Annotated in this window: 49 protein-coding genes and 1 pseudogene (2 of these 50 cut by a window edge); 21 read left to right on the top strand and 29 right to left on the bottom strand. The window is 64.1% G+C overall.

Features of this window, described 5'->3' with window-relative positions; genetic code table 11:
- On the top strand, positions 1-575 hold the 3' portion of the coding sequence (locus FFS45_RS21620) for a DMT family transporter (RefSeq protein ID WP_137956667.1). The gene continues 361 nt to the left of window position 1, outside the view; only the last 575 of its 936 coding nucleotides appear in the window; its start codon lies off the left edge, out of view; its stop codon occupies positions 573-575.
- A 499-nt stretch (positions 576-1,074) separates the two neighbouring features.
- On the opposite strand, the gene FFS45_RS41795 is transcribed toward FFS45_RS21620, so the two are convergent.
- Entirely contained in the window at positions 1,075-1,233 is a 159-nt protein-coding gene (locus FFS45_RS41795; RefSeq protein WP_171029708.1) for a hypothetical protein, read from the bottom strand.
- A 180-nt stretch (positions 1,234-1,413) separates the two neighbouring features.
- Positions 1,414-2,652: an outer membrane protein assembly factor BamC gene (gene bamC / locus FFS45_RS21615; RefSeq protein ID WP_137956666.1), complete on the bottom strand. Its 1,239-nt coding sequence runs from the start codon at positions 2,650-2,652 to the stop codon at positions 1,414-1,416.
- A gap of 444 nt (positions 2,653-3,096) precedes the next feature.
- Between bamC and FFS45_RS21610 the strand changes: the two genes are divergently transcribed.
- From FFS45_RS21610 to FFS45_RS21600, 3 genes are all read left to right on the top strand, one after another.
- On the top strand, positions 3,097-3,591 hold the full coding sequence (locus FFS45_RS21610) for a DUF2844 domain-containing protein (RefSeq protein WP_137956665.1): 495 nt from the start codon (positions 3,097-3,099) through the stop codon (positions 3,589-3,591).
- Positions 3,592-3,603: 12 nt separating this feature from the next.
- Positions 3,604-4,890, top strand: coding sequence for a DUF3443 domain-containing protein (locus FFS45_RS21605; protein WP_137956664.1), 1,287 nt, complete (start codon positions 3,604-3,606; stop codon positions 4,888-4,890).
- Positions 4,891-5,124: 234 nt separating this feature from the next.
- Positions 5,125-7,005 (top strand): glycosyl transferase family 1, encoded by a 1,881-nt coding sequence (locus FFS45_RS21600; RefSeq protein WP_137956663.1) that lies wholly within the window; start codon positions 5,125-5,127, stop codon positions 7,003-7,005.
- A gap of 122 nt (positions 7,006-7,127) precedes the next feature.
- Here the strand turns inward: FFS45_RS21600 and FFS45_RS21595 are convergent, their stop codons facing one another.
- The 3 genes from FFS45_RS21595 to FFS45_RS21585 all read right to left on the bottom strand — a co-directional run bounded on the left by FFS45_RS21595 (position 7,128) and on the right by FFS45_RS21585 (position 9,735).
- Entirely contained in the window at positions 7,128-7,718 is a 591-nt protein-coding gene (locus tag FFS45_RS21595; RefSeq protein WP_137956662.1) for a hypothetical protein, read from the bottom strand.
- A 156-nt stretch (positions 7,719-7,874) separates the two neighbouring features.
- Positions 7,875-8,192: a hypothetical protein gene (locus FFS45_RS21590; protein ID WP_137956661.1), complete on the bottom strand. Its 318-nt coding sequence runs from the start codon at positions 8,190-8,192 to the stop codon at positions 7,875-7,877.
- A gap of 196 nt (positions 8,193-8,388) precedes the next feature.
- Positions 8,389-9,735, bottom strand: coding sequence for an LLM class flavin-dependent oxidoreductase (locus tag FFS45_RS21585; RefSeq protein ID WP_137956660.1), 1,347 nt, complete (start codon positions 9,733-9,735; stop codon positions 8,389-8,391).
- Between the two features lie 262 nt (positions 9,736-9,997).
- On the opposite strand from FFS45_RS21585, the gene FFS45_RS21580 reads away from it, so the two are divergent.
- From FFS45_RS21580 to FFS45_RS21545, 8 genes are all read left to right on the top strand, one after another.
- Entirely contained in the window at positions 9,998-10,846 is an 849-nt protein-coding gene (locus FFS45_RS21580) for a class I SAM-dependent methyltransferase (RefSeq protein ID WP_137956659.1), read from the top strand.
- Positions 10,847-11,110: 264 nt separating this feature from the next.
- Positions 11,111-12,103 carry an aliphatic sulfonate ABC transporter substrate-binding protein gene (locus FFS45_RS21575; protein WP_171029707.1) on the top strand — a complete coding sequence of 331 codons (993 nt, stop codon included), beginning with the start codon at positions 11,111-11,113 and terminating at the stop codon, positions 12,101-12,103.
- 8 nt (positions 12,104-12,111) lie between these two features.
- Positions 12,112-13,035 carry an ABC transporter permease gene (locus FFS45_RS21570; RefSeq protein ID WP_137956657.1) on the top strand — a complete coding sequence of 308 codons (924 nt, stop codon included), beginning with the start codon at positions 12,112-12,114 and terminating at the stop codon, positions 13,033-13,035.
- On the top strand, positions 13,032-13,781 hold the full coding sequence (locus FFS45_RS21565) for an ABC transporter ATP-binding protein (protein ID WP_137956656.1): 750 nt from the start codon (positions 13,032-13,034) through the stop codon (positions 13,779-13,781). Before FFS45_RS21570 ends, FFS45_RS21565 begins: the two co-directional genes overlap by 4 nt.
- Positions 13,782-14,031: 250 nt before the next feature.
- The gene (locus FFS45_RS21560; protein ID WP_137956655.1) at positions 14,032-14,922 is read left to right on the top strand and encodes a transporter substrate-binding domain-containing protein; all 891 of its coding nucleotides are present in this window, start codon (positions 14,032-14,034) and stop codon (positions 14,920-14,922) included.
- Complete coding sequence (locus FFS45_RS21555) at positions 14,919-15,662, top strand: amino acid ABC transporter permease (RefSeq protein ID WP_137956654.1); 744 nt, start codon at positions 14,919-14,921, stop codon at positions 15,660-15,662. The genes FFS45_RS21560 and FFS45_RS21555 overlap by 4 nt, the downstream gene beginning before the upstream one ends.
- Entirely contained in the window at positions 15,652-16,461 is an 810-nt protein-coding gene (locus FFS45_RS21550; protein ID WP_137956653.1) for an amino acid ABC transporter permease, read from the top strand. The genes FFS45_RS21555 and FFS45_RS21550 overlap by 11 nt, the downstream gene beginning before the upstream one ends.
- Entirely contained in the window at positions 16,448-17,332 is an 885-nt protein-coding gene (locus FFS45_RS21545) for an amino acid ABC transporter ATP-binding protein (RefSeq protein ID WP_137956652.1), read from the top strand. Before FFS45_RS21550 ends, FFS45_RS21545 begins: the two co-directional genes overlap by 14 nt.
- Positions 17,333-17,337: 5 nt before the next feature.
- Here the strand turns inward: FFS45_RS21545 and FFS45_RS21540 are convergent, their stop codons facing one another.
- The 8 genes from FFS45_RS21540 to FFS45_RS21505 form a co-directional block, all read right to left on the bottom strand.
- The gene (locus FFS45_RS21540; protein ID WP_137956651.1) at positions 17,338-18,672 is read right to left on the bottom strand and encodes an LLM class flavin-dependent oxidoreductase; all 1,335 of its coding nucleotides are present in this window, start codon (positions 18,670-18,672) and stop codon (positions 17,338-17,340) included.
- Positions 18,669-20,042, bottom strand: coding sequence for an MmgE/PrpD family protein (locus tag FFS45_RS21535; protein WP_137956650.1), 1,374 nt, complete (start codon positions 20,040-20,042; stop codon positions 18,669-18,671). The genes FFS45_RS21540 and FFS45_RS21535 overlap by 4 nt, the downstream gene beginning before the upstream one ends.
- A gap of 290 nt (positions 20,043-20,332) precedes the next feature.
- Complete coding sequence (locus FFS45_RS21530) at positions 20,333-21,100, bottom strand: amino acid ABC transporter ATP-binding protein (protein ID WP_137956649.1); 768 nt, start codon at positions 21,098-21,100, stop codon at positions 20,333-20,335.
- Positions 21,097-21,777: an ABC transporter permease subunit gene (locus tag FFS45_RS21525; RefSeq protein WP_137956648.1), complete on the bottom strand. Its 681-nt coding sequence runs from the start codon at positions 21,775-21,777 to the stop codon at positions 21,097-21,099. Before FFS45_RS21525 ends, FFS45_RS21530 begins: the two co-directional genes overlap by 4 nt.
- Positions 21,778-21,797: 20 nt before the next feature.
- Complete coding sequence (locus FFS45_RS21520) at positions 21,798-22,577, bottom strand: amino acid ABC transporter substrate-binding protein (protein WP_137956647.1); 780 nt, start codon at positions 22,575-22,577, stop codon at positions 21,798-21,800.
- 292 nt (positions 22,578-22,869) lie between these two features.
- The gene (locus tag FFS45_RS21515) at positions 22,870-23,262 is read right to left on the bottom strand and encodes a 2-oxoglutarate dehydrogenase (protein WP_249362875.1); all 393 of its coding nucleotides are present in this window, start codon (positions 23,260-23,262) and stop codon (positions 22,870-22,872) included.
- Positions 23,263-23,318: 56 nt separating this feature from the next.
- Complete coding sequence (locus FFS45_RS21510) at positions 23,319-25,175, bottom strand: peptidase S10 (protein WP_137956646.1); 1,857 nt, start codon at positions 25,173-25,175, stop codon at positions 23,319-23,321.
- 501 nt (positions 25,176-25,676) lie between these two features.
- The gene (locus FFS45_RS21505) at positions 25,677-27,089 is read right to left on the bottom strand and encodes a CocE/NonD family hydrolase (protein WP_137956645.1); all 1,413 of its coding nucleotides are present in this window, start codon (positions 27,087-27,089) and stop codon (positions 25,677-25,679) included.
- A 231-nt stretch (positions 27,090-27,320) separates the two neighbouring features.
- Between FFS45_RS21505 and FFS45_RS21500 the strand changes: the two genes are divergently transcribed.
- Positions 27,321-27,947: a hypothetical protein gene (locus FFS45_RS21500; protein ID WP_137956644.1), complete on the top strand. Its 627-nt coding sequence runs from the start codon at positions 27,321-27,323 to the stop codon at positions 27,945-27,947.
- A 60-nt stretch (positions 27,948-28,007) separates the two neighbouring features.
- On the opposite strand, the gene hydA is transcribed toward FFS45_RS21500, so the two are convergent.
- From hydA to FFS45_RS21475, 5 genes are all read right to left on the bottom strand, one after another.
- Positions 28,008-29,459 carry a dihydropyrimidinase gene (gene hydA, locus FFS45_RS21495; RefSeq protein ID WP_137956643.1) on the bottom strand — a complete coding sequence of 484 codons (1,452 nt, stop codon included), beginning with the start codon at positions 29,457-29,459 and terminating at the stop codon, positions 28,008-28,010.
- Positions 29,460-29,595: 136 nt separating this feature from the next.
- The gene (locus FFS45_RS21490) at positions 29,596-31,107 is read right to left on the bottom strand and encodes an NCS1 family nucleobase:cation symporter-1 (protein WP_137956642.1); all 1,512 of its coding nucleotides are present in this window, start codon (positions 31,105-31,107) and stop codon (positions 29,596-29,598) included.
- A gap of 177 nt (positions 31,108-31,284) precedes the next feature.
- Positions 31,285-32,616, bottom strand: a complete 1,332-nt coding sequence (gene preA / locus FFS45_RS21485) for an NAD-dependent dihydropyrimidine dehydrogenase subunit PreA (protein WP_137956641.1) — start codon at positions 32,614-32,616, stop codon at positions 31,285-31,287.
- A gap of 86 nt (positions 32,617-32,702) precedes the next feature.
- Positions 32,703-34,049 (bottom strand): NAD(P)-dependent oxidoreductase, encoded by a 1,347-nt coding sequence (locus tag FFS45_RS21480; RefSeq protein WP_137956640.1) that lies wholly within the window; start codon positions 34,047-34,049, stop codon positions 32,703-32,705.
- 177 nt (positions 34,050-34,226) lie between these two features.
- Entirely contained in the window at positions 34,227-35,507 is a 1,281-nt protein-coding gene (locus tag FFS45_RS21475; RefSeq protein WP_137956639.1) for a Zn-dependent hydrolase, read from the bottom strand.
- A 325-nt stretch (positions 35,508-35,832) separates the two neighbouring features.
- Here FFS45_RS21475 and FFS45_RS21470 point away from each other — a divergent pair.
- Positions 35,833-36,574: pseudogene (locus FFS45_RS21470) on the top strand (TetR/AcrR family transcriptional regulator).
- A gap of 45 nt (positions 36,575-36,619) precedes the next feature.
- On the opposite strand, the gene boxA reads toward FFS45_RS21470, so the two are convergent.
- The 4 genes from boxA to FFS45_RS21450 form a co-directional block, all read right to left on the bottom strand.
- On the bottom strand, positions 36,620-37,861 hold the full coding sequence (boxA, locus tag FFS45_RS21465; protein WP_137956637.1) for a benzoyl-CoA 2,3-epoxidase subunit BoxA: 1,242 nt from the start codon (positions 37,859-37,861) through the stop codon (positions 36,620-36,622).
- 37 nt (positions 37,862-37,898) lie between these two features.
- On the bottom strand, positions 37,899-39,326 hold the full coding sequence (gene boxB / locus FFS45_RS21460) for a benzoyl-CoA 2,3-epoxidase subunit BoxB (protein WP_137956636.1): 1,428 nt from the start codon (positions 39,324-39,326) through the stop codon (positions 37,899-37,901).
- Between the two features lie 133 nt (positions 39,327-39,459).
- The gene (gene boxC / locus FFS45_RS21455; protein WP_137956635.1) at positions 39,460-41,130 is read right to left on the bottom strand and encodes a 2,3-epoxybenzoyl-CoA dihydrolase; all 1,671 of its coding nucleotides are present in this window, start codon (positions 41,128-41,130) and stop codon (positions 39,460-39,462) included.
- 145 nt (positions 41,131-41,275) lie between these two features.
- A complete protein-coding gene (locus FFS45_RS21450) occupies positions 41,276-42,250 on the bottom strand; it encodes a helix-turn-helix transcriptional regulator (RefSeq protein WP_137956634.1) in 975 nt (324 codons plus the stop codon).
- Positions 42,251-42,445: 195 nt separating this feature from the next.
- On the opposite strand from FFS45_RS21450, the gene FFS45_RS21445 reads away from it, so the two are divergent.
- The 4 genes from FFS45_RS21445 to FFS45_RS21430 all read left to right on the top strand — a co-directional run bounded on the left by FFS45_RS21445 (position 42,446) and on the right by FFS45_RS21430 (position 47,167).
- Positions 42,446-42,964, top strand: a complete 519-nt coding sequence (locus tag FFS45_RS21445) for a DUF4863 family protein (protein WP_137956673.1) — start codon at positions 42,446-42,448, stop codon at positions 42,962-42,964.
- A complete protein-coding gene (locus tag FFS45_RS21440) occupies positions 42,957-44,552 on the top strand; it encodes a 3,4-dehydroadipyl-CoA semialdehyde dehydrogenase (RefSeq protein ID WP_137956633.1) in 1,596 nt (531 codons plus the stop codon). The genes FFS45_RS21445 and FFS45_RS21440 overlap by 8 nt, the downstream gene beginning before the upstream one ends.
- 138 nt (positions 44,553-44,690) lie before the next feature.
- Entirely contained in the window at positions 44,691-46,295 is a 1,605-nt protein-coding gene (locus FFS45_RS21435) for a benzoate-CoA ligase family protein (protein WP_137956632.1), read from the top strand.
- Positions 46,296-46,303: 8 nt separating this feature from the next.
- Positions 46,304-47,167, top strand: coding sequence for an alpha/beta fold hydrolase (locus FFS45_RS21430; protein ID WP_137956631.1), 864 nt, complete (start codon positions 46,304-46,306; stop codon positions 47,165-47,167).
- 39 nt (positions 47,168-47,206) lie between these two features.
- On the opposite strand, the gene FFS45_RS21425 is transcribed toward FFS45_RS21430, so the two are convergent.
- From FFS45_RS21425 to FFS45_RS21415, 3 genes are all read right to left on the bottom strand, one after another.
- Positions 47,207-48,574 (bottom strand): gluconate:H+ symporter, encoded by a 1,368-nt coding sequence (locus FFS45_RS21425; RefSeq protein ID WP_137956630.1) that lies wholly within the window; start codon positions 48,572-48,574, stop codon positions 47,207-47,209.
- A 97-nt stretch (positions 48,575-48,671) separates the two neighbouring features.
- On the bottom strand, positions 48,672-49,796 hold the full coding sequence (locus FFS45_RS21420; protein ID WP_137956629.1) for a porin: 1,125 nt from the start codon (positions 49,794-49,796) through the stop codon (positions 48,672-48,674).
- A gap of 190 nt (positions 49,797-49,986) precedes the next feature.
- Positions 49,987-51,186: an aminotransferase class V-fold PLP-dependent enzyme gene (locus tag FFS45_RS21415; RefSeq protein WP_137956628.1), complete on the bottom strand. Its 1,200-nt coding sequence runs from the start codon at positions 51,184-51,186 to the stop codon at positions 49,987-49,989.
- Between the two features lie 148 nt (positions 51,187-51,334).
- Here FFS45_RS21415 and FFS45_RS21410 point away from each other — a divergent pair, with 148 nt between their 5' ends.
- Positions 51,335-52,207 carry an IclR family transcriptional regulator gene (locus FFS45_RS21410; protein ID WP_137956627.1) on the top strand — a complete coding sequence of 291 codons (873 nt, stop codon included), beginning with the start codon at positions 51,335-51,337 and terminating at the stop codon, positions 52,205-52,207.
- Positions 52,208-52,367: 160 nt separating this feature from the next.
- A complete protein-coding gene (locus FFS45_RS21405) occupies positions 52,368-52,829 on the top strand; it encodes a RidA family protein (protein ID WP_137956626.1) in 462 nt (153 codons plus the stop codon).
- Between the two features lie 178 nt (positions 52,830-53,007).
- Here FFS45_RS21405 and FFS45_RS41790 read toward each other — a convergent pair whose 3' ends face one another.
- Positions 53,008-53,253, bottom strand: coding sequence for a hypothetical protein (locus FFS45_RS41790; protein WP_171029705.1), 246 nt, complete (start codon positions 53,251-53,253; stop codon positions 53,008-53,010).
- Positions 53,254-53,542: 289 nt separating this feature from the next.
- On the opposite strand from FFS45_RS41790, the gene FFS45_RS21395 reads away from it, so the two are divergent.
- The gene (locus FFS45_RS21395) at positions 53,543-55,684 is read left to right on the top strand and encodes a phosphocholine-specific phospholipase C (RefSeq protein WP_137956625.1); all 2,142 of its coding nucleotides are present in this window, start codon (positions 53,543-53,545) and stop codon (positions 55,682-55,684) included.
- A 145-nt stretch (positions 55,685-55,829) separates the two neighbouring features.
- Here the strand turns inward: FFS45_RS21395 and FFS45_RS21390 are convergent, their stop codons facing one another.
- The 3 genes in view from FFS45_RS21390 to FFS45_RS21380 are tightly spaced (at most 28 nt apart) and all read right to left on the bottom strand, a layout consistent with a single transcriptional unit that may run on beyond the window.
- The gene (locus tag FFS45_RS21390) at positions 55,830-57,131 is read right to left on the bottom strand and encodes an MSMEG_0569 family flavin-dependent oxidoreductase (RefSeq protein ID WP_137956624.1); all 1,302 of its coding nucleotides are present in this window, start codon (positions 57,129-57,131) and stop codon (positions 55,830-55,832) included.
- 28 nt (positions 57,132-57,159) lie between these two features.
- Positions 57,160-57,444, bottom strand: coding sequence for an MSMEG_0570 family nitrogen starvation response protein (locus tag FFS45_RS21385; protein ID WP_137956623.1), 285 nt, complete (start codon positions 57,442-57,444; stop codon positions 57,160-57,162).
- Positions 57,445-57,467: 23 nt separating this feature from the next.
- Positions 57,468-57,671 carry the end of a sll0787 family AIR synthase-like protein gene (locus FFS45_RS21380; RefSeq protein WP_137956622.1) on the bottom strand. Its footprint extends 774 nt past the window's final position, so 204 of the gene's 978 nt are visible here — the last part of the coding sequence; its start codon lies beyond the right edge, outside the window; the stop codon is at positions 57,468-57,470.

The raw sequence follows: 57,671 nt of genomic DNA, 5'->3' as shown, positions 1-57,671 counted from the left end.
TGAGCGCGCTGCGCAGTCTCGGCCTTGCGGTCGGCTTCCTCGGCGTGCTGATGCTGGTGTGGGATCAGATCGCCACGCCCCACGGCAGCAACGCCACGCCGCTGACCGCCGCACTGGCGGCTGCGGCTGCGCTCGGCGCGACGCTGCTGTACGGCATCGCCGCCAACTACGCGAAGCGCCATCTGAGCGGAGTCGAACCGCTTACCGTCGCCACCGGCACCATGAGCGCCGCCACCGTCGTGCTGCTGCCGCTCGCCGTGGTCTACTGGCCGGCCACACCGGTCTCGCTGCACGCGTGGGGCTCGGTGATTGCACTCGGCGTCGCCTGCACCGGCATCGCCTACATGCTGTACTTCAATCTGCTCTCGGTGGTCGGTCCTGCCCGGGCGATGACCGTGACCTTCGTGATTCCGGTCTTCGGCATCCTGTGGGGCGCGCTGTTTCTCGACGAAAGCGTTTCGCCGGGGATGCTCGTGGGCTGCGGCGTGATCCTGATCGGCACGGCCCTCGCGACCGGCATGATCAAACGCATTCCGTGGTTCGGATCGCACCGCCCGAGCGGTGCGGATACCTGAGCAGGCCGGCAAACACTGCCGCTGCTGTCGTCGGCCCTGGGCCGTCCGCCGTCCGCCGCTCCTGCGCATTCTCTCGCCGCACCCAAACCGCCGCCTAAAACCCCGCGCGCAAAAAAATAGCCCGCGCTCCAGTGGGGCGCGGGCGAAACCGTCGCCCTACGAGGATAGGCGACGGGGCCAACGGGGCCGCGCGCTACGCGCGCAAGCCATCATTCGGCAACACGCCGGTTCGTCATCCGGCGCGCAAACAACGTGTTTCGAGGTAGGCCGGCACCGCGCGCAGCTATCACAAGTGAGCTTGCCGCCGCGGCCATCCGGCCCCATGAGGTACATAAAAGCAGCTTGTGTGCCAAGCTAAAACATCGTTGACGCACGACCGCAAGCTTTTGATTTTTATGTCTATTTTTTTAGCGAGCGGATAAGGGAGGGGGTTTTTGCGGCGCGTTACGCCGTAACGTCACGTTACGCGCAGGCCGCACACAGGGTAGTAAGACGGCGCCTAGCGCAGCCGCCATTTGCCGCGCTGGCCACGCGGCTGCGGCTGGCGCGCACGCAAGACGCTGTGCTGCGGCTCATGCGCCGAGAGGGCCGCGCCGCATACGAGCGCGAGGACGAGCAGGCTGACTGCCCACATCCAGTAGGGAATGACATCGAACATGGCCGGTCTCCTTGGTGTTGGTCCGGCCTGAGAAGCAAGCTCCATGCGCAGCGGGTCGATCCGCCCAAAGGGCGCCCCGGCCACCGCGCCGCCAGGACGATGGCCATAAAAAAACCCGCCTGGAAACCACCCAGGCGGGTTTTGCAGCAAAGCGATTCGCGCGGCGAGCCGCGCGGTGGATCAGCGCAACTGATCGACCACAAGGCTCATGATCTGCTTGGCCGGCGCCGACGAATCGATATTGCCCTTGTCGTCGACCACCGCCACGCGGGTCTGGTCAGGGGTGACCGCGCGCACGTTGACGAGGTACTGCTTGGCGACCTTTTCAGTCTTGCCGTGGAACACCTGACTCCAGAAGCCCTGCTCGGCCGACGTCATATCCTTCGGATCCACGTAGCGCACCGAATACAGGCCGCGGGTACGGTCGCGGTTGTCGACCGTGAAGTTGCTGCGGTCGAGCGCGATGCCCACGCGCACCCAGGCGCGGTCATACGGCTCGCCGAGCGTGAGCTCGGTGGACGTGTATTGCCCCGACGTATTCGCCGCGTCCAGATCCGGCGTAGGCTGCTGCGCCGCCAGCGCGACGTTCTGGGCCGCCGTTTTGGCCGCAGCCGAGTTCGCGCCTGCCGCCGCTGCACCTGCCGCTGCCGGAGCCGTTTGCGCGCCGGCCGGCGACAAGGCCGCGCCCTGCGTGTCGCCAGCGCCGGCACGCGAATCGGCCAGCGCGAGCGACGCCATCAGGCGCTTCAGGTACTCGGTTTCGAGGCCCGGATCGTTCGGCTTGGGCTGCCACGTGGTCGATTCGTTGTTGGCGCCGCTCAGGGCTTCCTGCATGCCCTTCTGGCTGACGAACACGTAGGTGCCGCCGTTCGGGGCGATTTCGAGACGGGTGCGGTACTTGTTGCGCTCGGAGGCGACATACGAGTTGCCCATGGCTTTCGAGAGCGTGTTGCGGATCAGGCCGTCGTTGATCTGCGCGTGGGTTTCGTTCCAGTCGGTCTCCATCACGCCCTTGTCGCGCTGGTCGACCACCAGCAGGAAGCCCTGTTCCTGCCAGAAACGGCGGATTTGCGGCCAGACCTGATCCGGCGTCTTGCCGTCGATCACCAGCCAGCTTTCCGTACCGTCACGCTGGATATGCATGCCCTTGACCTGCGGCACCACGGTCAGGTCCGAAACCGGCGCCTGGGCCTGCACCTGGTTGAGCGTGGACAACGAGGTCTCGCCGCCCTGTGGCGGAAGCGAGCGCTGATCGGACGTCTCATCGATCAGGTTCGGCGGCACGGCCAGCGACACCTGTTTCGATTTGGAGTCGCTTCTGTAGTCAATCTTGGTCGGCGACGAGGTACCGCAACCGGCGACCAGGCCGCCTGCCATCAGCAATGCTGCAAACCGCTTGGTAAGACGAAGATCAGTCATGTTCAGGGAATCCTTCCGCTACGCCACGGCAAGTTTCCGTGGATCAACCCGTGATTTTACCGGTCCCGGGCGAACCTGTGCAAAAAGCCGGTATGGCCCCCGCCGGAGACGGTCGCAAAGGCGGCTTTCTGGGGGTGATTCCGGCGTCCGGCGAGTCCGCGGCCGACGCATCGAAACGGGTCATTTGACACATGCCAATACCCGCTGGACGGCGCACCTTGACGGCCCTCTGGCGCGCCCGATTTAACACTTCGCAACGTTCCCCACACCAACATCAGACAACCCTGTCAGATGCACTATCCCCTTGTTTTTCCGGGCGATTCCAGAATTGCACGGCGGACTTTTTTGATATTTCAAATTACCGCTCTTAGCCTTGCCAGCATTGCTCAGGAAACCTCAGTGATATCTTAAATTCACTGTCTTAAAAAAATGACGAGGCCAGCCATGCGGGTATCGAGGAGCGCCCTCCAATCGTTCAGCCGCGGCGCCGCACGAGCGGCGGCGCTTGCCGCCTTACTTTCCATGACATGCGCCCACGCCGAGCTCGGCGGGGCTATCGCCGCCCCCGGGGCCGGGACCGCAGCCACCTCGGCGGGGGCCGCAGCGGCGCCGCTGCTGAACGGCGCCGTGCTGAGGCGCACGAACGTCGACGCGGGCGGCACGACGATCAACGAGTACGCGTCGAACACCGGCGAGATCTTCGCCTACACCTGGCAGGGCCCGACCATGCCTGATCTGCCGGCGCTGCTGGGCGCCTATGACGCCTCCTACCGGAGCGGCGCCACCGCGGGTTTCCCGGCAGCGCACGACCTGCACGCCTCGCGCGTGGTTCAGCCCGATGTGGTGGTGGAGTCGGGCGGCCAGATGCGCAGCTACGTGGGCCGCGCCTGGCTGCCGGGTGCGCTGCCCGCCGGCGTGACCCCTGACGACCTGCCCTGAAGGAGCGCGCTCATGTCGACCCGCTCCCTATTCCTGCCATTCCTGTTCCTGATCGCCGGCGCACTCTGCGGCACCCTCGCCGCCTGCGGTGGCGGAGGTAGCGGCGGCGCCAGCAGCGCCGCGACCGGCGCCGCCGCCTCCCCGGCCACAGCCTCCGGCGCCCCGAGCACACCCGGCACGCCGGGCAGCGCGGCCAGCAGCCCGGCGGCAATTCCCCAGTCCAGCACGCCGAACGTCCAGCCGATCGCCGTCACCACTGCGCCGGGTTTGACCCGGAATATGCTGACAACCAGCGTCACGGTCTGCGTGCCCGGCACCAGCAACTGCGCGACCATCGACAACGTGCAGGTCGACACCGGCTCGCAGGGTCTGCGGCTGCTCGCCTCGGCGCTGCCGTCCACGCTGCAGTTGCCGGCGCTGCAGGCGGGCGGCGGCAACGCCGGCGAGTGCGCGGTATTCGGCGGCGGTTACACCTGGGGGGCGGTACGCAGCGCGGACGTGCGCATGGCCGGCCAACTGGCCGCCGCACTGCCGGTCCAGGTGATCGCCGACCCCACGGTGCCCACCGTGCCCTCCGACTGCAGCGGCGCCGGCGTCGCCATGCAGAGCACCGCCAGTTTGCGCAGCAACGGCATTCTCGGTGTCGGACTGTTTGCCGCGGATTGCGGCAGCACCTGCGCAGATAACGCCACGCCGCGCTGGTACTACAGTTGCGACACGAGCGGCGCCTGTCAGGCAAGCGTCCAGGCGGTCGCCCAGCAGGTCACGAACCCGGTGAGCGCCTTTGCGCTCGACAACAACGGCGTCGTGATCGATCTGCCGGCCATCGGCGCCGGCGGCGCGCCGAGCGTGAGCGGCTCGCTGATCTTCGGCATCGGCACCCAGGCGAACAACGTGCTGGGCGAGGCGACCGTACTGCGGGCGAATACGCAAAACGGCTATGTCACGACGGTCAGCAACAGCCAGACCTATTCCCTCAGTTATCTGGATAGCGGCTCGAACGCGTTGTTCATTGCCGACGCCGGAATGCCGGAATGCGGACTCTGGTACTGCCCCGCCACGCAACAGACCGAAAGCGCGACCATCAGCGGCAGCGACGGCGCCACGGCAACGGTGTCCTATTCGGTGGACAATGCGACGGCGCTCTTCAATTCGTCCGATAACGCGTTCAACGATCTCGCGGGCATCTCGAGCAACAGCTTCGGCTGGGGGCTGCCGTTCTTCTATGGGCGGCGCATCTACACCGCCATTGAAGCCCGCCTCACTTCAGCCGGCGCCGGGCCGTACTACGCGTTCTGATTAAATGCCGCGCGCTGACACGGAAAATTCCCAAAATATCCGGCCAGGCATATTTGATATGGGCCAACGGCGATAATTCGATCCTGGATCGACATCGGCCCATAGTCGTTAGCCATGCTTATCTTTTGAGCGTCCAGCCAGCGCGACCAACCCGAGGCCTTGCGTCGCCGGCTCAGTGAGCCACACCTTTAGCCACACCTTTAGCCGTACCAGTTTCCACAGAAGATTGAACCGATGGAAGAAACTTTCTCGCTCGACGATTTCGAGCAACTCGTCTACTCCCACGCGTACGATCAAGCCGCGCTCAAGTTCATCTCGGCGCTCGCGCTCATCCACAAGAAGCGTGGCGCGCTCGACGAAGATTTTTCTGCATCGGGCATGACCGGCCTGCCCCCGGACGAACAGCGCGAGCGTTTCTGTACCCGTCTGACCAGCGCGGCTCTGACGCTGTTCGCCAACCCGCAGTTTCGGCCCGCCAACGAATTCTTCAGGCTCATGCTGACGCTGCACGAGTGGATTGGCATGCTGTTTTCCGCCACCGCTTTCGGCAATGCAGATCACGTCACCCGCCACCTCAATCCGCGCGGCCCCACGAACCGGCAGTTTCTGCCGGGCGATCAGTTTATCGAGAAGCTGTGCGTGCTCTATTCGAGCGAATCGGAACTGGAAGTCGATTTCGCCGCGCTGTGGGCGCACGATAAAACCGTCGCGGCCTGTCTCGCGCTGGTGCTGATGGCGCCGCAATTCCATGGCTCGGCGCCCGCGCACGGCAAACGCGAAGCGCTGCTGGAATGGCTGCCCGGAAAACTGCAGCAGATCGGCGACCTGGACGACCTGCCCACCGCCGTGCTGCACAACACCTATATGTTCTGCAGCTACGCCGACACGCCGCGGCGTCATGCAATCAAGCGCGACATCAACGTGCTGGTGCGCCGCAAGCTCGAGCGGCTGGGGCTGACCGATCTGCCCGCGCCGGCCCCTGTTGCAAAGGGCCCGCGGCATGGCAAGAAGCCGTTGATGGTCGTGGTGACGGAATGGTTCGGCGGCGCTCATTCAATCTACCGCACGCATTCGCGAACCATCGAAGCGGCGCGCAAGCACTTCGAAGTGGTCGGCTTCGGTTTCGGCTACGCGATCGACGACGCGGGCCGCGCGATCTTCGACCGCTTTATCGAGCTCGAGAAGCCCGATTACCTCGGCGATTGCCTGAGGACAATCCGCGCTTTCGCCGAGGCCGAGCAGCCCGAGGTGCTGTATATGCCGAGCGTCGGCATGTTCGTGCTGACCGTGTTCATGTCGAACCTGCGCATCGCGCCGCTGCAGATCGCAGCCCTCGGACATCCGGCCACCACCCATTCGGACAAGATCGACTACATCAGCGTCGAGGAAAACTACGTCGGCGACCCCGCCTGTTTCAGCGAACGCCTGCTCGAACTACCCAGGGACGGCCAGCCCTACCGGCCGTCGCAGGCACTGCCGGAAATCGCCCCGCGCGTGCCGGAGCGGCGCGAGACGATCCGGATCATCGTCACGGCAAGCACCATGAAGCTCAATCCGGCGTTCCTCGATGCCTGCAGGCAGATTCAGGAACGCGCGAGCATGCCCGTGCAGTTCCACTTCATGACCGGCGCGCGCCAGGGCTTGCCGCTGCTGCACATGCGCCGCGTGATCGGCAAGGCCGTGCCGGGCGCCGTGACGCATGGCTTTCACGATTACGCCTCGTACCTGGCGCGGGTCGACGACTCGGACCTGTTCCTGAGCCCGTTCCCGTTCGGCAACACCAACGGGATTGTCGACGCCTTCACGATCGGCCTGCCAGGCGTGTGCAAGACCGGTCCCGAGGTGTTCGAGCATATCGACGGTGCATTGTTCGAACGCGCCGGCATGCCTGGGTGGACCACGGCCGGCACTGTGGAAGCCTATATCGAGGCCGCCGTGCGCATGATCGGCCAGCACGACGAACGCGAAGCGTTGCGCCGACAGCTGATCGAAACCAGCGCGGTCGAGCGGTTCTTTGAAGGATGCCCGGAAGCTTTCGGCGAGCGCGTCTTGAGACTGGTGCGCGAGGCCCGCAAGCGCAGGGCTAAACCGGCGCAGGCCGTGAGCGTAGTCTGAGGATAAGGGGCGAGCACGCCCCTGCTACTGATGGTGAACGGCCGGGCGCCTGAGCATCGCGGCGCTGAAGTCCGGCGCTGCGAAATCCATGCCGCGAAACGCAACGCCGAGGGCGGCAGCGCTTACTCCGTGCTGTCGTTTGCGGCGTCCTCGTTGGTCTTGACGAGCTCTGCCGGCGCCAGCCAGCGGAACGACGCCAGATTCAACCCCGTGAAGGTGCATTCGACAGCCGCGGCCTTCACCACTTTCTTGGGTTTGACCGGTTTTGCAGTTGCCGCGGTAGCGGAAGCGCCCGAGGCGGCCGCGAGCGCCGTGGCCGGCACGGCCGCGGAAGCGGCCGAGGGGGCCACGGCCGCGCCGGCCGCAACGCCCGAAGCGGCGCTCGCCGTAGCGGCTGAGTCAGCCGTAGCATCCGATGCGGCCGCTACCCCCGAAGCGCCCTTCGGCGCGGACGCCGCCGCCACTTCCGAGGCGGTCTGCATATGCGAAAGCGAGGCCTCCACGACAACCCGCGTGCCGTGGATACCGGTACCTGTATGGTCGACGGAGAGCTTGTCGATCGACGCCTCGGGGAACTGTTCGGGCGACACGTCAGCCAGCTTGCTGCGCATCATCTGTTCACACGCGCTGGTGTTCTTGTAGAAGGCCGTACACCCCGCGAGCAGCACGGCGGCGGTCGTTACGCATGCGAGAGATAAAGTGCGGATCTTCATTGATATTCCGGTTTTCAGGCTGACGGCATTGTAGCGTATGGGCCACGCCACGCGCACCGCGGCGGCCCGCGCGCCGCGCCCGCGCGAAACCGCCGCGCCCGCGAATGCGCAGGCTGCCGTCGAGCCTTACCGGATTGTTCGCCGTCGCGCCGTCAATCAGTTCGCCGGCGGCGGTTGCACATAAGTGCGCACGCCCGCCAGCGGTGAACCGTAACCGCCCGCCTCGGCATTGTTCGGCAGCCCGTTCACCAGTTGCGCGCGCGGGTCGACCGGGTTCAGGTTCATTTCACCCGCCTGCTGGTTGCCGTGCGACGGGTATTCGCTGCCGAGCGGCGCGTTCGGCATCAACTGTTTGCCGTTTTGCGGCGCATTCACATCGTCCTGCGGGGTGAGGCCCTGGGCGCCCGCCTGAGCGGCGGCGCCCAGCGCTGCTGCACACAATACGGCCTGCAATAGCTTCGATGTCAGCTTCATGTTGCCTCCAGCACAAAGAAGTGGGTCGGGTACGGCCAGCGTGCGCGGCCGCCGGAAATACACGGGACATTGCTTACCTGCATGAACGAGCGACGGCGGTCTTGCCGAGCCCGGCCGCCAGGCGCTCGTCACTTATACGCATGAACGACGCGACTGGTTTCAATTGTCGTGCGCCCACCCGGCACAACGCCCGCACTCAAGCGCGGAAAAAGCGGTTTTCCGGCCGCGGCAAGCCGAGATTTTCGCGCAGCGTCGCCCCTTCGTATTCACGCCGGAAAATACCGCGCCGCTGCAGCTCCGGAATCACCTTGTCGACGAAATCGTCGAGGCCGCCCGGCAGATAGGGGAACATCACGTTAAAGCCGTCCGAGCCCTCGCCGACGAGCCACGCTTCCATCTGATCGGCGATCATCGCCGGCGTGCCGACCATTTCGAGCCCCGAGTAACCGCCAATACGCTGCGCCAGTTGCCGGATCGTCAGATTGTCCCGCTGGGCCCATTCCACCACACGCTGCCGGCTGGTACGGCTCGCATTGCTCTCCGGAATCTCCGGCAGCGGGCCATCCGGGTCCAGGCCCGACACATCGTGTCCGAGCGCAATCGAAAGCGAGGCGATGCCGCTGTCGTAATGCACGAACGTGTCCAGGCGGGCACGCTTTTCCAGCGCTTCATCGAGCGTGTCGCCCACCACCACGAACGCGGCGGGCAAGATCTTCATATGATCGCGCGAACGCCCGAGTTTCTCCATGCGGCCTTTGACATCCGCGTAAAAGCGCTGGCCGTCGGCGAGCGTCGTCTGCGCCGTGAAAACCGCTTCGGCGGTTTCGGCGGCAATCTGCCGGCCCGCTTCGGATGAGCCGGCCTGCACGATCACCGGCCAGCCTTGCACCGGGCGTGCAATATTGAGCGGCCCGCGCACCGAATAGTATTCGCCCTTGTGATCGAGCACATGCAGCTTGTCAGGATCGAAGAAGATGCCGGACTCGACGTCGCGAAGCAGCGCGTCGTCAGCCCAGCTATCCCATAGTCCGGTGACGACATCGAAGAATTCGCGTGCCCGCCGATATCGTTCGTCGTGCTCGACATGCTCTTCGAGGCCGAAGTTAAGCGCGGCGTCGGGGTTCGAGGTGGTGACGAGATTCCAGCCGGCCCGGCCGCCGCTGATGTGATCGAGCGAGGCGAAGCGGCGCGCGACGTGATACGGCGCGTCGAACGTGGTGGACGCCGTGGCGACCAAACCAAGGCGTTCGGTCACGGCAGCAAGCGCCGGCAGCAAGGTCATCGGTTCGAACGAAGTAACCGTGTGACTGCGCTTTAACGACTCCACCGGCATGTTGAGCACGGCGAGATGATCGGCCATGAAGAAGGCGTCGAAGCGTCCGCGCTCGAGTGTCTGTGCAAAGCGCTTCATGTGCGCGAAATTGAAGTTGGCATCGGGGTAGGCACCCGGATAACGCCAGGCGCCGGTGTGTATCGTCACGGGGCGCATGAAGGCGCCAAGGCGCAACTGGCGCGGCGGGCGTGACTGGGCAGACGTAGACATGCAGGACTCTCCGCTTGAATCGACGATCCCCGCTCACCCTGCTGGCGACGCGGGATTGAGATGTGCACTGTGATCCCGGCTGTACCATCAGCCGCACACAGCTGGCTCGCGAACTACCATACGCTGAAACCGCGCCACGTGCAGAACGCGCGCCGTGCAAAACGCGCTGCAAACGCTTATCGTTAGGCCTGTTTTCGCTCTTGCTGCCCTTGCCGCTCTTGCCAGGGTTCACCGCGGCTCACCCGAACTCACCCCGGACACCATGACTCACTACTCCACTTCGCTGCTCCGCACGCTGCGCTACACACTCGCCGGGCTATCGGCTGCACTCCTGCTGGCGGGCTGCGCGTCGGCTCCATCCAGCCAGGACTCGCTCGCCTCGGCCGTCGCCGGCCCGCAACGCAGCGACGCCGCGAAGGCACGCGACATCTACCGTCATCCACAAGGCACGCTGCAATTCTTCGAGATCTCGCCGACGCAAACGGTGCTCGAAATCGCACCCGGCGGCGGCTGGTACACGGACATTCTCGCGCCCTATCTGCATGATCGCGGCACGCTCTATGAAGCCGAGTACGTGAGCCCATCTCCCTCCGCTGCGGCGGAGGAACAGGCCGGCCATGCCGCGCTCGCGCGCAAGCTCGCGGCGACACCGGCCATCTACGGCAACGTGGTGGTCGGCACGCTGCAAGCGGGCCAGTTCAACGGCTTCGAGGCGAACGGCAACATCGACCGCGTATTCACGTTCCGCAATATCCACAACTGGATCAAGGACGGCCAGCTCGACGCGAACCTGCGCGCCTTCTACCAGGCGCTCAAACCGGGCGGCATACTGGGTGTCGAAGAGCATCGGGCGGCGCCGGGCACCTCGCTGCAGCAGATGATCGACAGCGGCTACGTGACCGAGGCCTACGTGATCGAGCACGCGCGCGCCGCGGGCTTCGAGCTTGCCGGCGAGAGCGAGATCAACAGCAACCCGCGCGACACCAAGGACTATCCGCACGGGGTGTGGTCGCTGCCGCCCACCTACGAAGGCGGCAGCGTCGACCACGCACGCTTTGCCGCGATCGGCGAGTCGGACCGCATGACGTTGAGATTTGTGAAGCCAAACTAAAGACAGCTGTGAGCGGAACCGTGACCGGGACCGCGCAGCGCCTGCCGGCACTGACGCGTGCGCACCCGGAACAAGGGACGAGCAGCGCCGGTCAAGCGTCATTTCCAGCGTTGCAACGCCGATAAACGCCGCCGCCACTCCGGCATGCCTGCAATATCGCTGCCGCGGGTTTCCATGTGATTTTTCATTGGTTACTGAACGCCGCGTCTTTCATTACATTGATCGGTTCACACAACTCGATCTATGGATACTGGGAGACCACCCATGAAGCGGCTCTTCAATCATGCGCTAGGCCTGCTGGCAGTACTGGCGTCGTGCCTCGCGGCAATGGCGGCGGCGCATGCCGCCACGCCGCCGGAGATCCGCGTCGACTACGCGTACTACTCGCCTGAAAGTCTCGTGATCAAGCGCTATGGCTGGCTCGAAGACGAATTCAAACCCGATCACGCGCAGATCACATGGGTCTTGAGTCTCGGCAGCAATCGCGCGCTCGAATATCTGAACAGCGGCGCAATCGATATCGGTTCGACCGCGGGTCTCGCCGCCGTGCTCGGCAAGGCAAACGGCAATCCGATCAGGACCGTGTATATCTTCTCGCGTCCCGAGTGGACCGCGCTGGTGGTCCGCAAAGATTCGCCCATCAAGACGCTCGCGGACCTGAAGGGCAAGAAGATCGCCGCCACCAAGGGCACCGATCCGTTCCTGTTCACCTTGCGCGCATTGCATACGGTCGGACTGACGCGCGACGACGTCGAACTCGTCAACCTGCAGCATCCGGACGGCCGCACGGCGCTCGCGAATGGTCAGGTGGATGCATGGGCAGGGCTCGATCCACACATGGCGGCAGCGCAGATCGACGACGGCGACCGCCTGCTCTACCGCAACGTCGATTTCAATACCTACGGCTTTCTGAACGCGCGCGAAGCGTTTCTGCAGCAGTATCCCGAGACCGTCGCACGCGTGCTGAAGGTCTACGAAAAGGCCCGCCTGTGGATCATCGCGCATCCCGACGACGCCGCAAAGATCGTCGCCGAGGAATCGAAAGTCTCGCTACCGGTCGCAAAGCTGCAGTTGCAGCGTAACGACTTTAGCCAGCCGGTGCCGGGCGCGCAGCAGATTGCCGCGCTCAAGGCCGCGGCGCCGATCCTCGTGCAGGAGCAACTGGTGAAACCTGGCACCGACCTGTCGCAGGTGATCGATGCGCTGGTCGACTCGCAGGTCGCGCAACCGGTGGTGACGGCGGCAAGGGCCCAGTGAGTGCGGAGATGGCAGCGAGTTCCGATGAGACTTTGCCGTTCGATGCTGACAAGGTGCGCAGACCGGGAAGCCATGCGCCGTTAGCAGATCGTGCCGGCCGTGCAACGCCGCCCTCACGCCAGCAGCGGCAGCAGCAGCGCGGCCTGCGCCGCTGGCGGATCGCCGGACTGCTCCTGCCGCTTGGCCTGCTCGCGCTCATCGAAGTGCTGGTACGCACACACGTCGTGCCGGATCATCTGCTGCCGGCCCCCACCACGATCGCCGAAACGCTCTGGCAAATGGGCGCAGCCCGGCTCGGACGCCATATCGCGGCCAGCACGCTGCGGGTGCTGGCGGGCTTCGCTATCGGCGCGGCGCTCGCGCTCGTGCTGGGCGCCGCGATGGGTCTGAGCCGCCGGCTCGATGCGCTGCTGGAACCGTGCTTCCAGGCGCTGCGCTCGATTCCGTCGCTGGCGTGGGTGCCGGTGCTGCTGCTGTGGATGGGTATCGACGAAGCCCCCAAGATCACGCTGATCGCGATCGGGGCATTCTTCCCCGTGCATCTGAGCGTGGTGGCCGGAATCCGCGGCGTCGACCGCAAGCTGGTCGAGCTTGGCGCGATCTACCGGCTGACCCCTGCTGCGCTATTCCGGCGCATCCTTCTGCCGGCGGCGTTGCCGCAGATTTTCACAGGCCTGCGCACGGGCCTGAGCCTCGCGTGGATGTTCATGGTCGCCGCCGAACTGATTGCGGCGACTCGCGGCCTCGGCTACATGCTGAGCGACGGCCGCGAAACGGGCCGCCCCGACCTGGTATTCGGCGCGATCCTGCTGCTCGCCGTGCTCGGCAAGCTGAGCGACGGCGCGATGCGCTGGCTCGAAAACCGCGTGCTCGGCTGGCGCGACGCCTTTGACGCGTTCCATGATTCGTCACGTGCGGGAGAGCAACGATGAGCGCATCCCCTCAAGCGGCGCTGCTGGACGTGCGCATCGAAGCCAAACACTATGCGGCCCGGACCGTGCTCGAGCATTTCTCGTTGCGCATTGGGCACGGCGAAATTGTGAGCCTGGTTGGCCCGAGCGGCTGCGGCAAGAGCACGCTGCTGCGGATCGTCGCCGGACTCGACCGGCAGTACCAGGGCGAAGTGCGTATCAACGGTGCGCCCCAACACGGGCCTTCCCCGCAGATCGGCGTGATCTTCCAGGAACCGCGTCTGCTGCCGTGGCTCACAGTGGCGGACAACATCGGCTTCGAGGCGGGCCGCGATGGCGGACGCGATCCGCGGGTGGCGCGCCTGCTCGGCGAAGTCGGCCTCGACGGCCAGCAGCATGCGTTGCCCAAGGCGCTCTCCGGTGGCATGGCGCAGCGCGTCGCGATTGCGCGAGGACTGTTCTCGCAACCCGAGCTGCTATTGCTCGACGAACCGTTCAGCGCCGTCGATGCGATGACGCGCATGCGCCTGCAGGCCCTGCTGCTCGCGGTGACGCAAACGCACGGCACGGCCGCCCTGCTCGTCACTCACGATCTGGACGAGGCGCTCTATCTAAGCGACCGTGTGCTGTTGATGGCGGCGGCGCCTGGACGGATCGACCGCGAATACCGCGTGGCACGGCCACGACCGCGCGAGCGGCGCGACCCGGTGCTTGCCGATCTGCGTGCGCAACTGCTCGAACGGCTCGATTCCTTCGAAGCCGTGTGAAGCGAGACTTTTCCGTCACAACACCTCTATCGACGTCACAACGCCGGTTCTGTCTGCGCAAATGCGCGAATCAGATAACGGTATGAAAAAAGCTTGGTTCTGGATTGAGCCTCGCTTGTCGAGAATAGCCCCGTACGCTGCGTGAGGCGCGCGCCTCGCATGACGTTGCACCGCGAACGGGCGCAGCGCCGAACACGCGCGCCGCCGAAGGGGCACACCAGCCATTCCCATAATCGACCCAGCATCTGTCATGTCCAACCGTCCGACCCGCTCCGCCCCGCCGCCATCGACTCACCGCCCATGGTTCTCCGCCCTGACACGGCGCGCCCTTGGCCGTACCGCCCTCGTGCTCGCCGCCGCCCTAGGTGCGAACGCCGCCCATGCCGACAGCACGCTCGATCGCATCCACGAGCGCCACAAGCTCGTAGTCGGCGTGATCCTCTCGGGGCCGCCGTTCGGCTCGCTCGACCCGGCCACGCAAAAGCCGGTCGGCTTCAACGTGGACCTCGCCGAGAACCTCGCCAAGCAGCTCGGCGTGGACATCGAAATGATTCCGGTGCAACCGTCCAATCGCGTGCAGTTCCTCCAGCAGGGCAAGGTCGACGCGCTGATCGCCAACATGGAAGTAACCCAGGAACGCGCGCAGATTCTCTCCTATCCGCCCACGCCGTTCGAGGAAATCGGCGGCGCGCTGATCACGCGCAAGGACAGCGGCATCAAGAGCTGGAGCGACCTGCGCGGCAAGGCCGTGTGCGTCTCGCAAGGCAGCAACTACGCCAAGCCGCTCGCCGAGCAATACGGCGCACAGGTCAAGGCCTTCCGCGGCCAGCCCGAATCGCTGCTCGCCCTGCGCGGCAACAACTGCGTGGCCGCCGTACACGTCGCGCCGACGCTGCGCCTGCTGGTCGCGCGCAACCCGGACTGGAAGGACTACACGATTCCCGTCTCGAACGATCTGATTCCGTCGCCGTCCGTCATCTGGGTCCGCAAGGGAGAAACCGATACGCAGAACGCGTTCGAAAAGGTTGTCGAGGACTGGCACCGTTCCGGCTGGCTGATCGACACCGAGCACAGGAACGGCATGCAGCCGTCGCAGGCGGTGCTCGACCTGCACGCAAAATTCAAGGCGCAACCGGCATGAGCGTGGCGCTGGCCGAACAGGCGGTGGCCGCGCTCAACAGGCTCGGTCTCGACTACAGCTTCGTGCTCGCCGCCGACGAACGCGCCTCGTTCCTGCACGGCATGCTGGTGACGATCGAACTGTCGGTGGTGACTGCATTCTTCAGCCTCGTTGCCGGCGTGCTGCTGGCTGCCATGCTGAGCTCGCCGCGTGCGGCGCTGGCACGGCCGGCGCGCGTGTTCGTCGAGATCACCCGCAATACGCCGACGCTGGTGCAACTGTTTTGCGCGTTTCTCGTGCTCAACATGTTGCTAAGCCAGGCACTGCGCGAGCTGGGCGGCAACCCGTTGACGCCGTTCATCTGGAGTGTGATCGTGATCGCGCTGCATAAGGGCGCGTTTCACGCGGAGGCGCTGCGCGCCGGCATCGAAGCGGTGCCGCGTGCGACGCTCGAAGCCGCGCAGTCGCTCGGCTACAGCCGCAGGCAGCGGCTCTGGAATGTGCAGTTGCCGCTCGCGCTGCGCTTCGCCTTGCCGGCGCTCGTCAACAACATGGTCGATCTGGTGAAGATGACCACCATCGCCTCGGCCATCGCGGTCGGCGACGTCACCTACGCGTCGATCATGATCTGGACCCAGCGCGACAACGTGCTCGAACTGATGATCCTGATCCTGCTGTTCTTCGGTGCGCTGACCTTCCTCGTTAACCGCGCGGGCCGCTGGCTCGAAACCCGTTTGAGGATGCCCGGCTATGGCCACTGAGCCGTTCGCTTTTAGCGCCGCCGGCGCGCCCGTGCGCCGTCAGTGGGTCAAGGTAATCGGCGTCGTCGCAGTGGGCGCGCTGCTGGCACTGCTCGAACGCGAACTGGCGAGCCACGCGCACAACGTCATGCTGGCCGCGCTCGTCACCTGGGCTCCGGCGCTCATCAAGGCGCTCTGGGTCAACATCGAAATCAGCCTGCTGGCGATTGCGATCGGCACCGTGGCGGGACTGGCGCTCGGGCCGCTGTTGCTGTCGCCGCTCAAGGTGGTGCGCGTCGTCACACGTGCCTACGTGCAGGTGTTTCGCAACGCACCCTTGCTGGTGCTGATCTACTTCTCGACCTACGTGTTTCCGTTCGAGATCGCGCTCGGCCATCACACGCTGCCCTTTCCCGACTGGTTCAAGGTGACGCTCGGCCTCGCCTTGCCGGCGAGCGCCAATGTGGCGGAGATTTTCCGCGGCGCGATCCAGTCGATCCCGCACGCCCAGTGGGACGCGGCCCGCTCGCTCGCCTTCAGCCGCGCCCAGGTGCTCCGCTGGATCATCCTGCCGCAGTGCGTAAAGCGTATGCTGCCGCCGTGGATGAACCTGTACTCGAGCATCACCATGGGCACCGCCCTCGCCTCGCTGGTCGGCGTGCACGATCTGCTCGATACCGCCCAGGTGGCAAGCAACACCGTGGCGCGCGCCGACTTCACGGTGCTGGTCTACTTCACCGTGCTGGGCCTCTTTTTTGTCTACTGCTACCCGATTGCGCGCTTCACACGGCGCCTCGAAAAACGCTATGCCTTCAGTTGAACCCTCAGTTGAACCTTCAGTTGAACCGCTCCCCGCCGCCCGCAACGCTGTGCGCCCGCTCGTCAGCCTGCGCGACGTGCATCTGTCGTTCGGCGCCAACCCGGTGCTCAACGGTATCGACCTCGACGTGTTCCGCGGCCAGGCCGTCTCGATCATCGGCCCGTCGGGCTCGGGCAAGTCGACCATCCTGCGCTGCATCACCGGCTTGCTCAAGCCGCAGAACGGCACGATCGAAGTGGACGGGACACGGGTGGACCAACTCAGCTCGGAGCGCGACGAGATCGAACTGCGCAAGCGCGTGGGTTTCGTGTTCCAGCAGTACAACCTGTTTCCGCATCTCAGTGTGCTGGACAACCTGGTGGTGGCGCCTGTGCGCATCCTGCGCCGCGACAAGGCCGAGGCCACCCGCACCGCTTACGATCTGCTCAAGAAAGTGCGGCTCGCCGACAAGGCCCACGCCTATCCCGGCGAACTATCGGGCGGCCAGCAACAACGGGTGGCGATTGCACGGGCGCTGGCCATGCAGCCGGATCTGATCCTGTTCGACGAAGTGACTTCGGCGCTCGACCCGGAGACGGTAGGCGAAGTGCTGACGGTGATCCGCGATCTGGTCAAGGACGGCATGACCTGCGTGCTGGTCACGCATGAAATGCGCTTTGCGGAAGAAGTCAGCGATGCGGTGTATTTCACCGAGGCCGGCGTAATCGTCGAGCACGGCCCCGCGCAGCGCCTGTTCCGCGAACCGGCAAGCCCGCGCACGCGGGCATTCCTGACGCGTTCGCTCGCCGCCGCCAATGACGAACGCGAGGCCGCGCGCAGTGAAGCCGCGCGCGTGTCGATTCCGCTCGATCTGCGGAAATTCGCTATTTGATCCGGCTACTCTGCCGCCGCGTAGCGGCTTGCCGGCCGCGGCAAACCCAGATGGTCGCGCAAGGTCGTGCCGCTGTACTCGGTGCGAAACAGGCCGCGCCGCTGCAACTCCGGCACCACCAGTTCGACAAAGTCGTCGAGGCCGCCGGGGAAATACGGCGGCATGATGTTAAAGCCATCCGCACCTTCGCCGACGAACCATTCTTCCAGCGCATCCGCGACCTGGACCGGCGTACCCCACACGATCCGATGCCCGCGTGCGCCCGCCACCAGGTGATACAGCTCGCGCAGGGTGAGATTTTCGCGCCGTGCCAGATCGGTCAGCAGCTTCGCACGGCTTTTCAGTTGCTCCGATTCCGGCAGCTCCGGCAGCGGGCCATCGAGCGGATATCCGGAGACATCGTGACCGAGGCGATCGGACAGTAACGTCAGTGCCCCCGACGTATCGGTCCATTGCTGCAACTGCGCGTACTTGTCCTTGGCTTCCTGCTCGGTCCTGCCGATCACCGGGAACACGCCCGGCATCACATGCAGTTGCTCGCCGTCACGGCCGAACTTCGCCAGCCGCCCTTTGAGATCGCGATAGAAGATGCGTGCTTCGTCGAGCGTCTGCTGCGCGGTGAACACCACTTCCGCGGTGCGCGCCGCCAGGTCCTGTCCCGGGCCCGACGAACCTGCCTGAATCACAACCGGGTGCCCTTGCGGCGGGCGCGACGCATTCAACGGCCCTTTCACCGAAAAGAAGCGGCCCTGGTGAGCCAGCGTATGCACCTTGGCAGGATCGAAGTAGACGCCGCTTGCCTTGTCGCGCACGAGCGCATCGTCGTCCCAGCTATCCCACAGGCCCTTGACGACATCGACGAACTCGCCCGCCATCTCGTAGCGCAACGCATGATCCGGGTGATTGCCGCGAGTGAAATTCGCCGCGGTGCGATCGTACGAGGTCGTCACGACATTCCATGCGGCGCGGCCCTGGCTCAGATGATCGAGCGAGGCAAAGGCGCGCGCCACGTGATACGGCTCGCTATAGGTCGTCGATGCCGTGGCGGCAAGGCCGATATGGCGCGTGCCCATGGCGAGCGCCGACAGCAGGCACAGCGGCTCGATGCGCATCGCCATCGACGGATGCGCGTCCGGGCCGCTCGTCAGGCCGTCGGCGAGAAACACCATGTCGAACCTGGCGCGTTCGGCGGTCTGGGTGATCCGCTGCATCAGGGCGAGATTCTCGCTGCCGGCCTGGGCATCCGGGTGACGCCAGCCGGCCACGTGGTGGCCTGCCCCCTGGATAAACAGCCCGAGGCGCATTTGCCGCTTCGCGGCGGAAGTTTGAAAGGTACTCATGCTTTGATCTTGGCGAAGGACTGAAAAATGATGGCGAGATCGTCCGCGCTCTGCATCGTCTCGACGAGCGCGGGCAGCGTGGCGAAGCCGGCGTGCTGATCGACCGCATCCGCGAATTTGGCCTGCAGGTCTTCAGCACTGTAGAGACGGTCGGTCTTGTGGCTTAGCACCGTGCCGTTTTTCAACGTGATCGTCACGGCGGAGAAGCGCGTCGACGGATCGGTCGAGGCACGCGGCGCGCTCTCGTCGTGCGTGCGCGAGACGCGTGCGGCGAGCGTCGCCAGTTCCGCGCGCACCGGCACGTCGGCGAAGGTGGCGACGCCGGCCGCGCCGTCGGTCAAGGCGGCGGCCAACGCGTACTCCACGCTAAAGCGAGCTTCGAGGCCGGTGGCGGGCGCATGGCTCAATAGCGGGGTATCGCCGCCGGGCGGAAAGGTCACGAGCACGTGCTCGATCTCGTGCGGTGTCAGGTCATGTGCACGGCGCAATGTCAGCGCCGCATGCAAGGCGTAGTGCGTGGCCGTGCAGCAAGGCCACGGCTTGAAGTACAAACCGGGTGTGACGATCTGCCAGGGCGCGCCCCAGCCTTGCAGCACGCGCTCGGGCTGCGCCGCGCCGGCGCCGAATACGCCGAAGAAGCCGGTCGGGCCGTCGAGCGCGCCTCGCGAGCCCTGCAAGCCCGCGGCCGCAAGCTGTGCGGCAAACAGTCCGGCTCGCGCGGCCTGTCCGGCGTGCAGCGGCTTTGCCTCGCTGCCGAACTGCAGGCGCAGACCGGCCGATTGCGTGGCGGCGAGGCCCAGAGCGTTTTCTATCGCGGCCTCATCGAGCCGCAGCAGAAACGCCGCAGCCGCCGCGGCGCCCAGCGTGCCGAGCGTCGCGGTGTTGTGAAAGCCCTGCTCGTAGTGACGGCTGCCCAGCGCAAGACCGAGGCGCGCCATCGTTTCGACGCCCACCACGTAGGCGGCCAGCAATTCGCTCGCGCTGCTGCGCCGGCTCTGCGCCAGCGCAAACAGTGCGGGCAACAGCACCGTGCCCGGATGGCCGCGCACGCTGCTATGCACGTCGTCGTAGTCCAGCGCGTGGCCGGCGTAGCCGTTGAGCAAGGCGGCATCGAGCGCATTGACGCCGGCCGGGTAGCCGATCACGGCGGCCTCGCCGCGGCTGCCGGGGCCTGTTACCGCCAGCAGTTTGCGATAGCCCGCATCGTCGGCGCCCGCGAAGGCTGCGGCAAGAAAATCGAGCACGCCGCGGCGCGCGGCGGCAATCGCCGCGGCGTCCGCGAGAGGCGCCGAAGCGGCAATCGCGCGTGCGAGTTGGCGGGTCACGCCGTCAATGGGTTCGGGAATGGCAGATACGGGTAGGCTGGACATATCGGGCGGTGAAGGTGCGGATGAGCGCGAGCCGAATCCAGCGCAGTTTGCGTAAGCAGGAAACCCCGATGAATTCGAGCGGCTCGATGGCGGGCATGCAAGCGCGCACGTTCAAACGTGCGGCCGGCACGCGGCTACCCGATGGATGCTAGCGAAGCGTGGCATGAGTCACAAACAAGATTTCCCGCTTTCGATATCGCGTTTACAGCGATGCTCGAACGGAGGCGGCCGCTGCGCCGTTCGGCCAATCCTCGCGGGGTTGTCGCGGGGCAGCGTCACCCTTTACTTCGTCACTCGACCCACGCATCCGGCAAATGCTGCGTCAGCGTCGACACAAAACGCGCGGTCTGAGCTTCGCGCGGCTGCGTAAAGATCTGCCGCGACGCCCCCGCCTCCACCACCGCGCCGTTGTTCAGAAACACGACGTCGCGCGCAATCGTCGCGGCAAGACGCAGATCGTGCGTCGCCATCAGCATCGTCATGCCTTCGCTGGCAAGCTGCCTGAGCACCTCGACCACTTCGGCGGCGAGTCCCGGATCGAGCGCCGAGGTCGGTTCGTCGCACAGCAACACCTCCGGCGAAGGCGCGAGCGCGCGTGCAATCGCTACACGCTGTTGCTGGCCGCCGGAGAGCGTGACCGGCCAGGCATCCGCCTTCTGAGCGATGCCGACCTTCGTCAGCAGTTCATGCGCGCGTTCGCGGGCCCGTGCCTTGTCCCACTTCTGCACGGTCAGCAGCCCTTCCATCACGTTCTGCTCGACCGTCAGATGCGGGAACAACTGGAAGTTCTGAAACACCATGCCGGTGCGGCGCCGGATCGCCAGCACCGCGTCGCGTGCGGGCTTGTGCTCGCGGCTGAACTCGAGCCGCTGCGTACCGAGTTCGAGCGAACCGCCTTCGGGTATCTCCAGCAGGTTCACGCAGCGCAACAACGTACTCTTGCCGCTGCCAGACGGACCGATCAAGGCGGTGACGTTGCCCGGCGCGAGCGTCAGATCCACCGCGCTCAACACCCGATGTTCGCCAAAGAACTTCTCGATTTTTTCCAGCTTGATCATGCGTTGCCCGCCTGGAAAAGCGCGTGACGGCCGAAGCGTTGCTCGAGCCTGACCTGCGCCGACGACAACACTGAACTGAGCACCAGATAGACCAGCGCCGCCTCCGTATAGAGAATCAGCGGCTCATAGGTCACCGAGGCAATCCGCTGGGCGGCCTGAAACACTTCGGGTACGGTCAGCACGGCCGCAAGCGAGGTGTCCTTGACGAGCGAAATAAACGAGTTCGACAAGGGCGGCAACGCCACCCGTGCCGCCTGCGGAAGGATGGCGCGGCGCAATGCTTCGCCGCGCGTCATCCCCATCGAATACGCCGCCTCCCACTGCCCTTTCGGGATCGACTCGATCACGCCGCGGATCACTTCGGAGTTGTACGCCCCGACATTGAGCGAGAAGCCGATGATGGCCGCCGTCAACGGATCGAGCACGATCCCCACGTTCGGCAGGCCATAGAAGATCACGAACAGTTGCACCAGCAAGGGCGAACCGCGGATCAGCCAGACATAGAAGCGCACGATCGCCACCGCCCAGCGCGGGCCGAACAGGCGGATCAGCGCGGCCGCAAACGCCAGCAGCAGGCCGAGCGCGAACGAAGCGAGGGTGAGCGGCACAGTGAACACAAGCCCCGCGTAAACGAGGGGCCACAGCGACTGCGCCATCAGATGCAACCAGGCTGGCATGATTCGAACCTATCCCGCGCTTACTGGGAGACGTCCTTGCCGAAATACTTCTGCGAGATCTTCGCGTAGGTGCCGTCCGCCTTGATATCGGCGAGCGCCTTGTCGATTGCCGCCACCAGCTCCGGGTCGCCCTTGCGCAGCAGCACGGCCGACTTGTCGCTGTCCGAAGCATTGTCGAGCGCGACGATCTTCACCTGCGCGTCGGGCTTGTGCTTCTTGAAGTCGAGGAACGACAGCGAATCGTTGACCGTCGCATCAACGCGGCCCGAGGTCAGCAGATCGATCGACTCGTTAAAGCCCTGCACAGGCACCACATCCGCGCCGTGGTCCTTGGCGATGTGGCCGAAATTGCTGGTCAGGGTGTTGGCCGACTTCTTGCCCTTCAGGTCGTCGAAAGACTTGATGGTGGTGTTGTCCGAGCGCACGATCAGCGCCGCATGCGAGGTAATGTACGGGGTCGAGAAGTCGTATTTGAGCTTGCGTGCATCGGTTACCGCGACTTCGTTGATGACCGCGTCATAGCGGTTCACGTCGAGGCCGGCAATCAGGCCATCCCATTTGCCTTCGACAAACTCAGGCTTCACGCCGAGACGCTGCGCGATCGCGGTGGCGATTTCCACGTCGAAGCCGGTCAGCTTGCCCGACTCGTCGTGATACGTGAACGGCGCGTAAGTGCCTTCAGTGCCGACCTTGAAAACGCCCGCTGCCTTGATCTGGTTGAGCTCGTCCCCAGCGAATGCCGGAGTGAGCGCCGCGGCTTGCAGCAAGGCGATCAACAGGATTGAACGAATCGATTTCATGAAAGGATGCTCCGTAGAAGTTATTGTATGAAGATACCGCTGCTGCCTGACCAGCCGCCCCGGTTGAGTGGGCGGACTGTAGCAAACGGCCCCTGGATCTACAAAGCATCAAGTTTTCGAAGAATATGCGTCCTCGTGATAAGCCGCCGGCACAAGGGTTTGGGGCGCTTGGGCGCCATGATGCGGCGGCGCCCCGGCGCCGGTCAGCGAGTGCAGGAGTCCGCTACGAGCAGGCTCGCGGCAGGGTCATGGCAGTCGAACTTCTGCTCGCCGCGTGGGCAAGGCCGATTCGCTACCGGCCCTGTTGCTGAAGATACTGCCTGACGTCGCTCATGGTCACACTGCCCTTGTGGCTGGTATCGATCTGATCGAAGTGCTTGGCCACATAACCGAGCCCGTCGGCCTGCGCCTGGGCTTTGGTCACGGCCGCGCCGTTGCTGAGCGCCGTATTGCCGCCCAGGCGCGCTTCAAGCCGCTGCTGGGCCTGCTGCTGAAGCGTCGAACCGGTCGAAGGCGTAACAGGTGCCGCGCGGTTTTGCGGAAAGAACGGGCCGTCGACGCCACGGGCTCCGTTAGGCAGCGTCGCGGGCGCCACCGCCTGAGGCGGCAGTGCATGCGCGCTGCCGATCAGGCAGCCCAGCACGATCAACGGAGAAATACGTCGCAACATATCGAAAAGAGACATGATGACTCGCATTGTTCAAGTGAATGGAGTACCGCCAACGCATCACATGGTATCGGTCACGGCGCCGCCTGCGCCGTAGCGGTCGGCTGGCTGGCCGGGCTTTCGTCGCTCCAGGGCGGGGGCAGCGTCCACAGCGCCAGCGCGTCCGGAAGCGGCGTGCCCCGGTAAAAGCGCACCAGATCCCGTTTCATCGCCGGCCGGGCGACGTCATCCAGATAGATCATATGCCCGCCCTGAAAGAAGTTGACCTGCAGGTCCGGGTTCAATCCAGGCACCGTCTGCAAGCGCGCCAGTTGCTTCTCGGTATTGAAGAACGGCGTAGCCAGATCATGAAAGCCGTTTTCGGAGAGCACCCTGAGCTTCGGGTTCAATGTCAGTGCACCTAACAGATCGGGAATCGTATCGGGCAGAGGCTGCCCGTCATGCGCGAAATTCCACACCTCGATGATGTTGTCGTTCAACGGCACATACGTCGCGTTCGGCGCCGAATACCCAAGATAGTCCGGCAACTGCGTCGCGAGCGCCGTCGTGAACGGTTGCGAGATCAGAATGTCCGACGGATCGGAATCGCTCTGCAGACGCGGATCCGAATTCGGCAACGACACGCGTCCGTCGTACCGGCCTATCGTCGTGCCGGGAAGCAGGCTGGTCGAGAAAGGATTGGTGTTGAAGTAGCCTTGCAGCGCCTGCAAGGTCAGGCCGGAAGGCAATGTCCAGTCCTGCAGTGTGGATGGACGGGGGAACACCGGTGTGCCCAGGGCATCCGGAATGCCAAGCTGGCTCAGTACCCAGGATTGCGAAAAACGCCTCAACCGCTGGTACTGGTCCGTGACGAACAGACTGGTCTGCAGCGCGTAAAGGTCCTGATTGAGCGGCGTCGGCGATGCCTGGTTGTAGTAGGCCGCGACTTCCGCATAGCCGGGGAAGTAGCCCGCCAGCGTGTCCGTATCGAGTGCAAGCGCACTCGTGGAGTCGGTAATGGCGACCGCCTCGATCGCGTCGGCAAAGTAGTTCAGGATGGACGACTGCAGCACGATACCGGTCAGATGCACGCCCGCGGATTCCAGCGCGAGTGCCAGCATGTCGGTGCGCGGCGTGCCGTACGACTCGCCATACAGATAGAGCGGCGAACTGCTGCGGTTATTCACCGTCACATAGCGCTCGATAAAATCCCGCATGATGTTGACGTCCGCGTCCGTGCTCCAGAAACTCTGGTTCGTGTTGGGCAGAATCGCCTCGGATAGTCCGGTACCCGGAGGGTCGATATACACCAGATCCGTGGTATCGATCAGGCTGTCCTTGTTGTCGACGAGCGGGTAATTCGGCCAGTTTCCAAACAGCGGATCGGGGGTGGCGACTCGCGTGGGCGCAAATGATCCCAGCCGCAGCCATATCGAAGACGATCCCGGGCCGCCGTTATAGACAAAGGTGACCGGCCGCGGCGCACCGCCGGCGCCCGGCGCCGTGTACGCGACATAGGACATCGTGGCTTCAGGATTGCCGCTGGAGTCCATGGCGGTCAAATGTCCCGTGGTGGTCGTGTAATTGACCGGCGTACGGCCCAACGACCATTGGTAGTGCATGATGGCCGCCTTCTCCGCGACCTGTGACGCGGCGAGACCGTCGGTTGCGTTGGTCGAATAGGCGACCGGGTCAACGTAGGGCTGATTGGCGGCTGGCGTCTGCGCTTGCGATTGTGTCTGTGCCGTCGACTGTGTCTGGGCTTGCGACAGGGCCGTGGCCTGCTGGTTCGCCGCCGTCTGCTGCGCATTGGCAGCGGTGCCGGCCACCGAACCGCCGTCGCCTCCTCCGCATCCGCCGAGCAGCGCAGTCACGAGCGCCACAGCCCCTAATACCGGCAAGCAGCGCCGGTCGCGCCGGCGCTTGCCGGCAAGACCCTCATCTCGTTTCATCTCTATCCTCGGTGGTGGGTTCAGCTACCGTTTCACAAAGGCCGCTATCGTCGAAGAGAATCCGTCGGAGCCGTGTTCATACGGATTGCCGGGGATTGCCGTGGATCGGATCAGACAGCGGTTGAGAGCCAAGTTGATTCAACGGGCATAGATTCGAGCAGTCATGCTAAATCATTAGCATTCCTGTTTATTCAGATTGGATAATCCGCTCACATGGGTGGCGATATCGTTTAGTTGAATCGTCGCGTTCGGACTGCAGATGAAAAATAGGAGACGCGGTACGCGTTTGTCAAGGAAGCATCGGCGCAGCATCAAGCAAAAAATCGACGAGGATAAAACCGCGAAACAATGACCGGAAAAACGAAGTCATCCGGTGCCGTGCTACCCAAATTTACCTCATGATTTCGCAATACCGGTACGCAGCATTCAACTTTTTGGAAACCGTTCGGAATCCTCGTGAAGCACTTACGACCCGTGGTCTTTTGCGACGCACAAACCCGCTCACTTCCCCATCCACACCACGTCGCGATTCACCGCATAGAGCTGGCAGCCGGTGTGTCCGTTGGCGCACGCAACCAGCGCATCGTTGATCGGATCGACACCCGATCCCGCGCCCCAGGCTCCATCCGGGGCAATGGCAAATGCGCGCGGATTGCGCGTGCCCAAAAACCGTTTGTATGCCTGACGACCTTGCGCATTCAGATAAGGAACGGCCTCAACGTTAGCGAGCGCGGCGAACCTGGTGCCCGGTGGCTCGCCTTCGAGCCGCGGCCAGACAACCGTATTGTCGACCGCGTAGATCTGGCAATAGCGCGTCAGCTTCCAGCATTTATCGAGCGCCGAGAGACCTGGATCGAAACCGCCTGAAGCGGAGACCGCATTCGTCGAGCCGATGGCAATGGCGCGCGGCAACGGCGCCGCCAGAAACCGCCGGTACACCGTGTCGAGCTCCTTGTCATTCATATACGGCACAGCGCTCAGGTCGTTGATGTCCGCATACGCGCTCGCCGCGCGGGCGCGCTCCGGCAGGTACTCCGGATTGACCTCCTGGCTCGGCATGCCGATGCCGGCGAGAAACGTGTCCGCTTTCTGCACCCACAACGGCAAGCCCGCGCCCGATGCCGTCATCCCGTGAGCATCCGTCTGGAACACGCCGTAGTCCACCAGTTCGGCACGGGCACCCGCCGCGGTGTACTGCCTGAACATCCCTTGCCATGTCGAAGTGGAAAAGATCTGGTCGTTCTCGCCGAAGAACCAGATCGAACGCAGCTTGGTTCGTGCGCCGAATTGTCCCGCCGCGCTGATCAGGCTCGCATCCGGGCTACGGCAATCCGACTCCTTGACGCCACCCGCAAAACTCAGGAGCCCCTTGACGTCGGGTGGATTGAGCGAGCCGAACGCCAGCGTGTTCCATCCGCCCATGCTTTTGCCGGCGACGATAATCTGCGAGGCGTCGATGCCAGGCAACTGCTTGACGTAATCGAGCACCTTGCGGATGTCGCGCGCCGCGTCAAGACCGATCCCGGCGACGTCGCAGCCATGCGGCCGCTGATAGCCCCCGGAGCCGGCATAGCCGCGCATCATCGGCATCGCCACCGCATAGCCGCGCGACAGGAAATAGTAGGGAATGAAGTTGTCGCCCACGCGCGGCGCGTTCGCCGGAACCGGCGATGAGCCGTGATTCACCAGCACCAGCGGAAACGGCCCGCCGTGCGAGGGCATGAAGAGCGTCACCTGCAGACGCACCGGCGGCGAGGTTTCCACCGGCACGCTCAGGATCTGTTCGTTGAGCGGCGCGCGCGGCGCGTCCTCGGGTGGGATCGCCGGCGGCGCATCGGCGAAACCGGGCCGCATGAACAGGACAAGCGGCGCCACCAGAAGGAGCAAAAACAGCGAAGAGATCAGTCTCGACATAGACGGCCTGAATGAGGCGGCACCTGCCCGCATCTGGATAACGGCCATCCCGGCGGAAACTGAAGCTTCCGGCCGCGCCTGCGGGTTTGCTTTCATGCATTTGCGAGTTTTGGCGCTATATGCCTGGCGAATAATCAATCCGCCCACCTCATCGGGTTTCTAAAGAAATGAACTTGAATGCCGATATAAAAGCAGGCATTAATCAAAAACCAGATAACCACAAAGGAAGCCATGCTTCGTCTCGCTACTGCCGTCACGTTTGTCGCCCTGCTCGCCGGTTGCAACGCCACCCTTCACGTCGATCAGCCGGACCCCACCACCGGCCTGTACGCGACGCACTCCACGCTCAAGCCGGAAGACGTCAAGGTCGTCGACAAGTTCGATCCCGCCTATACGCAAATGCTGTATCTGAAGATCAATGCCGAAACGCCGAACCCGCGTTTCGTGGATTTCTTCGTTGCGGCATTCAAGGATATGCACACCTTCAAGAAGGTCATGACGAAGGATGACCTTGAGGCGCTGGTGATCGAGCGCAACCTCGGCAGCAAGGTGCCGAACGTTTCCGATCTGGTTGGACTGAATAACCTAAGCAAGGAAATCGGCCCGTTCCTGATCGTCGAGCCGAATGCCATCTTCAAGGGCGGTTATGTGTTCGAAGGCACCATGAAGGCGGTTGACGCGAGCACCGGAAAGACCGTTTTGCTGATCGATACCAGCGCAGTCAACATGGCGGGCCTTGATGACCCGCTGTTTCACCCGATGCTGAACGGCTTCATCAACTGGACTCAAGGCAAGCCGGTGGTGCCGGGTGCGCCCGCGAGCGCGCAGGACGAGCACGCGAGCCCGTCCAAGCTTTAACGAACGAAACGCAGCGAGCGCGCAGCGGTACCCGAACACCGTCCGCGCGCGCCCTAACGGTTAGCGCTCTACCGCATGCGGCTCCTTGAGCTTGTTGGCCACCCGGATCGCGTCGAAGTAAGCGGCGTTGGGCGGACGCTTCAGATATTGGCCCGCGCCGCGCACCGCCCGCAGATCGCCATCGCTCCACGCCAGCGCGCCGCGCGTGAGCGTATGCGTGGCCACGCCCTGCACCGTCATGCCTTCGAACACGTTGAAATCCACCTTCTGGTGATGGGTCTTGACCGAAATGGTTTTGGTGGCTGCCGGGTCCCACACCACCAGGTCGGCGTCCGCTCCAACCTGCACGGCGCCTTTGCGCGGATACAGGTTAAAGATTTGCGCCGCATTGGCTGACGTGATCCGCACAAACTCGTTCGGCGTGAGACGCCCGGCGTTCACGCCGTGATGCCACAGCACCGACATGCGGTCTTCAACCCCGCCGCAGCCGTTCGGAATCTTTGTGAAGTCCTCGCGGCCCATCGCCTTCTGCGACGCGCAGAACACGCAGTGATCGGTTGCGGTCGTGTGTAACTGCCCCGCTTGCAGTCCGCTCCAGAGCGCCTCGCGATGCTCGCTGGAACGGAACGGCGGACTCATCACATGCGCGGCGGCACGCGTCCAGTCCGGATCGCGGTAGACAGCCTCATCGATCACGAGATGCCCCGGCAGCACTTCGCCGAACACGCGCAAGCCCTGGCTACGCGCGCGCGCAATCGCATCGACCGCGTCTTTCGACGACACGTGCACGATATACACCGGCACACCGAGCACCTGCGCAATGCGGATCGCCCGATTGGCCGCTTCGCCCTCCACTTCGGGCGGCCGCGAGAGCGGATGCGCTTCCGGTCCGGTAATGCCTTTCGCCAGCAATTGCCGCTGCAACTGGAACACCAGTTCGCCGTTCTCCGCATGCACGGTGGGCAGCGCCCCCAGTTCGAGCGAACGCGCGAAGCTGTTCACCAGCACTTCGTCGTCCGCCATGATGGCGTTCTTGTAGGCCATGAAGTGCTTGAAGCTCGACACCCCATGTTCATGCACGAGCGTGCCCATGTCGCGATGCACCGATTCGTCCCACCACGTCACCGCGACATGAAAGCCGTAGTCGGCGGCGGCCTTTTCGGCCCAACCACGCCATGAGTGAAAGGCCTCCATCAGCGACTGGCGCGGGCTTGGGATCACGAAGTCGATGATGCTGGTGGTGCCGCCCGAGAGGCCCGCCGCCGTGCCCGTATAGAAGTCGTCGCTCGCCGTGGTGCCCATGAAGGGCAACTCCATATGCGTATGCGGGTCGATGCCGCCGGGCATCACGTATTGTCCATGCGCGTCCACAATCGACGCGCCCGCCGGTGCCTCCAGCTCCGGCCCAACCTGCAGGATCGTACCGCCGTCCTGCGGGTCGGCACACAATACGTCCGCCCGCCAGCTACGGTCCGCGTCGATTACCGTGCCGCCGCGAATCAGAGTCGTCATCTTGCTGCCTCCTCATTGACTGCTACGTGTTCGTTACTGCGCTTACCGCGGCGGGCATGCTAGCGTTGCGCAAGGCATGCCCGTCTCATGCTTAATGCTTCATGCTTCACACTGCATTTGCAGACCTTTCAAGGCCTCAGGCGCTCGCCACCCGCGCGCTCGGCCCCTTGCTCAGTTTCATCCACGCGCTATAGACGATGGATGCCAGCGCGAGACCCACAAACCATGCATACGTGTACAGCGTGTTGAAAAACGCGGGCACATTGGGAAACGCCGCCGGAAAGGCGGTATGCAGAAAGCCCGGCAGATTCGGCAAGACCCCCACCAGCAGCGCGACCACCGCGCCGATATTCCAGCCGCCCGTATAGCTGTATTCGCCGTTCTCATCGAACAGTTCGCGCGAATCGAGCCGCGTGCCGCGAATCAGGAAGTAGTCCACCATCAGGATACCGGCCACCGGTCCAAGCAAGGCGGAATAGCCGACCAGCCACGTGAAAATATAGCCTTGGGTCGTGGCCAGAATCTTCCACGGCATCATCACAATGGCAATCGTCGCGGTGATCATGCCGCCTACGCGATAACTAATGCCCTTCGGCCACAGGCTCGAAAAGTCGTAAGCCGGCCCCACGAGATTGGCGGCAAGATTGCAGCACATCGTATCGAGTGTGAGGATCACCAGCGCAACGCCCACGCCGATGCCAGTCATGCGGCTCGTCAGATCGATAGGATCCCAGATCGCCTTGCCGTAGATCACCACGGTGGCCGACGTCACCACCACCGAGATCACCGAGAGCAGCGCCATGGGCGCCGGCAAGCCGATCGACTGGCCGATCACCTGGTCGCGCTGCGAGCGGGCAAAGCGCGTGAAGTCGGGAATGTTCAGCGCGAGCGTGGCCCAGAACCCGACCATCGCGGTCAACCCCGGCCAGAACGTCACCCAGAAGAGTCCTTCTTTCTTGCCGCCCGCCACGAATTGCGACGGCGCCGACAGCATCGAGCCCAGACCACCGGCCTTCGACGTCGCCCACCAGACCAGCGCAATGCACATCACGACCTTGATCGGCGCGGACCAGCTTTCGAGCCAGCGGATCGAGTCGGTGCCGTGCACGATGAAGTAGATCTGCAAGGCCCAGAACACGAGGAAGCACGCCAGCTGTGCGAGCGAGATGTCGAGAAACGGCAGCGCCTCGCCATGCAATGCATTGCCGGTGAGGATATTGAGCAGCGTATAGATCGCACTGCCGCCAAGCCACGTCTGGATGCCGTACCAGCCGCAGGCCACGATCGCGCGCAACATGGCCGGCAGTTTCGCGCCCTGGGTGCCGAACGAGGAGCGCACCAGCACCGCATACGGAATGCCGTGTTTTGCCCCGGCATGGCCGATCAGCAGCATCGGCACCAGTACGATCAGGTTGCCGAGCAGCACCGTGAGCACCGCCTGCCACGGCGACATGCCCTGCTCGGTCAAGCCGGCCGCGAGCATGTACGAAGCGATATTCATCACCATCCCCACCCACAGCGCCGCGAAGTGATACCACTTCCAGGTGCGCTGCGCGACGCCGGTCGGCGCCAGGTCGTCGTTATAAAGACTGCTGCCCTGCACGCCGGCCGCTAGCTGCGGCTCGGCGCCTTGCGCTGTCGATTTCATTGAACAATCTCCGGTTCGTCGTTGTGGCCCGCGCCCCTCTATGCGTGTTTGCGGGGGCGTCGGGCCGGATAGAAACTCACATCGTCACAAGCGCATCGTGTGCTGCAATCCTGCTTCGCCGCTCAGGCCACCCGGGCCGTTTTCGGGCCATTCTCGGGCCGTTTTTCGGGCCACATTTCAGGCCGCTTTCGCGGCGGCGTGGGCTTGGGCGTGTTGCGCCGCGGTTTGTTCTGCCTGCGGTTCGCCTGCCTGCACCCGCGCCGGGTTGTTCGGGTGCGTGGTCCAGTTGGCGTATTCACCCGCGTCGACCCGTTCCATCGTAATGCATTGATCGACCGGGCAGACATGCATGCATAAATTGCACCCGACACACTCGGAGTCCACCACTTCAAAATGCCGCACGCCATCTTTTTCTCGCGTGATGGCCTGGTGCGAGGTGTCCTCGCAGGCGATATGGCACAAGCCGCACTGAATGCACTTGTCCTGGTCGATGCGCGCCTTGATGTCGTACTTGAGGTTCAGGTACTGCCAGTCCGTGACGTTGGGCACCGCGCGAGCGCGAATCGCGTCGAGCGTCGCGTCGCCTTTCTCGTCCATCCAGTTCGACAAACCGTCGGCGAGGTCCGAGACGATCCGGAAGCCGTAATGCATGGCCGCCGTGCAGACCTGCACGCTGCCCGCGCCCAGCACGATGAATTCCGCTGCATCGCGCCACGTTGAAATACCGCCGATGCCGGAGATCGGCAGATTGGGCGTTTCGACATCGCGGGCGATCTCGGCCACCATGTTCAGTGCAATCGGCTTGACCGCCGGTCCGCAATATCCGCCGTGCGTACCCTTGCCGTCGACGATCGGCATGGGCGCCATCACGTCCAGGTCCACGCCGACAATCGAGTTGATGGTGTTGATGAGCGACACGCCGTCCGCGCCGCCCTTATAGGCCGCACGCGAGCCCATGCGGATATCGCTGATGTTCGGCGTCAGCTTCACGAGGCAAGGCAGCTTCGTGCCCTCCTTGACCCAACGCGTGACCATCTCCACGTATTCCGGCACCTGGCCCACCGCCGCACCCATGCCGCGCTCGCTCATGCCGTGCGGGCAGCCGAAGTTCAGTTCCACTGCATCGGCGCCGGTGTCTTCGACGAGCGGCAGAATCCATTTCCAGTCGCGCTCGTTGCACGGCACCATCAGCGAGACGATCAGCGCGCGGTCCGGCCAGTCGCGCTTGACCTGGGCGATCTCGCGAAGATTGACGTCGAGCGGGCGATCGGTAATCAGTTCGATATTGTTCAGGCCGGCGATGCGCTGGCCGTTCCATTGCACCGCGCCGTAGCGCGAGCTGACGTTCACCACATGCGGGTCGAGGCCGAGCGTTTTCCAGACCACACCGCCCCAGCCCGCCTCAAAGGCGCGGTTGACGTTATAGGCCTTGTCGGTCGGCGGCGCGGAGGCGAGCCAGAAAGGGTTCGGCGAGGTGATGCCGGCAATCGTACAGCGCAGATCGGCCATGTTCGGCTCCTTGGGGACTCTGTTTTGTCGTGGTGTCGCTTGGTGCGTCACTCATTACGTCACTTGGTGCGGGGCTTTGCCGCTCGCTAGGCGGCCTTGACCGCCGTGCGGGCAAAATACGCGTCGATGGCAGCAGCGGCGAGCTTGCCGTCCTGTACCGCCTGCACCGTCAGGTCGATGCCGCCCGTCGCCGCGCAGTCGCCACCGGCCCAGACATCGGGCAACGAGGTCTGCCCATTCGCATCGACGGCAATCCGGCTGCCGTCGAGCGTCAGCAGATCGCGCTCCACACCCAGCGCCACCAGCGTCTGGCCGATGGCCTTCAGCACCATGTCCGCCTCGACAGCGAAGCGCTCCACACCCGCGGCAGAGGCGCGCTCGAACTCGACGCCCGTCACCGCGCCGTCGCTGCCCAGCAGCCGCACCGGCTTCGCATGCGTGATGAGCGTCACGCCCTGGCTCTGCGCGAATTCGCGCTCGGCCCAGGTCGCGCTCATCGTCTCGACGCCGCGCCGGTAGACCATCGTCACCGTCGTCGCGCCAAGCTTGCGGCTTTGCACGGCGGCATCCACCGCTGTATTGCCGCCGCCGATCACCACCACACGGCGCCCCACCGGCACCGTGGCGAGATCGCCCGCCTGGCGCACCTGCTCGATGAAATCCACTGCATTGAGCACGCCGGCAAGCGCCTCGCCTTCCAGCGCCAGTTCACGCACGCCAGTGAGGCCGATGGCGAGAAACACCGCGTCATGCTGCTTGCGCAACGCGTCGAGACTCAGATCGCGGCCGAGCGTCACGCCGGTCCTGATTGAGATGCCGCCCACTGACAGCAGCCACGCCACTTCACGCTGCGCAAAATCGTCCACTGTCTTATAAGCGGCGATGCCGTATTCGTTCAGCCCGCCGGCCTTGTCGTGCGCGTCGTAAATCGTCACGGTGTGACCGGCCAGCGCCAGGCGATGCGCGCAGGCGAGACCCGCCGGACCCGCGCCGACCACGGCGATATGCCTCCCGGTCTCGGGCGCACGCTTGAACAACACCTCACCACGCGCCAGCGCCCAGTCGGTCGCATGACGCTGCAGCGCGCCGATCGCCACCGGTTTCTCGTCCTGATGGTTGCGCACGCAAGCACCTTCGCAAAGAATCTCGGTCGGGCAGACCCGCGCGCACATGCCGCCCAAAGGATTCGCCGAGAGAATATCCACGGCGGCGCCCTTCAGGTTGCCGTTGCCGATCTTGCGGATAAAACCGGGAATGTCGATCTGCGTCGGACAGGCCTGAATGCACGGCGCGTCGTAACAGTAGTGACAGCGGCTCGCCGCCACCGCTGCGGCGGCCGGATCGAGCAAGGGCGCGATATCCGTGAATTCGCAGGAAAGCTGCTCGGGCGACAGGCGCTGCGCAGCAATGTCGCCGGTATGCTTGATGGCCATACACGTTCCTTCTTCAATGTGAGGACGTAGCCGTGCCCGCCGGCCGCACTGCAAGCGCGGTCGGGACGACGTGTTTTATAGGCGATACGGTCAGGCTTGTTCTGAAGGCGCTAACGCAGACCCGGCTAATCCAGACCCATCAGTGGCCGGCACAGCACCCCATCTCCTCTCGCACGTTCATGAAGCCGGCTCGCACGCGCGCTCCACCATCGCATGCAGCAAGACGTTGGCGCCCGCCTCGATCCATTCGAGCGTGGCGTCTTCGATCTCGTTGTGGCTGATGCCGTCGACACAAGGCACGAACACCATCGAAGTCGGCGCGACCTGCGACAGGTAGCAGGCATCGTGTCCCGCCCCCGACACCATGTCGCGATGCGGATAGCCGAAGCGCTGCGCAGCGGCGCGCACAGACTTCACGCAGTCGGCGTCGAACTTGACCGGGGCATAGTAGAAAATCTGTTCGAGCTGGGTTTCGAGGCCAATGCCGCTCGCAATCCGCTCGACGCCTTCGCGCAGCGCGGCGTCCATCTTCGCGAGCACGGCATCGTCGGGATGGCGAAAATCCACGGTGAAGAAAACGCGCCCCGGGATCACGTTGCGCGAGTTCGGGTACACCTGCAGCATGCCCACCGTCGCACAGCCGAACGGCGCATGATCGAGGCCGATGCGGTTGACCAGATCGACCACGCGCGCCGCGCCCAGCAGCGCATCGCGGCGGCGCGGCATGGGCGTCGGGCCGGCATGCGCTTCCTGGCCGGTGAAGGTGATTTCGTACCAGCGCTGCCCCTGGGCATCGGTGACGACACCGATAGTCTTGTGTTCCGCTTCGAGAATCGGTCCCTGTTCGATGTGCAATTCGAACGCCGCATGCACGGGCCGGCCGCCGCACGGCTGGTCGCCGGCATAGCCGATGCGCTTGAGCTCCTCGCCGATCGTCTTGCCGTCCACGTCCTTGCGTGACAGCCCGTACTCGAGCGTAAACACGCCGGCGAACACGCCCGAGGCCACCATCGCCGGGGCAAAGCGCGAGCCTTCCTCGTTGGTCCAGATCACCACCTCCACCGGATGCTCGGTCTCGATGCCGTGATCGTTCAGACTGCGAATTACTTCGAGCCCGCCCAGCACACCATAGATGCCGTCGAAGCGGCCGCCGGTGGGTTGCGAATCGGCGTGCGAGCCGGTCATCACCGGCAGCGCGTCCGGATTGCGCCCGGCGCGGCGCATGAAGACATTGCCCATCTGATCGACCGTGACCGTGCAGCCCGCCTGTTTCGCCCAGCTCACGATCAGGTCACGCCCCTCCTTGTCGAGATCGGTCAGCGCCAGGCGGCAGACGCCGCCCTTCGGCGTTGCGCCGATCTTCGCCATCGTCATCAGGCTGTCCCACAGACGCTTGCCGTCAACCTTGATCGACGTAGCGGGTTCAGCATGCTTTAACGCCTCGGATACCGCGTTCATTCGTCTCGCTCCTTTCAGTGAACCGACCATGCCAACGACTGCCAACTGGTGCATCTACGGCGGATTTTGGGGCGTCGCCGCACGGCCGCGGTGCATGCATTGCCGTTTCCCGTGAAGCACACACCCGGGGCAAACCCCGGGGCACGGGCCGCTCTCCCAATCCTGTCCAGTTGGACAGGTTGTAGACGATTAACACCGCCAAATCAATGCTTTTCGTATGGACGAATACAGAGCGAGAAGCGTGCCATTGCGACGCAGCATGCGCTCTTTGCGCATCGCGAACCGGCGCGCCCCAGCTAGCTCAATGCGCACCTAAACGACTAGAATGAAGCGCGACGCGGCATGCGCGCCGCGCGAGGCCAACAATGAAACACGACGAAGTGGCAGCCGACATGGCTGAAAACGATGAGACCCCAGCCCCTTTGCGGCGGCGCAAGGCGCACATCCGCGAATCGAACGAGGCCCATCTGCTGGCGTGCGCGGAAGCCGTATTTGCCGAGCGCGGGCTGGAGGGCGCCAGCACGGCGATGATCGCCGAACGTGCAGGCTTGCCGAAAGCCAACCTGCACTACTACTTCCCGACCAAGCTCGCGCTATACCGCCGGGTGCTCGAAGACCTGTTCGAAGACTGGCACCGCGCGGCCGACACCTTCGAGGCCAGCGACGATCCGGTGGAAGCCATCAGCGGCTATGTGCGTGCGAAGATGGAGCTGTCGCGGCGGCGCCCGCTTGGTTCGAAGGTGTGGGCCAACGAGATCATCCACGGCGCGGAGCATATGCAGGACATCCTGACGCAGCGCGTCAAGCCCTGGCTCGAGAGCCGCGTCACGGTGATCGACGACTGGATTGCGCGCGGCCTGCTGGCCCCGGTCAGTGCGCAGACGTTGATGTATATGATCTGGGCCGCCACGCAGCACTACGCGGATTTCGATGCGCAGATTGTGGCGCTGGGCGGCAAGCGCGCGCTCAGCCAGAAGGCGTTCGACGCGTCCACTGAGGAAGTGGTGCAACTGGTGATTCGCGCATGCGGTGCGGTATCGCCGAAGCGGCGGGAAGGCAAGGAGTAAGAGCGCTGGCCCGCGCCTCCCAGGATGCGAAGGCCAGCTCGCGTATCAGTACGTCTCGAGATGCAGCCGCCCCTCCCGCTTCAGACGTGCCCACAAGCCTTCCCAATCGAGCCCGTGCAGTTCGCCGATTTCCTTGAGCGCCTGCAACACGCCGTCTTCCATGCCCTTGAGACCGCAGACGTAGATATACGTGTTGTCGTCCTTGAGCAGTTGCGCGACATCCACCCCGCGTTCGCGCATCGCATCCTGCACGTAGCGTTTCGGCTGGCCGGGCGTGCGCGAGAAGGCCAGATTCGTGTCGATGAAGTCTTTGGGCAGATTGGTCAGCGGTCCGAAGTACGGCAATTCCTCTTTCGTGCGTGCGCCGAAAAACAGCATCAGCTTGCCGGTTGCGCCTTTCAGGCGGCGGCGCCGGCGATACTCGGTCATCGCCCGCATCGGCGCCGAACCCGTGCCGGTGCAGATCATCAGCAAATGCGAGTTCGGATGGTTCGGCATCAGAAACGTGCCGCCGAACGGCCCGATCACGTTGACCACGTCGCCCTTCTTCAGATCGCACAGATAGTTCGAGCACACGCCCGTCGTGGCGCTGCCGTCATGATCCTGGGTGACGCGCTTGACCGTGAGCGAGACGTTGTTGTAGCCGGGACGCTCGCCGTCGCGCGGGCTTGCGATCGAATACTGGCGCGCGTGATGCAGCCGGCCGTCGGCAGTGGCGCCCGGCGGCAGAATGCCGATCGACTGCCCCTCCAGCACCGGAAACGGCATCGAGCCGAAGTCCAGCACGATGTGATGGATGTCGCTTTCGGTGGCGGCGTCGGTGAGCCGGTAGTTGCCCACCACTGTCGCGGTCGTGGGCGCCTTGTGCGTGTAGAGGTTCACATAGGGCTTCGCCGCGGACCACGGCGGCACTGTCGAACCGCGTACCGTATCCGCTTCCACAGCGGGCGCATCCGGTGAGGCATCGTCCGCCGCCAATGCGTCTGGGTCTTGCGCCGGTGCTGCCGCCATCGTGCCCTGCTCCGGCAGCACGTCCCAGCCCAACTGTTCGTCGATGCTGTAGGCGTCGGGCTTGAGCACCATGCGCCAGTTGTCGATTGCGCCGGTTGGGCATGGCGGCACGCAGGCCATGCAGCCGTTGCAGAGGTCTGCCTTCACGACGTAGTTGTTTTCGTCGTGCGTGATCGCATCGACCGGACAGGTTTCTTCGCAGGTGTTGCAGCGAATGCAGATCTCCGGATCGATCAGGTGCTGCCTGAGAATATCGATCGATACTGGGCCGTTCATGCCTACCTCCTACCTTGTTTCCGCACTACCCGATCAATCAGTTAAAGCGCACGTATTCGAAATCGACCGGCTGACGATTGACGCCCATCGCCGGTGGTGCAATCCAGTTGGCGAACTTGCCGGCTTCGGTCACGCGGCCCATCAGCGAGGCCACATAGGCACGGTCTTCCGCGCTGGGCAGCCAGTTCGCTTCATGGGCGGCCCATTCGGCCGCGCTGATCACACGGCCATCCGGCGATACACGGGTGCCGGCGAACGTGCCGATCTGGCGATTGAACGCCTTATGCGGCACGCTCAGGCGAAAATCGATGCCTGCCTTCTCCAGCACCTTGTTCCAGCGGTTCACACCCGCCACCGAATCCTTGATGTAATCGTCGCGCAGCACTTCGTTCATGGCGTTGAGCATCGGCACTTCGCGCTCGACCAGCTTGCCGTCCTGCACGTCGAGCAGTTTGTAGCTCTGCCCGTTGAGCTGATGATCGTCGTCGCGTTTGGTTTCCTCATAGCGGCCCTTCAGGCCCGAGCTATAGAACGTCGCGGCGTTCGACGAATGATCGGCGCCGAACAGATCGATCGTCACCGAGTAGTGGAAGTTCAGATAACGCTGGATCGTCGGCAGGTCGATTACGCCGGCGGCGCGAATCCTGTTCACGTCGTCGGTCTTCAGTTCGTTCATGACCTGCGCGGTGCGCTGTACCACGCGCGAGACGCCGGACTCTCCAACGAACATGTGATGCGCTTCCTCGGTCAGCATGAACTTCGTGGTCCGCGCGAGCGGATCGAAGCCCGATTCGGCGAGCGCGGACAACTGGAACTTGCCGTCGCGATCCGTGAAATACGTGAACATGTAGAACGCGAGCCAGTCCGGCGTCTTCTCGTTGAAAGCGCCGAGAATGCGCGGATTGTCGTCGTCGCCGGAGCGGCGTCCCAGCAGCGCTTCGGCTTCTTCGCGGCCGTCGCGGCCAAAGTAGCGATGCAGCAGATACACCATCGCCCACAGATGCCGCCCCTCTTCGACGTTCACCTGAAACAGGTTGCGCAAGTCGTACATCGAAGGCGCGGTCAGCCCGAGGTGACGCTGCTGCTCCACCGAGGCCGGCTCCGTGTCGCCCTGCGTGACGATGATGCGGCGCAGGTTCGCACGATGTTCGCCGGGCACGTCCTGCCATGCCGCTTCGCCCTTGTGCTCGCCGAACTGGATCTTGCGGTCCTGCTCGCCCGGCGTGAGAAAAATGCCCCAACGGTAGTCGGGCATCTTCACGTGATCGAAATGCGCCCAGCCGCCGGCGTCGACACTCACCGCCGTGCGCAGATAGACGTCGTAATTGTGCGAGCCGTCAGGACCCATATCGCCCCACCATGACAGGAAGTTCGGCTGCCACTGTTCGAGAGCGCGCTGCAAGGCGCGGTCGTCGGCGAGGTTGACGTTGTTCGGGATCTTTTCGCTGTAGTTGATGGTGGACATGTTCGGTTCCTTGGTCGGGAAACTGGCGTATCGGGTTCGAGAGGCGCGTAGCGATGCGCTGAAATCAATGGGTGCAATATGTGCAGTGCGTGTATCAGGTGCAGTGCAGGCAGCGGGCCGCAAATGCGCGCCGTCAAACCCGCGAGACGTCGAATTGCGCCTTGCTGCCCTTGCCGTACACCTTGAGCGCACCTTTCTCGCCCACCGCGTTCGGCCGGTTGAAAATCCAGTTCTGCCAGGCAGTCAGGCGGCCGAAGATGCGCGTCTCCATCGTCTCAGGACCGTTAAAGCGCAGATTCGCTTCGAGACCGGTCAGTGCATCCGGCGACATCGCCGCGCGCTCTTCCAGCGCGATGCGGATTTCGTCGGCCCAGTCGATGTCGTCCGGCGCGGCGGTCACGAGCCCGAGACGCTCGGCCTCCACCGGCTTGATGGCCGTGCCGATCTTCGCGCGCACCGCATCGAGGGGCGCCGCCTCCTCATAGAAACGGCGTGCGAGCCGCGATTGATGCGTAACCAGCGGATACAGGCCGAAGTTGACTTCCGACAGCGTGAGCGCCGGCTCTTCATCCTCATTGCCCGGCAACGCCGCCATGTAGGTGCGATCGGCCGCGAACGCGAGTTCGGCGAAAGTGCCCGCAAAGCACGAGCCCGGTTCGATCAGCGCGAACAGGGAACGCGACGAGACATCGATGCGCGCCAGCGTGCGGCGCAGCAGGCCGATCGTTTCGCGCACGAACCAGTGGTCCCTGTGCTGCATCAACGTGGCGTCCGCGGCCAGCACGTTGCGGGCATCGCCTTCGGTTTTGAAGATCCACGTGCCGATATCGAGTTCGTTGGTGCGCATCGACAGGATCGCATCGTCGAGTTCGCGGGCGAATTGCAGCGGCCACCAGCCTGCGCCTGCCGCGACAATGGCGTCGATGCCGGCGGGTTGCGTTGCGCGCGGCGCTTTGGCGGTAAAGGTGGCAATACGCTTTGCACGGTCGATGCTGATATCGAGCGTCGCGTAACCGAGTCCGTCTTCTCGCTCGCTGCGTTCAATGCGCGTCAGTGCCACGCCTTTCGCATCGGCAGGACGGTCGCTCTGCGCGGCCAGTTCCAGTGCACGGGCCGCAATCGCCTGATCGAACTGGTTGGGCTTCACCACCTCGTCGACCAGACGCCATTCCTTGGCCCGCTCGCCGCGAATCCCTTCGACCAGCGTGCAGAAAATATCCGCCCGGTCGTGACGCACACGGCGCTTGTCGGTCACCCGCGTGAGACCGCCCGTGCCCGGCAGGACACCAAGCAGCGGCACCTCAGGCAGCGACACCGACGAAGAACGGTCGTCGACCAGCCAGATCTCATCGCACGCCAGCGCCAGTTCATAACCGCCGCCCGCGCACGCGCCGTTCACTGCGGCGAGAAACTTGAGACCCGAGTGGCGCGACGAGTCTTCCAGACCGTTACGCGTTTCGTTGGTGAACTTGCAGAAGTTGACCTTCCACGCATGCGTCGAGAGACCCAGCATGAAGATATTTGCGCCCGAGCAGAACACGCGGTCCTTCAGGCTCGTCAGGACCACCGTCCTGACTTCGGGATGCTCGAAGCGGATGCGCTGGATCGCGTCGTGCAGTTCGATATCGACGCCAAGGTCGTAGGAATTCAGTTTCAGCTTGTAGCCGTCGCGGATTCCGCCGTCCTCGGCAATATCGATGCCGAGCGTCGCAACGGGACCGTTGAAGCTCAGCTTCCAGTGCTTGTACTGCGAGGGATCGGTGCGGTAGTCGACTGGGGCAATCAGAGTTTGCGCTGCGGACATGGGCGTCTCCTGGACAATGCCTAACTGTGTTTTGAACAATAGTGCATTGTCACACCCACGTAAAGCACTTTAATGCATGTTTACGTACAAACCCTTAGTCAACCCGCCCTAACGTGAGCACATCAGGGCGCACGTCAGCGCACGCTCAGCCCGCCCGGGTGTCGTCGACGGTTTCCGCCGCCAGCCGCGCAGCCAGGCGGTCGCGCAATTGCAGGTAGGCGTCGGCCAGCGTTTTCTCGCTGGTGTCGAAGCTCATATCCGCGCGGCCATACAGTTCGCTGCGGCCGGCGAGAATGCGCTTGAGGTCGTCCATCGCCTCCTTGTTGCCCGACATGGGACGCAGATCGCCTTGTGCCACGACGCGGCGCATGTGCTCTTCCGGCGTGGCCTGCAGCCAGACGGTGTAGCAGTGTGCGAGCAGCGCGTTAAAGGTGCCCGATTCGGAGACGAGGCCGCCCGGCGACGCGATCACCGCACGCTCATGCTCGTGGATCACCGCCTCCAGCGCCCGGTGCTCGTAGCGGCGATAGGCGGCCGCCCCATACAGCGAATGGATCTCCGACGGCGGACAGCCGGCCAGTTGCTCGATCACGCGCGTGAGCTCGACGAACGGCACCTTGCGCTCCTGCGCGAGCATCCGCCCGAGCGTCGACTTGCCCGCGCCGCGCAGGCCGATCAAGGCGATCCGGTCCTTGCGATGCGGATCGCGCGGCGCCTGCGCGAACATGTCGGCGAGCGCGATACGGGCGCGCTGCAATGCCGCCTGGTCGCGCCCCTGCAACAGCTCGCGGATCAGCAGCCATTCGGCCGATGAGGTGGTTTCGTCGCCGATGACCTCGGCGAGCGGGCAATTGAGGGTCGCCGCGATCTGCCGCAACACCAGCACCGAGGCGTTGCCGACCCCCGATTCCAGATTCGCCAGGTGCCGCTCGGACAGGCCCGTTTCGGTAGCGAGCGTCTTGCGCGTCATGCCGCGGCGGGCGCGCAGCAGGCGCACGCGCTCACCCATCGCCGTCAGGAACGGATCGCGCTCTTCCCGCTCGCCCCGCTCCTCGCGGGCGCGGTCGTCGGCGGGCTCGTCGGCGGGTGATGCTGGTGCTGCGGAGTAATTCTGATTCATGTTTCACGCTCCCAATACCACGATACATGTACTATAGTGCTTGACAAGCACTGCATGACCCGTTAATTTTCGCCAAATATTGATCCAATAACAAACGCCGCACGGTTTTTCTGGCGGCGCATCGGAGACGGACGGCACGCGCGCATGAAATAAGGTGCGTGTGCGCCGTCGCTGGAGGCTTGCATGTCCCCTGCAATATCCCCTGAAGATTTCGAGCGTCTGATCGCAGGCGTGACCGTTCAACTCCAGGGCCGGCCACTCGACCACGCTCTGGCGGCGTGGCTGAACGCAACGTGGCCGGCTGATGGCTCCACGGCCGGTCCGGGCGCCGGCACGACCTTCCACGAGCTAGCTCAGGCCTGCCGCACCGGCGTCGCGCAAGGCTGGCTATGCAACCGTGAAGACGGCGGCCTCCGCTATGGCCGCATCTTCAAGCCGCTGCCGGCCACGCATGGCTTTTCCGTCGACGTGGTCGACATGCAGGATATGGCCGGCCCGCACCATGTCCATCCGCACGGCGAGATCGATCTGATCATGCCGCTTACCGAAGGCGCGACGTTCGATGGCCATCCGGCGGGCTGGTGCGTGTACGGCCCCGGCAGCGCGCATCGTCCGACCGTCGCCAATGGGCGGGCGCTCGTGCTCTATCTGTTGCCGCAAGGCGCGATTGAATTCACCCCTGAACCCCTCGCAGAGACCCGCCGCCATGACTGAACTGCTGAAGAACTACGTGGCCGGACAATGGCTTGCCGGGACCGGCGCGGGCATCACGCTAACCGACCCAGTGACAGGCGAAGCGCTGGTGCGCGTGTCGAGCGAAGGGCTCGATCTGCCGCACGTCTTCGGTTTCGCCCGTGAACACGGTGGCGCTGCCTTGCGAGCGCTGACCTATGCCGAACGTGCCGGGCGCCTTGCCGAGATCGTCAGGCTGCTGCAGGCCAAGCGCGACGACTACTATGCGATCGCCACGGCCAATTCCGGCACGACCTGCAATGATTCGGCGGTCGATATCGACGGCGGCATTTTCACGCTGACTTACTACGCGAAGCTAGGTGCGGGATTGGGCGATGTGCATGCACTGCGCGACGGCGAGAGCGCATCGCTCAGCAAAGACCAGTCGTTCAGCGTGCAGCATGTGCTCACGCCCACGCGCGGTGTCGCGCTCTTCATCAACGCGTTCAATTTTCCGTCGTGGGGGCTGTGGGAAAAAGCGGCCCCCGCACTGCTCTCCGGTGTGCCGGTGATCGTCAAGCCCGCTACCGCCACCGCGTGGCTCACGCAGCGCATGGTCGCCGATGTCGTCGACGCGGGCATTCTGCCGGCGGGCGCGTTGTCCGTGATATGCGGCAGTTCCGCCGGCCTGCTCGACCAGGTGCAGGCTTTCGATGTGGTGTCGTTCACCGGCTCGGCCGCCACCGCTGCAACGCTGCGCGCGCATGCCGCTTTCGTGCAGCACGGCGCGCGTCTGAACGTCGAGGCGGACAGCCTGAACAGCGCGATTCTTTGCACCGATGCGACGCCACAAACGCCTGCCTTCGAACTGTTCATCAAGGAAGTCGTGCGTGAAATGACCGTCAAGTCCGGGCAGAAATGCACAGCCATACGCCGTGTCTTCGTCCCAGACACGGTGCTCGATGCGGTTGTCGAAGCGCTCAAAGCCAGGCTTGCTAAAGTGACTGTTGGCAACCCGCGTAACGAGAACGTGCGCATGGGGTCACTGGTGAGCCGCGAGCAGTACGAGAACGTCCTCGCGGGCATCGCCGCGCTGCGCGAAGAAGCGGTGCTCGCCTACGACGGCTCGGGCACGCAGTTGGTCGACGCAGACCCTGCGATAGCAGCGTGCATGGCGCCTCACCTGTTCGTCGTCAACGATCCCGAGCGGGCCACGCTGTTGCATGAGGTCGAAGTGTTCGGCCCTGTCGCCACGGTCGCGCCGTATCGCCTTGCCACGCACGCGGCTGGATTGCCCGAAGCTCACGCCATTGCCCTCGCGCGCCGTGGCGCGGGGTCGCTCGTCGCCTCGATCTATGCCAACGACGATGCGCATCTGGCGCGCGTCGCACTCGAACTCGCCGATTCGCACGGACGGGTGCATGCCGTTTCGCCCTCCGTGCAGCAGAGCCAGACGGGACACGGCAACGTGATGCCGATGTCGCTGCACGGCGGCCCCGGCCGGGCCGGCGGCGGCGAAGAATTAGGCGGCCTGCGGGCGTTGAATTTCTATCACCTCCGCGCGGCCATCCAGGCGTCGAGCGCGGGCATCGAAGCGTTGATGCGCACGACGCAACCGGCCGGCACGTGAGCACCACCCCGTTGATCGGCGTCGTTCGGCGCCGATCAACGGCACGAGCGACAAACCTTGGTACCAGGCATTAGCGCCACAGAATCGTAGGACCCACCCGCCTCACGAGTCCAGGCCGCCCCCACCGCTGGAGGAAACATGGAAGCCCTGCAGGAATCGCCAGCCAGTCAGCCCGAACCCACGCTGAACGTCGAGCCGCCGCCGGCCCGATTCAATTTTGCCGCGCATGTGTTCCACCTCAATCGGGCTCGCGCCGGCAAGCCCGCGTATATCGACGACCGCGGCGTCACCACCTACGGGCAGCTCGAAGAACAGGCGCGCCGCTTCGCTAACGTACTGCCCACGCTCGGCGTGCATGCCGAGGAGCGCGTGCTGCTGGTGATGCAGGACAGCGTGGAACTCCCGGTCGTGTTTCTCGGCGCGCTGTACGCGGGCGTCGTGCCGGTGGTGGCGAATACGCTGCTGACCGCGGCGGATTACGTCTATATGCTCACGCACAGTCACGCCCGCGTCGTGATCGCTTCAGGCGCGGCGCTGCCTGCGCTCGAACAGGCGTTGAGCGTGGCGGAACACGACGGCTGCCTGCTGATCGTGTCGCAACCATCCGACGGCGACGGCGACGCACCGCACGCGCCCGTGCTGAGCGCATTGCTCGAGGCCGCCACGCCCGCACCCAAAGCCGTCGCCAGCGGCTGCGACGACATCGCCTTCTGGCTCTATTCGTCAGGTTCGACCGGTAAGCCCAAAGGTACGGTGCATACCCACGCGAATCTCTACTGGACCGCCGAGCTGTACGGCAAGCCAATCCTCGGCATCGTCGAAAGCGATGTGGTGTTTTCCGCCGCCAAGCTGTTCTTTGCCTATGGTCTCGGCAATGGACTGACCTTCCCGCTCTCGGTCGGCGCCACTGCGGTGCTGATGGCCGAGCGCCCCACCGCCGAGGCGATCTTCGCGCGTCTCACGCGGCACAAGCCCACGGTGTTCTACGGCGTGCCGACGCTTTACGCGAGCATGCTGGCCGCGCCGAGCCTGCCCTCTCGCAACGATCTCGCGTTACGCATCTGCACCTCGGCAGGCGAAGCGCTGCCGCGCGAGATCGGCGAGCGCTTCACCGCACGCTTCGGCGCCGAGATTCTCGACGGCATCGGCTCGACGGAGATGCTGCATATCTTTCTGTCCAATCGCGCCGGCCAGGTCGAATACGGCACCACGGGCCGCCCCGTGCCGGGTTATGACGTCGAGCTTCGTGACGAGAGCGGACACGCGGTCGCCGACGGCGAAGTGGGCGACCTGTTCATCAAGGGGCCGAGCGCGGCGCTGATGTACTGGAGCAATCGCGAGAAATCGCGCGCGACTTTTCTGGGCGAATGGATCCGCAGCGGCGACAAATACCGGCGGCTGGCGAACGGCTGTTACGTCTATGCGGGACGCAGCGACGACATGCTCAAGGTGAGCGGGCAATACGTGTCGCCGGTCGAAGTGGAGATGGTGCTGGTCCAGCACGACGCCGTCCTCGAGGCGGCGGTGGTCGGCGTCGATCACGGCGGTCTCGTGAAGACGCGCGCCTTCGTGGTGTTAAAGCCGGATGCCGCGGCCTCTGGCACACTGGCGGACGAACTGAAGGCCTTCGTGAAAGAACGGCTCGCACCCCACAAGTACCCGCGTGATATCGTGTTCGTCGACGATCTGCCGAAGACGGCGACAGGCAAGATCCAGCGCTTCAAACTACGCGAACAGCTTTAAGGTGGTTCATGCACAAGCCCGCGGTAACGGATGAGACAAGAACGGCGTCAGCGTCAGCGTCAGCGGACGATAGCCAATTCGCGCGGCTCCCCGCGACAACCACCCGCAGTGCGCTCGATATCGAATACCGCTGGCTCAATCCCGGGTTAAGCGCAGCGCCGATCGCGCTGTTTCTGCACGAAGGGCTTGGTTCGATCGCCATGTGGCGCGACTGGCCACAGACGCTGTGCGACCAGCTCGGCATGCGCGGACTGGTGTATTCGCGTCCCGGTTATGGACGCTCGACGCCACGGCCCCATGACGAGAAATGGCCGGTGGATTTCATGAGCGCCCAGGCACAGGACGTATTGCCGGCGCTGCTGGACGCCCTTGGCATCGAGCCTGACGAACGTGCCCGCATGTGGGTCATCGGCCATAGCGACGGTGGATCGATCGCGCTGCTGTACGCCGCGGCCTTCCCGGCGGGGCTCGCAGGCGCTGCGGTCATTGCGCCGCACGTGTTCGTCGAAGATATCTCGGTGCAGAGCATCGCGCAGGCAAAGCTCGCTTACGAGCAAACCGGCCTGCGTGACAAACTGAGCCGCTATCACGCCGATGCCGATTCAGCCTTCTACGGCTGGAACGACATCTGGCTAAGCCCGGCGTTCCGGGCCTGGAGCATCGTCGCTGCGTTGCCGGCGATCCGCTGCCCGTTGCTCGCCGTACAGGGACATGACGATCACTACGGCACGATGGCACAGATCGATACCATCGCCGCGCAGGTGCCGCACGCGCGGCTCGCCAGGCTCGACGCTTGCGGGCACTCGCCGCATCGCGATGCGCCAGCGGCGCTGAATGCGGCGATTGCCGCATTTATCGAGGCAACGCGGTAAGCCTCGCCCCGATGCGCGAGCCGGCTCCGGGCCCGCTCATCAAACCACGGCTGACAATCCCAACGTGAACAGCAGCGCCGTCAACGAAATGATCGTCTCGCACACGGTCCACGTCTTGAAGGTCTGCGGCACGGTCATGCCGAAGTACTCCTTGACGAGCCAGAAACCGCCGTCGTTCACATGCGACAGAATCAGCGACCCCGCGCCGGTGGCAAGCACCAGCAACTCGGGACGCACGCCGCCAGTACTCGCCGCCGCAGCCGCGATGGGTGCGATGATGCCCGCGGCGGTTGCCATCGCAACCGTGGCCGAGCCCGTTGCGACGCGAATCAGCGCCGCCACCAGCCATGCCAGAATCAGCAGCGGCACGTGCGCGCCCGTGGCCACGTCGACAATCGCCTTCGACGCGCCGCTATCGATCAGGATGCGCCCGAAGCCCGCGCCTGCCCCCACCACCAGCGTGATACCCGCGGTCGGTGCGAGACACTCGTTGGTGAACCTGAGAATCTGCTCGCGCCCGAAACCGCGCGCCGTTCCGAACGTATAGAAGCTCAGCAGCACCGCCAGCAACAGCGCCATGTCCGGGTGGCCGATCAGATGCAACACATTGTTGGCGGCCGATTTCGCGGGCACGATCAGGTCGGCCCAGCTCCCTACCAGCATCAGCAGGACCGGCAGCAGCACCGTCAGCAAGGTAATGCCGAAGCCCGGCAACTGCTGCTGCGCACGCTTCGCATCCTGCTCGATGAACTGCTGCGCCATCGGGTTCACGCCTTCCAGCACCACGAAGCGGCTAATCAGCTTCGAAAACAGCGGGCCGGCAATCGCGGCCGTCGGAATGCCGACAATCAGCGCATAGAAGATCGTATGGCCGATATCCGCGTTATACGCGGTCACCGCCAGCAAGGCTGCCGGGTGCGGCGGGATCAGGCCGTGCACGACGGACAAGCCGGCCACCATCGGAATGCCGACGCGAATCATCGAGGTGCCGGTGCGTTGCGCGACGTTAAAGGCAATCGGAATCAGCAGCACGAAACCGACTTCGAAGAACACCGGCAAGCCGACCAGAAAGGCGATGCACATCATCGCCCAGTGGACGTTCTTCGGTCCGAACAATTCGATCAGCGTGCGGGCGATCCTCTCCGCCCCGCCCGACTCGGCCATCATCTTGCCGAGCATGGTGCCAAGGCCGACCACGATGGCAATATGCCCGAGCGTGCCGCCGACGCCGGTCTCGAACGACTTGAGAATCGACGTCATCGGCATGCCGACCGCGAGCGCCAGCGCGACCGACACCATCATCAAGGTGATGAACGGATTCATCTTGAAGCGCGCAATCAGCACGACGAGCGCGATGATTGCAATCAATGCGTAGACGAGTAACAGACTTCCCTGAACTGTCGCCATGGGTGCTCCTGGTGAATGAGATCGGCCACACGCGCAGCGTCCGCACCACGCGCATGTGCAGGCGGGCCGCGCTTGCGGCGCGGCCCGCCCGTTGGCCTTAGAACTTGTGGCGGATACCGGCGACGGTCACGAATTGCCCATTGGTGCTCGACGGATTCGAAATCCCTTCGATCCAGGCCTTCGAACCGGCGGCGTTCTGATAGATGCCGTTCAGATAGAGGTCGGTGGTCTTCGAGAGGAAGTACTCGCCGCCGACGCTGATCTGGTTGTAATGCGCGCTCGGTGCGGTAGCCGAGCTGCTGTTCTGGCTCGTGTAGATATAGCCGAGCGCGAGCAGCGTAGCGGGCGTCAACTGGTAACGCACGCTCGCCTCATAGTTGGCAAAGCGCAGGCTGCCGCCGCTGATCAGTTCAAACTGCGAGTTCGTGTACAGCAGTGCGACCGTGGCAGGACCGAATGCATAAGCACCGCCCGCGCCCCACACCTGATTGCGCGCCACATTGGTCGTGCCGATGATCGACGAGCCCGTGCCGTAGTAGTTGTCCGAGGGCGCCGCGCCGGTGGTATTGCTGGCCGGGTTATCGACCAGCGAATACGCCGCGTCGAGACGCAGCGGGCCGTTCACGTAGTCGGCGCCGACGCTCCACGCGCGGTTGTTGGCGAACTGGCCGGCCGTGTTCGAAAACGCGTACATCGCGTTGGCGGTAAAGCCGGCGAGGGTCGGCGTTGTGTATTTCACCGCGTTGTCGGTGCGGTAGGTGTTGTTGAGGTCGTCGTTGTCGTAGATCGCGTTGCCATACTGGCTCATCGCGCCGACGCCGTTGATCTGCAGATTCGACAGATAGTCCTGCACGCTGTTGTACTGGCGCCCGAGCGTGATCATCCCCGCCTGGTCGTTGCTCAGCCCGACCCATGCGCCGCGGCCGAACATCCGTCCCCCTCCGCCCAGCGCGCCTGTCTCAAGGTTGAAACTGTTTTCCAGTTTGAACAGAACCTTGTTGCCGCCACCCAGATCCTCGCTACCCGTCAAACCCCAGCGCGAGCCTTGCACATTGCCCGGGGTCGCCTGATAGGCCGACTGCCCCTTCTGGTTGTTGGTGTAGGTAAAACCGGCATCGACGATGCCATACAGCGTGACACTGCTTTGCGCGTGAGCGGCGGCAGCGCCGAGCCCGGTTACGGCGACGGCGAGCGCCGTGCGGAGAATCTGCTTGTGCATCATGGTTTCCTCAAGTCTCTGGTCGAAAGAACAGCAAACACCGGTGGTTAGGGATTGTCCCGGCTATATAAGGTGTACTAAACGTGCAAGGTAAAGCGACACCGGAATGGCTCCGGTGTGACGGTCAAACAATCGGGTTTTCAGCGCGGGTTTTCAGTGCGGCTTTTCGGCCGCACTGGCCGCTTCCTGCTGCTCAGTCCGGCCAGTTGCGACGACCCGCCAGACGGCGCGCGTCGCGCTGGTGGAACGGCGTGACGAGCGGCTCAGGCGCGGCTTGCGCCCGCTCGAGTTCGGCCACGAGCCGCGCCAGCACCACCTGTTCTTCGCCGGGATGCAGGTTGCACGGATCGACGAAGAAGAAATGCTGTTCGGCCTCGTGATCGCGCACGATCACCGGGGCGGCGCCGGCCGGCGGGTGCGCCAGTGCATCGGCAAGATCCCAGGCCGTCGTGCGCGCCTTGTGCGGATCGATCTGCAGTTTCAGGCGTTCGAGTGGATTGCCAGTCGGATCGGCATCGAGTTCGGCGCGCACCCCGGCGCGTCCGTTCAGCGTGTCGCGCCAGAGCGTCAGATAAGCGTGTTCACGGGCCCGCAGCGCAGCGTGATCGCGCGCTTGCCACTGCTCGAGCGCAGCCATCGCACCGACGATGCCTTCCTTGCCGACCTTCATGCCGCGGCCGATACCGCCGTTCTGGAAGTAGGCCGCGCGCACCAGCTCCTTGCGCCCGGCCACGATGCCAGCGGTGAGACCGCCGAGAAACTTGTGCGCCGAGTAAAGCGCGAGATCCGCACCCGCCGCGATAAAACGCTTCAGGTCGTATTCCGAAGCGGCATCGACAATCACCGGCACGCCTTGTGCGTGCGCCACGGCGATGAATTCTTCGAACGGGATCAGGCCGTACTGGACCGCGTGGTGCGACACGACATAGAGCGCTGCAGTGGTGCGCTCGTTGATGGCGTTGGCCAGCTGATAACCATGCGCTTCGGTGGCGGCGCCCACTGGAACGACACGCGCTCCGGCGAGACGGATCGCCTGATCGACCGGTGCGCCATAATTGACGAGTTGCCCCGTCTGGATGACAACCTCGTTGCGCAAACCGGCGGTATCCGGCAGCCGCTCGATCAGGCCCAGGTTGTCGCCGGTCATGGTGGCCGCGAGGCTCAAGGTGATCGCCGCCGAACACGACGCGGTGATATAGCCGGCTTCGCTGCCGCAAGCCTGTGCAATGACAGCCGAGGCCTTGCGTTGCAGGTCGTCGATCTCGACGAACTCCGGCAGGATCTGCGCCACCGCCTCAATGACCGGTGCGCGAACGATGGACGCGCCTAGACTCGTCATCGTGCCCGAAGCATTGATGACGGGGCGTAAACCGAAACGGGTACGGATGTCCATCGAGAAGCGCCTCCAAGCGAGTATTTCTTAATTATGGAATATATGTTGTAATTGAGGATCAGTCTAGCATACAATGTCCCTGCGTCAACTGGACAAAAAACCACCAGGCATACATCCGGCACTCACAGGCCGGCCTCAGAGGAGCACGATGGCCCGCACGTCCCGATCCACCTCCGCAGCGCTCGACGCAACCGCCCCTGAAACGGCCGCCGGGTCCGCCGCCGAGACCGGCCAGGGCGATCAGGCCGCCCAGACGCCCCGCACCCGCACCAGCGCGCTTGACCGCGCCGTGCAGATTCTCGACGCGCTGCAAGCGGCCAACCGGCCCGCCACCGCGTATGAGGTGGCACGCATGGTGGGCGCACCGTTGTCCACGGTCTATTCGATCATCAACGACATGGTCGAGAAGAACCTGCTGGCGCGCGGGCTCGACGGCGCGATCTGGCTCGGCTCGCGCCTGTACGGTTATGGCCTCACGTATGCCGGCTCGCTCGACTACCTCGCGGTGGCCGCCGAGGAAATGCAGCGCCTGTCCGCCGAGGTCGAAGAGACCGTGCAGGTTTGCGGGCTTGAGGAAGGCATGATGGTGGTACTGCAAATGTCGGAGGGACCAGGGCATTTTCGTGTCACCTCGCGCGTGGGCAGCCGCGTGCCGCTCAACTGGACCGCCTCGGGCCGTTTGCTGGTCGGTCATTTGCCCGACGCTGAACGGATTGCGTTTTTTACCCAGCATGCGCAGGCCTCGCCGACCGGCCGCGCCGAAACCCGTCCCAAGGTGCTCGCGCAGATCGCGAGAGACGCGCTGCAAGCGCGCCTCTCAATCCAGATCGGCGAATCCGACGCGTCGGTGGCCTGCCTCGCCGCTCCCGTACTCGATAACGCCGGCGTGTGCGTGGTGACGATTTCCATTGTGATGCCCGAAGCGAAAGCCGCGCTCGGCACCGAGCGTTATGCGCAAGCGGTGCAAGCGGTCGCCGCGCGCATCGAAGCGCGACTCGGCTGGCGTCAGCGCGAATCGTGACCGTCTCGTGAAGCTTAAGTGAACGAAGCTTTCAGACGCCCTGCGCGCAGCGTCGCATCGAACCCTGCTGCGGCCTGAGCGCAGCGCGATTGCCACATGCATGAATGCAATCGCGCTGCGTCACACGCCATTCAAAAATCCTTCACTCACTCGATCCCAGATGAACTGTTATGAACGGCTGCATTCGCGCGGCCTAAAACTTCCGAAAGTGCCCTCACCCATCGGCAATTTCTGCCACTGCACCCGTGCAGGCAATCTGCTATTTCTCTCGGGCCAGGGACCGCTCGACGAAACCGGCGTGCTCATGACCGGCAAGGTCGGCGCAAGCGTCAGTACCGAGGAAGCCTACCGGCATGCGCAACTGGTCGGACTCAATCTGCTGGCGGTGCTGCATGATGAACTGGGCGATCTGCAACGCGTGAAGCAGATCGTCAAACTGCTTGGCATGGTCAACGCTACGCCTGCTTTCACCGAACATCCGCGCGTCATCAACGGCTGCTCCGATCTGTTTGTCGACGTGTTCGGCGATGCGGGCCGCCACTCGCGCTCGGCGGTCGGCATGGGCTCGCTGCCGGGCAATATCACCGTCGAGATCGAGGCGATTGTCGCGGTGTGGGAGTGACACCACAACCCGCCACAACCCGCGTTCAGCACCTCAAAAGTATCAATTTGTAAATTCCGCAAACATGCACAATTGCAACTTCTTACCCAACGTTCATAAATCTTACACAGGTAAGTAGTTATCCTTCGACGGAGCTGAGCCAGGGTGTACGGACCCCGCCAGCGTCCCCCAAATACCGTCAAAGGCCTCCCATGTCCACCTGGTCTGCGCGCAGCGCGTTGTTCGAATCGAGACCGGCGAGCAAACGTTTGGCAGCGGCGCTGTTCGCGTGGCAGCGCAGGCGCAGAACGGCGCGCCTGAGAGCCCGCGCATCGGCCGCTGCCCTGACTGCGGCGTTGTGCATGACGCTCGCCGCCTGCAGCAACGACGACAGCAAGACGCCCGACACCACCGCCACCACGACATCTGCAGAACAGATCAACAACGCCCCGCCGGCACCGTATGCGGTACCCAATGTGGCACCCAACGCGACGTCCTACGCACAGGGGCAAAACGCTTCCACGCAGCCGGCCCAGGCCGTCTTGCCGGCGAACGCCATCCAGACTCCACCGCCCAGCGCCGCACAGCTTGGCGCTGCCGCATCCGACAGTCTTGTAACACCCGTGATTCACACGGTTGACTGAAGTTGACTGAAGTCGTCTGAGTCCCCGCGGCGGTTCTGCCTGCTGGTCCACCGTCGCGCATATTCCTTCCCCTGAAGATCGAAGCCCACCATGACATCAAAAAATCGCCGTGAGTTTCTACGCGCAGCCGCCTCGGCTGCCGGTTCTGCAACCGCGTTGAGCATGCTGCCGCTCGGCATTCGCAACGCACTTGCCATCCCCGCGAACAACGCCACCGGCAGCATCCAGGATGTCGAGCACATCGTCATCCTGATGCAGGAAAACCGTTCGTTCGACCACTACTTCGGCACGCTGCGCGGCGTGCGCGGCTTTGGCGACACGCGCGCCATCACGCTGCCCACCGGCAACCCGGTGTGGTATCAGCCGCTGCTCGAAGGCGCCGTCGAAGATCTGGGCTATGTGCTGCCGTTCCGCCCGAGCGCGCCGAATCTCGGCCTGCAGTTCCTGCAGGATCTCGCGCACGACTGGAACAGCACGCACACCGCGTGGAACGGCGGCCTGTACAACCAGTGGGTGCCGGCAAAGGGCACCACGACGATGGCGTACATGACGCGCGACGACATTCCGTTCCACTACGCGCTGGCCGATGCATTCACGATCTGCGACGCGTATCACTGCTCGCTGATGGGCCCGACGGACCCGAACCGCTACTACATGTGGACCGGCTGGGTGGGCAACGACGGCAGCGGCGGCGGCCCGGTGATCGACAATTCCGAACTCGGCTACGGCTGGTCGACCTATCCGGAAGTGCTGCAAAACGCCGGCATTTCGTGGAAGATCTATCAGGACATCGGCACCGGCCTGAATGCCAACGGTTCGTGGGGCTGGACCTCCAATGCGTACATCGGCAACTACGGCGACAACTCGCTGCTCTACTTCAACCAGTACCGCAACGCGCAACCGGGCAATCCGCTGTACGACAACGCACGCACCGGCACCAACGTGGCAAACGGCGGCACGTACTTCGACGTGCTCAAGCAGGACGTGACGAACAACACGCTGCCGCAGGTCTCGTGGATCGTCGCACCGGAAGCCTATTCCGAGCACCCGAACTGGCCCGCGAACTACGGCGCATGGTACGTCGACCAGGTGCTGCAGATCCTCACGTCGAACCCGGAGGTGTGGAGCAAGACGGTCCTGCTCGTCAACTACGACGAGAACGACGGTTTCTTCGATCACATGGCGCCCCCGTTTGCGCCGGCTTCGAGCGCCAATGGCCTGTCGACGGTCGCTACGACCAATGAAATCTACAGCGGCAACGGCCAATACACGGCGGGCGAATATTCGAATGGCCCGTATGGTCTTGGGCCGCGCGTGCCGATGATCGTAGTGTCGCCGTGGTCGAAGGGCGGCTATGTGTGCTCGCAGGTGTTCGATCACACATCGGTGATTCGCTTCATCGAAAAGCGCTTTGGCCAGAATCACGATCTGGGCGAATCGAACATCACGCCGTGGCGCCGTGTGGTATGCGGCGACCTGATGTCCGCGTTCAACTTCGTCAATCCGAACGACGCGACGCCGGCTCTGCCGAGCACGGCAAGCTATGTGCCGCCGGACCAGTCGCGTCATCCGGACTACGTGCCGCTGCCGCCGCTCGTGCAGGCCGTGCCGAAGCAGGAACCCGGCGTGCGCCCGGCGCGCGCCCTGCCCTACGAGCTGTTCGTGCGCCTGCACAGCGAGGCATCGCAAGGCAAGATCGCCATCCGCTTTGTCAACAACGGCAAGGCCGGCGCGGCATTGCTCGTCTACTCGACCAATAGCGGCGCAGCACCGCTCAGCTATACGATAGAAGCCGGCAAGCGCCTCGACGACCACCTCCCGCTCAACGCCAACGGCACCTACGACTACACCGTGTACGGTCCGAACGGCTTCCTGCGCCGCTACGCGGGCAAGCCGCCTGCACCGTCGAACTGGTGGAGCAACTCGGAAGTGGCCCGTCCGGAAGTGGCCGAGGCTTATGACGTCGCCAACGGCAACCTGCAGTTGCGTCTCGAGAACCCGGGCACGGCACGCTGCGAATTCACCATCACCAACGCGTACGATCCGAGCACCTTGATCAAGCGCACCGTGAAGGGCGGCAGCAATGAGGACATCTACCTCGACCTGCGCGCGGCCTACGGCTGGTACGACCTGACGGTGACCGTCGATACGGACCCGACCTTCACGCGGCGCCTCGGTGGCCACGTTGAAACGGGACGCAGCAGCATGAGCGATCCGGCTTTGGGTAGCTAAGCAAAGGGAAAGCATGAGTCCGGATTGCGCAGACGGCTTCGCGCAATCCGGACGGCTCGGGTTTTACCGCAGTGGCGGTTCGTCCGAACAACCCGGCCCCTCAAACCACTAGAACCACTCGAACCACTCGAACCCGTCAAACCACTCAGGCCGCCAGCGTCGCACAGCTTGCGGTCCGCTCACGCTCGCGTGCCGCAATCGCCTGCACGACATACTCCGCGTCGCGTGCGATCCCCGAGAAGCGGCCGGAGCCCCAGGTGTGCAGCCACGGCAGTCCCACGAAATAAAGCCCCGGCATCGGCGTAATACCGCGCTGGTGGGCAGGATAGCCACGTCCGTTGAAGACCGGCGCATCAATCCAGCTGAAGTCCGGCGTAAAGCCGATACACCAGATGATCGCAGCAATGCCGGTGTCTTCGAGTGCAAGCGTCGTGCGTTCGCGCGGCGGCTGCCATAAGGGTTCATAGACAGAGGCCGGCGGCGCCTCGATGCCCTGCTTTTCAATGAAGCCGTCGATGCTCGCGTTGATGCGGTTATAGGTATTGTCCGCCTCGTCGAGATTCGCCGCGAGGTTCGCCGCGAAATGCAGTTGCCCGTCGCGCAGGTCTTCGAGGCGTCCGTATAGCTGCATGCCTTCGGCGGCGAACTTGCGCAGGTCGATATCGCGTCCGCCGTCGCGGCCGGTCACATAGTGATTGGTGTTGTCGCGCACACCTTCGCGCAACGGATGCTGTTCGACCGGCATGTCGTAGTACTGCATGTCCGCCAGCCAGTCCACCACATCCTTGCCGCGATAAAAGCGCGCGCAGCGCGGCGCTTCGCCCACCGCCAGCACCACCTGGCGACCGGCCAGATGCAGGTCCTCGGCAATCTGCGCGCCGGACTGTCCCGAGCCCACCACCAGCACTGCGCCGTCGGGCAGCACCTGCGGATTGCGGTACTCGGACGATTGCAACTGCACGATCTGCGCGGGCAGGCGCTCCGCCATGCGCGGCACGATCGGCGTGTGATAGCCGCCCGAGGCCACCACGATCTGGTCTGCGCTGAAATCGCCTTGCGTGGTCGTCACCGCATAGATGCCGTCGTCGCGCCGCTTCACGCGGCAAACCGCGGTGTGCTCCAGCACCGGTGCATCCACCATAGCAATAAAGCCGTCGAGGTAGGCGATGATTTCATCCTTCTTCATGAAACCATGCGGATCGTCGCCGCTGTACGGGTAGCCCGGCAAGGCGCATTGCCAGTTCGGCGTGACAAGACAGAACGCGTCCCAGCGCTGCCGGCGCCAGGTGTGCGTAACGGTCTGCTTTTCGAGCACCAGATGATCGATACCGGCCTGTTTCAGGTAGTAGCTGATCGACAGACCGGCCTGCCCGCCGCCGACGACGAGCACACGATAGTGCCCATTGCCGCACGGCGCCGCGCTCGTGGAGTGCGCCAGGTTCGACATGATGTGTCCTTGCAAGAAGAGAATGGCTTCAGATCAGTTCGATGACTTTCACGCTCGCCCCCGCGCACTCGCGAAAGCGCTCGGCCTCGCGTTCGATCTGCGCGAGTTGATCCAGCGCCGCCGAACACGCGAACCCGTACTTCTGCCGCACGCGCTCCGAGGCGATGCCGAGCGCCTCGCGCGAACGTTGCACGAAGTCCTCGAGCGGGTACGCGTGACCCGGCGTAAAAAACTCGCTGACCACCCGTGAGGGCGAATAGCAATTCGCTTCGCCGCCATCGGGCCACTGAATCCGAAAGTGCATGACAGGCATGGAAAATCCCTTGTGCGAACGGCTCATTGATCCGCTGGAACGATGAACGGCTCGCCGCTAAAGTCCCACAGCACGGCCGCATCGTCGCCGCTGTGCACGACCACCTTGCGCGATGCATCGATCGTTCCAATCTCGGCGCAGGCCAACGCGCGGGCCTCGAATTGCGCCAGCACCCGCGCAACCCGTTCTTCGCGCACCGCGAGCAGATAGCCGAAGCTCGGAAACGC

Source organism: Burkholderia sp. 4M9327F10 (assembly GCF_005503145.1).
GTDB lineage: Bacteria > Pseudomonadota > Gammaproteobacteria > Burkholderiales > Burkholderiaceae > Paraburkholderia.
The sequence above is the reverse complement of the archived record's forward strand: the minus strand, read 5'-3'. Positions and strand labels throughout refer to the sequence as shown.

Bases quoted from the DNA above. Each gene is read 5' to 3' on its own strand.
- FFS45_RS21585 (WP_137956660.1), bottom strand. From the start codon at position 9,735: ATGTCTACGTCTGCCCAGTCACGCCCGCCGCGCCAGTTGCGCCTTGGC.
- FFS45_RS21390 (WP_137956624.1), bottom strand. From the start codon at position 57,131: ATGTCGAACCTGGCGCACTCCACGAGCGCGGCGCCGTGCGGCAATGGG.
- FFS45_RS21520 (WP_137956647.1), bottom strand. From the start codon at position 22,577: ATGAAATCGATTCGTTCAATCCTGTTGATCGCCTTGCTGCAAGCCGCG.
- FFS45_RS21550 (WP_137956653.1), top strand. From the start codon at position 15,652: ATGGCCACTGAGCCGTTCGCTTTTAGCGCCGCCGGCGCGCCCGTGCGC.
- FFS45_RS21510 (WP_137956646.1), bottom strand. From the start codon at position 25,175: ATGAAACGAGATGAGGGTCTTGCCGGCAAGCGCCGGCGCGACCGGCGC.
- FFS45_RS21570 (WP_137956657.1), top strand. From the start codon at position 12,112: ATGGCAGCGAGTTCCGATGAGACTTTGCCGTTCGATGCTGACAAGGTG.
- FFS45_RS21430 (WP_137956631.1), top strand. From the start codon at position 46,304: ATGCACAAGCCCGCGGTAACGGATGAGACAAGAACGGCGTCAGCGTCA.
- FFS45_RS21505 (WP_137956645.1), bottom strand. From the start codon at position 27,089: ATGTCGAGACTGATCTCTTCGCTGTTTTTGCTCCTTCTGGTGGCGCCG.
- FFS45_RS21605 (WP_137956664.1), top strand. From the start codon at position 3,604: ATGTCGACCCGCTCCCTATTCCTGCCATTCCTGTTCCTGATCGCCGGC.
- FFS45_RS21535 (WP_137956650.1), bottom strand. From the start codon at position 20,042: ATGTCCAGCCTACCCGTATCTGCCATTCCCGAACCCATTGACGGCGTG.
- FFS45_RS21525 (WP_137956648.1), bottom strand. From the start codon at position 21,777: ATGCCAGCCTGGTTGCATCTGATGGCGCAGTCGCTGTGGCCCCTCGTT.
- bamC (WP_137956666.1), bottom strand. From the start codon at position 2,652: ATGACTGATCTTCGTCTTACCAAGCGGTTTGCAGCATTGCTGATGGCA.
- FFS45_RS21405 (WP_137956626.1), top strand. From the start codon at position 52,368: ATGAACTGTTATGAACGGCTGCATTCGCGCGGCCTAAAACTTCCGAAA.
- preA (WP_137956641.1), bottom strand. From the start codon at position 32,616: ATGGCCGATCTGCGCTGTACGATTGCCGGCATCACCTCGCCGAACCCT.
- FFS45_RS21395 (WP_137956625.1), top strand. From the start codon at position 53,543: ATGACATCAAAAAATCGCCGTGAGTTTCTACGCGCAGCCGCCTCGGCT.
- FFS45_RS21420 (WP_137956629.1), bottom strand. From the start codon at position 49,796: ATGATGCACAAGCAGATTCTCCGCACGGCGCTCGCCGTCGCCGTAACC.
- FFS45_RS21480 (WP_137956640.1), bottom strand. From the start codon at position 34,049: ATGGCCATCAAGCATACCGGCGACATTGCTGCGCAGCGCCTGTCGCCC.
- FFS45_RS21450 (WP_137956634.1), bottom strand. From the start codon at position 42,250: ATGAATCAGAATTACTCCGCAGCACCAGCATCACCCGCCGACGAGCCC.
- boxC (WP_137956635.1), bottom strand. From the start codon at position 41,130: ATGTCCGCAGCGCAAACTCTGATTGCCCCAGTCGACTACCGCACCGAT.
- FFS45_RS21595 (WP_137956662.1), bottom strand. From the start codon at position 7,718: ATGAAGATCCGCACTTTATCTCTCGCATGCGTAACGACCGCCGCCGTG.
- FFS45_RS21500 (WP_137956644.1), top strand. From the start codon at position 27,321: ATGCTTCGTCTCGCTACTGCCGTCACGTTTGTCGCCCTGCTCGCCGGT.
- FFS45_RS21560 (WP_137956655.1), top strand. From the start codon at position 14,032: ATGTCCAACCGTCCGACCCGCTCCGCCCCGCCGCCATCGACTCACCGC.
- FFS45_RS21600 (WP_137956663.1), top strand. From the start codon at position 5,125: ATGGAAGAAACTTTCTCGCTCGACGATTTCGAGCAACTCGTCTACTCC.
- FFS45_RS41795 (WP_171029708.1), bottom strand. From the start codon at position 1,233: ATGTTCGATGTCATTCCCTACTGGATGTGGGCAGTCAGCCTGCTCGTC.
- FFS45_RS21435 (WP_137956632.1), top strand. From the start codon at position 44,691: ATGGAAGCCCTGCAGGAATCGCCAGCCAGTCAGCCCGAACCCACGCTG.
- FFS45_RS21530 (WP_137956649.1), bottom strand. From the start codon at position 21,100: ATGATCAAGCTGGAAAAAATCGAGAAGTTCTTTGGCGAACATCGGGTG.
- FFS45_RS21545 (WP_137956652.1), top strand. From the start codon at position 16,448: ATGCCTTCAGTTGAACCCTCAGTTGAACCTTCAGTTGAACCGCTCCCC.
- FFS45_RS21385 (WP_137956623.1), bottom strand. From the start codon at position 57,444: ATGCCTGTCATGCACTTTCGGATTCAGTGGCCCGATGGCGGCGAAGCG.
- boxB (WP_137956636.1), bottom strand. From the start codon at position 39,326: ATGTCCACCATCAACTACAGCGAAAAGATCCCGAACAACGTCAACCTC.
- FFS45_RS21580 (WP_137956659.1), top strand. From the start codon at position 9,998: ATGACTCACTACTCCACTTCGCTGCTCCGCACGCTGCGCTACACACTC.
- FFS45_RS21555 (WP_137956654.1), top strand. From the start codon at position 14,919: ATGAGCGTGGCGCTGGCCGAACAGGCGGTGGCCGCGCTCAACAGGCTC.
- FFS45_RS21590 (WP_137956661.1), bottom strand. From the start codon at position 8,192: ATGAAGCTGACATCGAAGCTATTGCAGGCCGTATTGTGTGCAGCAGCG.
- FFS45_RS21575 (WP_171029707.1), top strand. From the start codon at position 11,111: ATGAAGCGGCTCTTCAATCATGCGCTAGGCCTGCTGGCAGTACTGGCG.
- FFS45_RS21540 (WP_137956651.1), bottom strand. From the start codon at position 18,672: ATGAGTACCTTTCAAACTTCCGCCGCGAAGCGGCAAATGCGCCTCGGG.
- FFS45_RS21490 (WP_137956642.1), bottom strand. From the start codon at position 31,107: ATGAAATCGACAGCGCAAGGCGCCGAGCCGCAGCTAGCGGCCGGCGTG.
- boxA (WP_137956637.1), bottom strand. From the start codon at position 37,861: ATGAACGGCCCAGTATCGATCGATATTCTCAGGCAGCACCTGATCGAT.
- FFS45_RS21565 (WP_137956656.1), top strand. From the start codon at position 13,032: ATGAGCGCATCCCCTCAAGCGGCGCTGCTGGACGTGCGCATCGAAGCC.
- FFS45_RS21425 (WP_137956630.1), bottom strand. From the start codon at position 48,574: ATGGCGACAGTTCAGGGAAGTCTGTTACTCGTCTACGCATTGATTGCA.
- FFS45_RS21475 (WP_137956639.1), bottom strand. From the start codon at position 35,507: ATGAACGCGGTATCCGAGGCGTTAAAGCATGCTGAACCCGCTACGTCG.
- FFS45_RS21410 (WP_137956627.1), top strand. From the start codon at position 51,335: ATGGCCCGCACGTCCCGATCCACCTCCGCAGCGCTCGACGCAACCGCC.
- FFS45_RS21415 (WP_137956628.1), bottom strand. From the start codon at position 51,186: ATGGACATCCGTACCCGTTTCGGTTTACGCCCCGTCATCAATGCTTCG.
- FFS45_RS21610 (WP_137956665.1), top strand. From the start codon at position 3,097: ATGCGGGTATCGAGGAGCGCCCTCCAATCGTTCAGCCGCGGCGCCGCA.
- hydA (WP_137956643.1), bottom strand. From the start codon at position 29,459: ATGACGACTCTGATTCGCGGCGGCACGGTAATCGACGCGGACCGTAGC.
- FFS45_RS21440 (WP_137956633.1), top strand. From the start codon at position 42,957: ATGACTGAACTGCTGAAGAACTACGTGGCCGGACAATGGCTTGCCGGG.
- FFS45_RS21515 (WP_249362875.1), bottom strand. From the start codon at position 23,262: ATGTCTCTTTTCGATATGTTGCGACGTATTTCTCCGTTGATCGTGCTG.